The following is a 55,054-nucleotide window of genomic DNA, read 5'->3' as shown; positions in this document are numbered from 1 at the left end:
CGGGCGCGCCGGTCCACGTCGCGCCGTCACGACCAGGGTGGGCGGTCCTCGTCGAGCGCTTGGCGCATCAGCAGGACCGCCTCCAGGCGGTTGCGCACGGACAGTTTCGTCAGCGCGTGAGACACATGGCTCTTGACGGTCGCCGGCGTGACCTTCAGCCGCCGGGCCGCCTCGCGTGTGGACATGCCCTCCGCGAGCACCGTGAGCACCTCGCGCTCACGTTCGGTCAGGGAGCGCAGACGCAGGCCGACCGAGCGGTCGCCGCGCGGGAGCGCGGGAGCGGTCGTGGTCGCGCGACCCGCCGGCGGGCACAGGCCCACCAACTCCGGCGACACCACGACGTATCCGACGGCCACCGCCCGCACGGCGGCTGCGAGCCGTCCGATCGCGGCGTCCTTGACCAGTACCCCCGCGCAGCCCGCGGCCAGCGCGTCCCCGACGGTGCGCGCCGTCCACCGCGTGTCGAGGAGCACGACGCGCACCCCCTTGTGCACCAGTTCCGGCACGAGGGAGGCCGGCCGGGGCCGGAAGGCGTCGGCGAGCACGACGACGTCCACTCCGTCCAGGGGCCAGCGATGCAGCGGCCGGCCGCTGTCGGCGGTGCCCAGCACCTTGATCCGGTCGGCTCCGTCCAATGCCCCCGCCAGAACGTGCCGGGACACCGGATCGGCGTCGGCGAGCAGGACGCTGACGTCGGAGGCCTCCGGCTCGTACAGCAGGACGCGGCCGTTCTCGGTGCCGCGCACGGTCATCTCCACGCGCTGTCTCCTTTCTCACTGGACAGCCTGCGCCACGGACAGGCGGACCGGGGCCGGCGTGCGGCGGGCCCCGGTCCGTGCGTCGCTCAGGCGGCGGCCGGCTGCCGTGTCGTCAGCTCGCGGGCCAGTCGGGCCTTGACGACGGAGATGTCCTCGCAGTCGCCGCCGGTGCGCTCGGCGATGTGCGTCCGGTAGAGCCCGGCCAGCTCCTCCTCGCTCACGGCGAGCCCGAGCTCGTCGAGGATGTGCCGCAGCACGGCCCGGCCCGAGTGCCGTCCGATCAGCAGGGACCGCTCACGGCCGAAGCGGGCGGGCTCCACGTACTCGTACGTCGCCGGGTTGCGCAGCATGCCCTGCTGGTGGATGCCGGCCGCCGTACCGAAGGCGTAGGTGCCGAATATCGCCTTGTTGCGGGGCTCCTCCAGTCCGATCGCCGCCCGCAGCGCCGTGTACGCCTCGTACATGGCGGCCACGTCGATGTCGGTGTGCAGACCGAGCAGAGCTCCCTTGTAGGTCAGCAGCGCGGCCACTTCCTCGAGCGGGGTGTTGCCCGCGCGTTCGCCGACGCCACCGAGCGTGACCTGCACCTCGTCGGCGCCGGCCGTCAGGCCCGCGACGGCGTTGGCGAGGGAGAGCCCGAAGTCGTCGTGGCAGTGGGTGGCGACGCGGACGCCGTCGGGGAGCCAGGAGCGGAACTCGGTGATCAGCGCCCCGTACTCCTGGGGGAGGTGGCATCCGGAGGTGTCGGCGACGGCGAAGCACACGGCCCCTGCCTCGACGGCGCCCAGGGCGATGGCGCGCAGCAGGTCCAGTTCGCCACGGCTGGCGTCCTCGATGCCGACGGACACCTCCTCGACACCGAGGGCGTAGGCGTGGGCGACGGTGTCGGCGACCTCCTGGACGGCCTGGTCGCGGCTGATGCCCCGTTTGTGGGTGAGGTGCAGGTCGCTGCCCGTGGCCATGACCTGTACCTGGTGGCGCTCGGTGCCGCCCGCCTTTACGGCCGTGTCCACGTCGGACCGTACGGCCCGGCAGAACGTGGTGAAACGCGCGGAGGTCAGGTTCCGGGAAATGAGCCGGGTGGCCTGGAACTCGCTGGGCGAGGAGGCGGGGAACCCGGATTCGATGTAGTCGGCACCGAGTGCTTCTATGCGCAGTGCTATGTCGAGTTTCTGACGTGGAGTCATTGCGTTTCCGGGTGCCTGTTCACCGTCGCGGAGGGTGGTGTCGAAAATAGACACCCGGCGTGATTCCCTTTTCCCTGACATCGTGTCCTCTTCCTCGCCCGATGCTGCTCGCGCAGCGCAACACCGGTGAGGCTAGGCGGATTCGGTGCCGTTGAGGGCCGGTTGCGCTGGCCTCTGGAGGCCATGACCCGTATGAGTCGTGCAGGCCGCCGGGAATCACCGGAACGGCGGCCCGTGGCCGGTTCGGGCCACGTCACTTCTGGGTCAGCTCCACCGCTTGCCGGGGGGTGGAGGTGGAATGCGAAAGTTTTGGCGAAGGCGCTGCAACGCGTCCGGACTTGTCGAACGAAGGGGCATCTCTGATGCGCAATTCCATGACCGAGCCGACTGCCTTTGCCATCCGTTTCCTCAGCGACGACGATCTGATCTGGGATTGAGGAGCGGCCCGCGGTTGAGGGTCTATCCCCACAGCGCAGGGGAGGGCGGGACCAGCATCCCACCCTCCCCTTGCAGTGTCGGAGCACCCGCTCCGGAGGCGTCCAGCCACCGCGGCAGGGTGACGTGGTCGGCGCCGGGCGCCGCGTGCAGCGCGGGCGCGCAGGACAGAGCGGTCGCCGGGGGCGAGTCGAGCAGCACCGCAAGGCCCCGCTGTCCGGCCTGTTCCATGATGCCCAGGGCCGCCGTCAGGCCGCCCACGGCGTCGAGTGAGAGATTGATGCCGTCGTAGCGGTCCCCGAGGCGCCCCAGGTCGGTGCTCTGCTCGTGGGTCAGGTCCGCGATGATCGGGAAGGGGCGCGGCAGTGCGGCGAGAGCCGCGGACCGGTCCTGCGGCAGCGGCTGTTCGAGCATGCGTACGCCGTGGGCGTGGAGGATCGGCAGCATCACGTGGAGCCGGTCGGCGTCCCAGGCCCCGTCGGCGTCGACCATCAGCCAGGCGTCGGGCCGCAGCCGGCGTACAGCCGTCAGCCGGGCGAGGTCGTCGGCGAGGTCGCCCGCGCCGAGCTTGAGCTTGAGGGAGGCGAAGTCCTCACCGTCCTTCAGCTCCTGCTCCAGCAGCTCGGTCGCCACCGGGGAAACCGTGCGTACGGCGGGCACCGGTCGTGGCGGAGGCATGCCCAGCAGCTCCCACGCGCGCTGTCCGCTGCGCTTGGCGAGCAAGTCCCAAAGGGCGGAGTCGAGGGCGCTGCGCAGGGGGCCCGGCGACAGCAGCCCGGGCAGTTGGACGGGGCTGATCATCCGCTCCAGGCCGTCCCTGGCGGAGGCGAACTGGTCGCGCAGGACGTCCGGTCCGTGTGTGTCCAGCGCGGGCTGGAGGGCCGCCTCGCCTTGTCCGGTGCTGCCCGCGTTGCGCACCGTCACCCGCAGTACGGCCCACCCGCCCGCGCCCGGTTCGGCACCCGCGGGGGACAGCCTGGCGGGCAGGACGGCACACCGGACCTGCATCGGGGTACCCGTAAGGGATCGGAGGAGTGCGGGGTCGAACACGAGGGCTCCTGACTCGCGGGCGTTCAGCCGGAACCCCATCGTGTGAGCGGCAGCGGTGGGCCGCCAGACAGCAGGCGCGGCACCCTGCGGCGTGGCCGGTAGCGGACAGGGCGACCCGGGCAGGATGCGGAGCCGCGCGGCGGGGCGCGGTGCGGCGCAGGAGTGAGCGGCGCGGGCCGGGTGGAGGTCGCCCGATCGGTGCCGGTGAGCGGGGTGTGGTGCGTGCGGCCGCAAGGCGGAGGAGGGCGTCGACGCGATGGGGGTCCCCCGCTCGAGCCAGCCGAGAGTGGGGAAGTCGGCAACCGACGACAACGCCGCCGGGGTCCCTATCCGGGGATGGGGGTGCCCCCTGCGGGGAGCGTGCCACACCCCGCGTCTGCGCCGTGATCGACCGGTCAGGTCCTAGTCGAGAAGTCCCGCCCTCGCGGCCGTGACCCCTGCCTGGAAGCGGCTGGCCACGCCGAGCTGGGCCATCAGGTCGGCCATCACGCGACGCAACGTCCTTACAGAGACGCCGAGTTCACGGGCGATGGATTCATCCTTGCGTCCGGTGGACATCAGCCGCAGCACGCACAGCTGCTGGGAGGTGAGCCCGGATTCCTCGCCGGCTCCGGTGTCCTCCAGAGGCACCGAGGAGGCCCAGCACATCTCGAAGACCTTGACCAGCAGGGCGGTGACGGCCTCGCCGCGCAGCACCATCATGGCGTTGCCGGCGTTGGTGTGGAGCGCGGGTACCAGGGCCTGCACCCGGTCGACCAGGATGAAACGGAACGGCACGATGTTGGCGATCCGGACCTGGGCACCCGCGGAGCTCAGTTCCTGCAGATGGTTCATCGAGTGGACGATGCGGGTCATCGGCCGCAGGTGGATGCTGCGCATGGTCACACCGCGTTCCAGGACCTGCAGGTCGCGCCGCAGCCCCTCGGCGAGCACCTCCGACGGCCGGACGGGACCGGGGTGCATGCTCAGGATCTCCGAGGTCGCGATGTCGGCGGTGTCGCCGAGCACACGCGCGATCCGGTCGGCGCCGGTGATCACTTCGTCGCTGAGCGTGCCGCTGCGGGCGACGTGCAGCGGCAGGAACACGTCGCGCATCGCGTGGATCTGCTCGCGGGTGCGGCGGATCTGGTCGGTCAGGCGGGCGGTGGCCTCCTCCTCGGCGGTGAGCAGCCGCAGCAGCGCGGCCTCGGGGGCGGTGGCCTTGGCGGTCGGTTCGCCGTCGGACGATTCGACGAGCAGGCCCAGGCCGATCAGTTGGCGGCGGGCGTGCTCGATCTCGTCGACGGTGGTGTCGAGTTGCTCGCAGGCGCTGCGGACGGTCCAGTCGCTGCGGGCCGAGGCGTACTGGAAGAGTCTCAGGGCCTGCGGCCCGATGCTCGGTGCGCTCATGTCCGTCTGCTGCCTTCCTACAACGGATGTACTGGGGCTGGGGATGCCGATGGCGGGTCGTCGTCTCTGCTCCCGGTCAAAGAAAACCCTCCCGAAGGTATGTTTTGCTCACGTGCCCCGCCCCGGACGGCCCTCGGCCAACCGGGGGGGGAAGACTCAGCTCACTTGCAACAGCGCACTCCGCTCGAAGCGCGGACCCGTCCGGGTGCCGAGGAAGTGCCAGCCCTGCGCCATGCCCCGGGCAGCGAGGACCGGGTCGTCACCGACCACCACGGGATGGCCCACCAGGGACAGCAACGGCAGATCGCTTTCATGGTCGCTGTAGGCCCAGCAGTCCCGCGCACGGACGCCGAGCCGGCGGATGAGGGCAGCCGCGGCGTCCTGCTTGGCCGCTCCGATCATCGGTCGGCGGACCTCACCGGTCAGCACCCCGGCGGCGTCGGCGAGTTGCTCGGTGGCCAGCACATGGCGCACGCCGAGGTCCTCGGCGACCGGCCGGGCCAGAGCCATCCCCGAGCCGGTCACGAGGACGACCTCGTCACCCTCGCCCTGGTGGCGGCGCAGGGCATCCAGGGTCTCGGTCAGATAGGCGTGCGGACCGCTCCTGAACTGGGCATACCACTGGCGGGCCGCCTCGTCGAACGACGAGCGGCGCGCTCCGGCGAAGTGCGCGAAGTAGGCGCGGTTCAGCGTCTCCCGGTCGGCGCCGGCGGTGCGCAGGACGCCCGGCGTCCGCCCCTCCCCCACGAGCCGCGCGGCATGCGCATGCCAAAACTCGGGCAGGGTCTTGCCCGCGAGCAGGGTCTCGTCCACGTCGAAGAAGGCGATACGCCGGGTCATCGGACCTCCTCCCCCGCTCGCGCCGCCAGCAGAGCGTTGGCGTAACTGGTCGCCGCCGAAGTGAAGTTGAGGGTGCCGTGGGTGCGTGCCGCGGTGATGTCGCGCCAGCGGCGCTGGAGTGCGTCGTCCTCCTCCAGTGCGCGCAGCCCCGCCGTACGGAAGAGCTCGTCGACGGCCGTGCCGCACAGCTCCACGGCCACGGTGACGTCCCGCTGGTTCTCGGCGACGAGAACGGGCGTCACGGGCGCGTGGTCGGCGCGCTGCGCGACCCGCTCGAGGAGCAGTCGCGCGGCCTGGATGTGGGCCGACGCCCTGGCCAGCACCAGCGGCTGGACGGCGGTGCCGCCGTCGGGGCGCACTCGCTGGGTCTGCGTCTCCCACCAGGTGCGCAGCGCTCCCTCGGCGGCTCCGAGCACCGGCGCCGCGAAGATGAGGGCGGCCACCAGGGAGAACGGCACGGTGTGGCAGCGGGCGGCGTGCGGCTGAACGCGCCCGAGGTCGCTCAGCGTGAAGGTGAGGTGGTCGGGGACCAGGACGTCGCCCTCCACGGTGTTGCTGCCGGTGCCGCGCAGTCCCACAGGGCGCCAGGTGTGCAGCACCTTCAGCTCCGAGCGTCGCACGGCGAAGATCCGGTGCTCCCGCGTCTCGCCCGCAGGGTCGCCGTGCTGCGCGGCCCAGGAGGCGAGCAGCATCCACTCCGCCTGGTCGACACCGCTGGCCGTGGCCCACCTGCCGGTCAGCCGCCAGCCGCCGTCCACCCGGACGGCGCCGCCCTGCGGCGGCACGACGGACGCGGCCACGCGCACGTCGGGACCCTCGCCCCAGATCTCGCGCTGTCCGGCCTCGGGGAGATAGCCGGCGAGCCTGCCGTGTGCCGCGTACAGCGCGGCGCACCAGGCGGTGGACGCGCAGGTCTCGGCCAGCTCGGAGACCGCGTCCAGGAGTGCGGTGAAGGTGCCGGCGCCGCCGTTCCAGCGCTCGGGCACGAAGTGCCGGGCGAATCCGTTCTCGACCAGGGAGTCCGCCAGCCGGTCGGTGAGCCGGCACGTCTCGTCCAGGACGATGCGGTCCTCGCGGGCGGTGTCCAGCGTCTTGCCCAGGTCACTCAGCACGCGGCAGCACCGACCCCGGCAAGGAGGCCGCCGAGCGGGGCGGCGGCGGCGCGGGTGGCCAGCGCGGTGGCCAGGGTGCGCGTGCCCTGGCGGGCCGCGAGCAGGTAGGCGCCGGCGCCCTCGGGCTCCGCGGTGATGGTGACGGGCTGCCCGAGTTCGCCGAACGAGAGGAACGACGCCTGCAGGGAGTCGATGGCCCAGGCGCCCGGGGTGTCCTGGGCGGCGCGCACGAGGACGGCCTGCCGGAACCCCTCGACGATCACCATCCCCGGGATGTGGTCACTGGCATGGTCGAAGAGCGCGGGGTGTCCCGTGTCCGGTCTGAGCTGCCATCCGGCCGACGCGTCACCCAGGCTCGCGAGCAGCACGGCGTCGTCGCGGTCGCGGCCGACGGCGGCCGGCGAAAGGGTCCGCGCCTCGACGGTGAGGTCGGTGACGTCGAACGGGGCCGCCGCGGCGGCGCTGCGGCTGCGCACGAGGGCGTACTGCGCGGGCGGGAGCGCGTCCCAGCGCATACTCGCCCGGCCCACCGTGCGGCCGTCGATCAGGAGGTCCGCCTCGGACGTCAGACGGAAGCGTCGCGGACTGCCGGGTACGCGGCGCACGGTGACGTGGAAGGAGACGTCGGCCCCGTCGCCGCTGTCGCGCAGCGGCTCGTCGAGGTGGAAGTCGAAGCCGTGCAGGACGAACATGTGGTCCGCCGGGACACCGTGGAAGCGGTGCGAGAGGCAGATCCCCGCCTGACGCATCGTCTCGACCACGACCAGGGAGTCCCGGGTCCCGTCGGCGGCGCGGTGGTGCAGGAGATGGTCGTGCGGCCAGCGCACGAGGACCGCGAAGCGATCCCCGCCCAGCGGACGAACGGCCGATAACAGAACTTCCCGGTCCGCGGCCTTGTGTACCAGAGCGCGCGGAACATGTGCATCGGCACAGTGCCTGGCGGTCGTGTCGCCGGGCGCTATGTCGGTGTCATGCATGATTGTCCCCCTCCGGAAGTGGCTATACCGCAAACGCGGTGACCTTGCGTGGTGGTTGGTCACCGGCTGCTCGGGGAAAAATATACCTGCGGGAAGGTATATTGCAACGGGGGGCTGGAGACGAACGGTGAGCGGAGACATCATGGAACTGAAGAAGAGCCGGGCCACGTTCCCGGTACCCGAGCGCAGCGCGGGGAGCATCGCCCTTCACGGCCGCAGCCCGGAGTTGCAGCAGGAACGTGCCGCGCACACCCGCAAGCAGATCCTGGACGCCGCCGCGCAGCTCTTCGACGAGCGCGGGTACGGAAAGACGTCCGTCAAGGACGTCGCCGACCACGTGGGGATGACCAAGGGGGCGGTCTACTTCCACTACCCCACCAAGGAAGCACTCACGATCGCGGTCGTCGAGGCGCACTACCACCGCTGGCCCGTGCTCCTCGAAGCCGCCCAGGCCAAGGGGCTCGGCCCGTTGGACACCGTGGGGGAACTGCTCGACCAGACCGCGGAGGCCTTCCAGGACGACGTGGTCGTACAGGGCGGGGCGCGGCTGCAGATGGAGCAGCCTCTGCCGGAGGGCCTGTTGCCGCAGCCGTACGTCGGCTGGATCAGCCTGCTGACGGAGCTGCTGGTGGAGGCGGCGGAGGCCGGAGAGCTGCGCGAGGGGGTCTCGCCCTCCGCTGCGGCCTACACGCTGGTCTCCGCGTTCTTCGGCGCCCAGCACATCTCCGCGCGGCTGAGCCGTCGCGCTGACCTCGTGCAGCGCTGGTCCGACGCCCGGGACCTGATTTTCTCAGCCTTGCGGTCGTAGGACCGCCCGATCCCTCCCCTCCCGGGAAAGAGCACAACAGGGGCCGAATCACTCCGGCGAGCGCCCCTACGACGACACTGGCGCGGCTCACCGTCCATGAACGCCGCGACCCCGAGCCGGGCCCCGGGGATGCCACGGCTGCTCCCCCGGGGCCCGTAGGGGTGTGCCGACTCGGGGTCAGATAGGTTCGTCCACCGTGGCGGTGAGCCAGTCGGCGGCTTCGGCATCGGCCGGAAGCAACGCTGCCTCTGGCGGGCGGTGCCGTGGATGTCGCAGAGGTCGGCGCAGGATGACGAACGGGACGCCGCATGCTCAGGCATGGGAGATCCGCTCGCAGTCGAAGACGAACGCCCTGCGAACCACGGTGTCGGGCAGGCGGCACAGCCCAGGGTCCCCGACTTGCAGACAAAGAACCTCCTGGTGTCGTACTCGCCGAAGAAACTGGGCTTCTTCTAGAGGCACGTAAAAAGGGCGTCTGAGCTGGGAAATCTCCCGTCAGGCGCCCTTCTCGGTGACTGCCTCAGACAGCAAAGCGAAACGATGCCTTGCTCCCGGTTTGCGCCCCAGGTGCCCCAGCGTCGCCCACCTGGTCCGGAATGTTTCCGGACCAGATTCCGGTCACCCCGCCTCGCCGGGAGATGGGGAACCCTCCCAACGATTCATCGACTCCTCGATCAACTGGTTGGCATGGTCTCGCGTCCCGGCCAGGAACTTCGCGTAGTAGCGGAAGAGAACCCGGATGCTCTGGCCCGCTCCGCGAGCGCACTCGGCGGGATCCACACCGGAGGCCAGCCAGAAGGAAATTCCGGCGTGGCGCAGGTCGTAGGGCCGCCTGGCGAGGTTCAGCGCGTGCTCGCCCAAGTTGAGTGTGGCTTTCCTGGCGCGTCCCCAGGTATGCGTGCCACTCCGTACATCGCACAGATCGACATCCACCAGCTCGGCGCCGGCTACGACAACCACATCTACTTCACCCACAGTTACCCCGCAGGCGACATCTTCCACAAGGTCACCGGCCGCTGGGAACTCAACCAGGACCGCCTGCCCGCCGGTGACCAACCCGGCAAGCGGTACGACGTGTTCGTCCACCTGCCCAGCCATGGCGGCCAAGCGAACGTGAAGTACAACTTCATCCCCGGTGACAACACCGAGAGGGCTCAGGCAGACTTCTGCCACGTCAACCAAGCAACCCGCAGCAACGGCAGCGACACCTGGTTCGAGTTCGGCACCTTCACCTTCTGGGAGGGCGGCCGTATCGAGGCGGACAACCTACACGACGCGGGAACCGGAGATGCCGACGTCGTCTTCGACGCGATGGCCTTCGTCCCGCACAACAGCAAGGTCACCACGCAGGCATGCCTACTGAACGACAGCGGCACGTGAGGGGCAGGGACAGGGGGGTGGTGCTGGTGCTGACCGCGGTGGTGGCGGCCCTGACACTCACCGCCTGCACCAAGCACGACCGGCAGGACTCCCCGGTGGTCGCGGGCGCCGAGGACAAACCGTCCCCGACGAAGCCGAGCCCCACCCCCTCCTTCACCCCACCATCGACTGCCACCCTGCCCACCCACGCGATCCCGGCCGACGAAATGCCGAGGCTGGGCGAGGCGACGGCCATGGCCAAGGGATATACGGGCAAGACGTTCCTGGACGACCTCTCGAAGGCATGGGGCATCACCCTCGGAGACCCGAAGGAGGAGGAGTTCCCCGGCGGCCGCAAGAAGACAGTGATCACAGGCGACAACGGCAAGGGCCTGTCCCTGCTCCTGACGGTCACCAAAGCCGACGAGCTCGTTCTCCTGGACTGCATCGCCGAGAACGGCGACGCCCACACCACCGCCTTCCTCCGCGCCTGCGCCGCGGTCGACGCCCCGGGCGCCGACCCGAACAGGGCGACCACATGGTTCGACCAGGCCAAGAAGGAGACCGACACCCTGTACGCGAAGAAGAAGGAGGCCACCGTCAGCGGCATCCTCACCACCGGAAAACTCGTCATGTTCGTGAACAGACTGACCGACTCCGAACAGCTGAAGATCTTCGGCGGCGGAACCGCGGATAACTCCTGACCCGCCCCACACCCGGCCCCCGTCCGCGTCAGCGGCCGGGGCCGACCCCCAAGCCTCCATCAACCGCTCGGGCCCGTACGCCGCCGCGAGCTCGTCCACCGTGAACCCGGATCGGGACACCCCGGCCACCAGAGTGTCCTTGGTCGGCCCCGGGTGCGGCCGGGGCGTCCAGCACGTCGATCCACCTGGCGCGATCGGAAGGGTCAGAGATCGCGCACCACCTCGCGCCGCGACCTGGTAACAGATCACCCCGACCTGACCCAAAGGCGTCGGCGTCCTCGCCCCCTACCAGGGCTATCCGCACCCACGATGAGCGGAGGGCGAGCACAACATCGGCGCCCTGTTCCGGGAGATCGCCGCGCGCGGCTTTCCCGACAGCGAGGCTACCGTCCGCCTCTATGCGTCCTCCCGGCGCGACGCTCTGGACGTCGGCCTGCCCCGCCCGCACCGGCCCGCAGCACCGTCGAGGTCTCCCGGATGCTGACGTCCCGCCCAGACCACCTGGACGAGGAACCCATCTTCCTCAAGCACCTGCTGGAACGCTGCCCGGAACTGACCACCCTCTACAACCGCGTCCGTTCCTTCGCGGATATCTTCGTCAAGAAACGCAGCGATCTGCTCGCCCGCTGGATCCCCCAGGTCGTGCCAGCCTCCCCGAACTCGACAAAGCTCTCGGCCACCGGGCACGGGTGGACTCTGTGAGTCACGACACGTACCATCACGATCCCGTGATCCAGCGCCGAACCCGTATGCCCGAGGCGACACTTGCCTGGGTGTCCCTCGGGTTCCTGCATTTTCCCCTTCGAGATTCTGCGAACTCGTCGGCTTCTCAGCTCCGCAGGGCGGCGTCGTTCAGTCGGTCTGACCGGCTTGATGGAGATCCATGTAGCTGAGACGACTGTGACGTCCCGGATGAGGCCGAAACGAAGGCAGGCACGGCCTCCCCGCCCGAGGAACGCCTGGGTCTGCTGGACTGTCTCGCGGCGGTGCCCGATCCGCGCCTAGCCAAGGGCCGCCGCCATCGCCTCGCCTTCGTCCTCGGCCTGGCCGCCTGCGGGGTGCTGGCCGGCGCCAAGTCCCTGGCTGCGATCTCGGAATGGGCTGGGACGCGCCGACCGCCGTACTCACCCCCCTCGGCGGCCCAAGCCGTGAACCCACCGGCCCGACCGCTCCAGCTGAGGCCACCGTGCGCCGGATCCTGCAGCGCATCGACGGCGACGCGCTGGACGACGCGATCGGAACCTGGCTCGCCATCCGCGCCCTCGACCACCCGCAATCCTCAAGACCCGGTCCAACGGCCCCGCCGTTCCCCGGCCGTGGACGGCAGGACGGTGCGGGACGCCCGCCGCGCCGACGGCACCCAGGTCCACCTGCTCGCCGCGATGACCGACACCGGCCTGGTCGCCGCCCAACGCGAGGTGGACGGCATGACCGACGAAATCACCGTTTTCCGGCCCGTGCTCGCCGAGCTGGACCTGACCGACACCGTGGTCATCCTGGACGTCCTGCACTCCCAGACCGCGCACGCCCGCTTCCTCGTGGAGGACAAGGGGGCCCACTACATCGCCGTGATCAAGGCGAACCAGCCGCTGCTGCAACAGCGACTGAAACGCCTGCCCCGGCGGGACGTGCCGCCCCTGGGCAAGACCAGCGCCACTGCGCCCGGCCGTGACGAGAACCGCCGAGTCAAAACCGCCACCGTAGTCGACCTGGACTTTCCGCATGCAGCGCAGGCCGTGCAGATCGTGCGGCGCCGCCGCATCATCACCACCGGCAAGGTCACCCTCGAGCGCGTCTAGGCGGTCACCGATCTCACGGCCGAGCAGGCAGACGCCACCGAGATCGCGTACCGCGTGCTCCGGCACTGGGCCATCGCGAGCCAGCTCCACCACGTTCGCGACACCCGCCTGGACCGAGGACGTCTTCCGCGTCCGCACCGGCACCGCCCCCAGGGCCATGGCCGGCCTGCGCAACCTCGCCCTCGGAGCCCTCCGCCACCACCCGCGCAACGTCACCCGACCCCTGACCACCCTCGGCATCACGTGATCAAACCGGACAGGCCCGCTGAACGACGCCGCCCTGGCTACCGAGGACTGGCGAAAGTCCGCCTCCAGCACGCCTTCTCCGCAACCGCACTCAACGTGATCCGGCTCGACGCGTACTGGACCGGACACGACCAACACCACACCCGCAGCAGCCGCCTCGAACGCTCGCCTACCGACTCACCGCCTCACCAACGCACCCTACGAAATGAGCAACAGAGTCCATCACGCCAACAAAATCAGTAGACCTCGTAAGACGCTCGGAGGTTCTCCGCCCCGAGTAGACGCCCGGCGCCCGGTGTGCGGCCCTCACCGTTCGCGCCACCTGCTGCGGAACGGCTCCACGAGCCCTGCCGCTTCGACGAGCGCTCTGAACGCCGAGGTGGCCACGGATGCCTCGAAGAAGTCGCCGACCATGTGGTGAAGGTCGCGGAACGCCACCGAGCCGACCGCGCCCAGCGCACCGCAGTAGAGCGCAGCCCAGAAACCTCGCCATCGGCGCATGGGGTAGACGACCAGCGGCAGGAGGGGCCAGACGTAGGCCACGGCCCCGAGTGCCACCGCCAGTGCGACGACTATGACGGTCACGAGTCTTCGGCCTTTCGGTTCACAGGACGCCGGTTCCCACGAGGATCCAGCCCGCGGCGAGCGCGGCGGGGACGAATATGAGGACGCTCGCGAAGACGAGCCCAATTTTCCACGAGGTCCGATCGGCGATCTTCACGCACAGCAACGTCACAGGCGTCAGGTACAGGAACAGCGGGACGAACACGAAAAGGAATCCTGCCCCCATGACGCACCTCTCTGTCTTCCTTGTAGTCTCTGTGTTCTTTCTACGGAAACCGGGTGTCGGGCCCTTGGCCCGACACTCGGTTATTCAATCATTCGCGTCTACGGCGTCAGGTTGGTCTGGAACTCTGCCCCAGGGTCGTCGCAGTGGAAGACCTTCGAGGGCCGGTTTCCAGGACCGTCCCCGAGAGGGGGACGGAGGGGTCCACGTCCCACGCCGAAGAAACAAAACCTGTCCCCAGAGCAGCCGCCACGGCTGCTGCAGCCGTCAGCCGCACACGCATTATTTTCTCTGCCATGAGGCCCCCCTCATAAGTGATACCAAGATCGGAATTGCAACAGAAGAGAACCCTCGGTCGCACTCCGTCCTGCGTGAGCACATTACGAGGAGATGAGTGCGCATGACAAGTATTTAAACTTGACTAAACATCCGCAGAAGCCACACTTGGTCATCACGTAGATTCAAGATTCTGCAAAGCGGAAACTTCGCACGCGTTGGCGCGGCTGCTGCCTGCATCGGGAATAGCGCAATGCCGTACTGATTGGCGGGCGCGGCAAAACGTCGTATTGATCCGAAACGGTTCCGGTTCCGGGCCGTTGGCCTGGATTCGTCTGCGATCTGACAAGCCAGCTGTAGTTCCGACGTCCGTGCTGGCCGGGGACTTGCGGGGACGGCTGCGGGCATAGGTGCGGCCACCGTGATCATGAACGTTTGTGACGACATATCAGGACCAGGTGGCCGTGGAGGGCACGATAGCCCAGGCTGCCTGGGACAGGTTGTTCCAGGCAGCGATGGACGCGATCGCGGACTGCTTCGCGCGGCGCGAGACACGCACCACAGCAGCCGAGACGGTCACGTGGCTGCTGATGGAGGTGGACTCGCGCAACTGCTGGACACTCGCCGAAGCACTGAGGCATCCAGGCCCGCACTGGCTGCAGCTGCTGCTGTCGCGCGCTTCGTTCGACCACGACCGGGCCAGGGAGGAGATCGCCTGCCTGGCCATGCGTGAACTGGCAGGCCAGGAGGTGGTGCTGGTCGCGGACGAAACGGGGGATGCGAAGTCCTCGCCTGGCTGCGTCGGGGCGGCCGTCAGTATTCGGGGGCGATCAAGGGAGTCGGGTTGTGGAGGCTTCACCCAAGGCCGGATGGTTAGCGTTTTCGCAGGTCATGCGAGGTGGTTTGGGGTCCATGCCGTGGCGGCATAGAGGCCGGGGCCGAGTTTGTGGATGAGGCCGGTCTCGGCCCAACGTCGCTTCCTTGATCACCTCAGGGTGACTTCGGTCGGGGTGTGAGCCGATGAAGCTCGACGGTGTAGGTGACGCGTTCGGTGGCGGGTTGATCGGCTTGGAGCGTGGGCCAGTTGACGTGGCGGGTCTTGGTGGCGCGGGGTGAGAGTCGGCCGGGCCGGGCCTTGACGGCGGTGCGGACCAGGTCGGCTTCGATGGCACGGTCTTGGCGGCGAGGCGACGAGGGGGAAAGTCGGCCCCGACGGTGCGTTGGGCGGCATGGAGAGCGTGCTTGAAGCTGATCCGGGCGGGCGGCACGCCGGCCTCGGCGGCGCTCTCGGTGGCCAGGTGGCGTACGGCCTGGTAGACGCAGGGCATCGCCCACAGTTCCTGGGCGACCATCTCGGGGCTGTTGGAACGCAGGGTGGCGGCGCGTCCGCCGCGCTGCCCGACCTTGATCGAACGGTAGATCGTTTCGCTGGTCCAGCGTCGTGCGTACAACTCGGCCAGTACCGTGGCCGGGTCGAGCAGGGGCCATACGCGGGCCAACTCCCCACATTGAACCCGTCGGACCGACATCCTTGCTGGTCAGAAGGCTGTACCACCTGTACCACCTGTACCACCAGCAGACGAAGAATCTGCTGGGACGAACGCGCACCGCGCCCAGGCGCAGCACCTTGCCCATGCCCACGGCGGCTGAGCGACAAGGCCGGGCTCGGTCTCTCAGCCCGGTCACCTACCACGCAACGACTCTGAGCCGATCAATCCCTGATGCCCGAGTTCAACGGAGCGTAGTCAGCACGGGAGTCAGCACCGCACCGTCAAATCAGCCCGAACCGCACGTCCCGGGCAGCACTCGTTTCGGCCATCTTCGAGCCCCCGAACCGCCCGTCCGCGAACCGGCATGGTGGCCGCACGCATAGCCAACCCCCGAACTATGTTGCCCCACCACATGTGCCCCTGACCTGCATCTTCCTACCGTGTGCCGACACGTACCCGTCCCCACCGCACACAAGGAAGTGGCGCACATGGCATCCCAGGCACCCTCCGCTCCCCCACCACCCGCCCACCTCCCCCGCATCGTCGCCGCCAGCCTCATCGGCACCACCATCGAGTGGTACGACTTCTTCCTGTACGGCTCCGCGGCCGCCCTCGTCTTCAACAAGCTGTTCTTCCCCGGCTCCGACCCGCTCGTCGGCACGCTGCTGTCGTTCCTGACCTACGCCGTCGGGTTCGCGGCCCGGCCGCTCGGCGCGCTGGTGTTCGGGCACTACGGGGACCGGGTGGGGCGCAAGCGGCTGCTGGTGCTGAGCCTGCTGCTGATGGGCGGGGCGACCTTCGCCATCGGGCTGCTGCCGACGCATGCCACGGTGGGCGGCGCGGCGCCCGTGCTGCTCACCATCCTGCGGCTGGTGCAGGGGTTCGCGCTCGGCGGCGAGTGGGGCGGCGCCGTACTGCTGGTGTCCGAGCACGGGGACGCCCGCCGACGCGGGTTCTGGGCGTCGTGGCCGCAGACCGGGGCACCGGCCGGACAGTTGCTCGCGACCGGTGTGCTGTCGCTGCTCACCGCCGTGCTGTCGGACGACGCCTTCGTGAGCTGGGGCTGGCGGATCCCGTTCCTGCTCTCCGGTGTCCTGGTGGTCGTCGGTCTGTGGGTCCGCCTCTCCGTCGACGAATCGCCCGTGTTCCGGGAGGCGTCGGCACGGGCCGAAGCCCGGCGGAGTGCCGGCACACCCGAACAGCCGCCGCTCGTCTCGGTGTTGCGGCACCACTGGCGTGATGTGCTGGTGGCGATGGGCGCACGGATGGCGGAGAACATCAGCTACTACGTCATCACCGCCTTCATCCTCGTGTACGCCACCACGTCCGCCGATGTCTCCCAGCAGACCGCCCTGAACGCCGTGCTCATCGGCTCCGCCGTGCACTTCGCCGTGATCCCGGCGTGGGGCGCGCTCTCCGACCGGGTCGGGCGGCGGCCGGTCTACCTGCTGGGCGCGGCCGGGATCGGGCTGTGGATGTTCCCGTTCTTCGCCCTGGTGGACACCGGGCGGTTCGGGTATCTGGTGCTGGCGGTGACCGTCGGTCTGGTGCTGCACGGCGCGATGTACGCGCCCCAGGCCGCCTTCTTCGCCGAGATGTTCGCGACCCGGATGCGCTACTCCGGCGCCTCCGTCGGCGCCCAGTTCGCCTCCGTCGCCGCCGGGGCACCGGCTCCGCTGATCGCCACCGCTCTCCTGTCCGACTACGGCAGCTCGACCCCGGTCGCCCTGTACGTGATCGCGGCCTCGCTGCTCACCCTGGTCGCGGTGGCCGTGGCGAAGGAGACCCGGCGGCGGGACCTGGCCGACGACGGCACCGGGACGGTGACGGCGAGCAGCAGGGCCGACGCGCACACCGGGTGAGCGTGCGCCGCTGGTTCCCGGGGATCAGCGGCGCTCCGTCGGTGCCCCCAACCGGTGCAGGCGCAGCGCCAGTTGGATCTCCAGGACGCGTGCGGGGCTCTGCCAGTCGTCGCCGAGGAGGTGGGCCACCCGCTCGAGTCGCTGGGCCACCGTGTTCACGTGGACATGGAGGTCGTCCTTGGTGCGGGCCGGGCTCATCCCGCAGGCGAAGTAGGCGTCGAGGGTGCGCAGCAGTTCCGTGCCGCGCCGTGCGTCGTACGCGACGACCGGACCGATGGTGCGGTCGACGAATCCGGCGACGTCCCGTTCGCCGGCGAGGAGCAGGCCGAGGAAGCCGAAGTCCTCGGCGGCGGCGCCGTCCCCGCCCCGGCCGAGGAGGTGGAGCGCGTCGAGGCAGCGGCGGCCCTCGGCATAGCCGGCGGCCACGGTGTCGGGCCTGGCGGCGAGATCGGCGACGGGCGCGGAGGCGCCGACGGTCACCGGCTGGTGGACGGCGGTGCCGAGGTGGCGGGCGGTGCGCCGGGCCACGGCGGCGGCGGTGTCGCCGGGGTCGAGGGGCAGCAGCAGGACGGTGCCGCCGTCGCGGGCCGCGGCCAGGCCGTGCCGGGTGGTGGCCAGGTGGGAGGCGGCCGACCAGAGTCGGCGGCGGGCGGCCGCCTCGTCCTCGGCGGCGGCCGCCGGGCGGTCCAGCCGGGCGGCGAGCACGACATGGGTGGCGTCGAGGTCGGCGTCCAACCGGGCGGCGCGGTCACGCAGTTGGCGCGGGTCGCGGTCGCGGGCGTCGAGGAGGTCGTCCAACAGTTCGCCGCGCACGCGCTGTTCGGCCTCGGCGGCGGAGCGGCGGGCCAGCAGGAGCAGCGAGGTGACCATGGCGGCGCGTTCCAGGGTGCGCTGGTCGACGGGGTCGAGGCCGGGGTGGCCGCGCAGCACCAGCGCGCCGAGCTGCTCATCGCCGGCGGCGACCGCGGCGATCCAGTCGGCGCCGTGCCGGACCGCGTGCCCTTCCGTGCGCGAGGTCGCCAGCGAGCGAGCGTCCGCGGTGTCGGTGAACTCGACGGTGCCGCCCAGGACTTGGGAGACGGCTGCGGCCACGTCATGGACTCCGCCGCCGCGCAGCACGAGTTCGGCGAGCCGGTCATGGACGTCCGAGGCCCGCTCGATGACGGCGCTGCGGTCCTTGATGATCTCGTTGGCCCGCTCCAGGCCGGCCATGGCCGAACGGGTCTCCGTGAGCAGGTTCGCCCCGTCGATGGCGGCCGCGGCCAGCGCGGCGAAGGAGCCGAGCAGTGCGATCTGCTCCCGTTCGAAGACCCGCGCCCGCCGGTCCGCCGCGAACAGCACGCCGATGACGTGCGGCCCCAGCATGAGCGGCACCCCGAGGATGGCGACCAGGCCCTCGTCGCGCACCCCGGCGTCGATGGTGAGGGTGTGCTGGAATCGGTCGTCCTTGAAGTAGTCGTCGGTGACGTAGGGCCGCGCGGTCTGTGCGACGAGCCCGCCGAGCCCCTCCCCCATGCCGAGCCGCAGCTGCTGGAAGCGGGCCGCGACGGAACCCTCGGTGACCCGCATGTAGGTGTCGCCGCGCGCCGGGTCGTTGAGGCTCAGGTAGGCGACGTCCGTGCCGAGCAGGGAACGGGCACGCTGGACGATCGCCTGGAGTACGGCGTCCACATCACGCAGTCCCGCCAGGTCGTGCGCGGTCTCGAAGAGCGCGGACAGCTCGGCCTCACGCCGCCGTCTGCCCTCCAGTTCGGTGCGGACCCGCAGGGCGAGGAGTCTGGCCCGCTCCAGTGCGGCGATCAGCTCGGGCGGGCGGCCTTCGGCGCGGGCGACCAGCAGCGGCTGCTCGTAGGCCTCCGCCGAGGCGCCCCTGGCCAGCAGTTCGAGGTAGGCCGACTCGGCGCCGGAGAGCACCTCGGCACCCTCGTCGAGGGCGCCGACCGCTTCTGCCGGGGCCGGCCGCCTGGCGGACTGCACGTGATTGCGCGACATGGTCACAGGATTCCGCATCGCCACCGCGGCCCGTCGGGCCTGTGGAAAACTCGCGGACCGTCGGCTGCCCGGCCCTTCAGTGGGCGGTCCAGCCGCCGTCGAGCACCAGCGAGGTGCCCGTGACGAAGGACGCCTGAGGACCGCAGAGATAGGCCACGGCTTCGGCGACCTCCTCCGGTTCGAGGAGCCGCTTCACGGCGGTGTCCGTCAGGAGCACCTCGGACAGCACCCGTTCCTCGGGGATGCCGTGCGCCTGGGCCTGGTCGGCGAGCTGTTTCTCGACCAGTGGGGTGCGCACATAACCGGGGTTCACACAGTTGGAGGTCACGCCATGGGGTGCGCCCTCAAGGGCGGCCGTCTTGGAGAGTCCCTCCAGACCGTGTTTGGCCGCCACATAGGCGGACTTGAAGGGGGAGGCGCGCAGCCCATGGACGGAGGACACGTTCACGATCCGCCCCCAGCCCTGCCCGTACATGTGCGGCAGCGCGCCCCGGATGAGTCGGAACGGGGCCTCCAGCATCACCGTCAGCACGGTGTGGAAGACGTCCGGCGGGAACTCCTCGATGGGACGCACCAGTTGGATGCCGGCGTTGTTGACGAGGACGTCGGTGCCGGCGGCGGCACGCTCGGCCGCGTCCAGATCGGTGAGGTCGAGGACGTACGGCTCGACGGCACCGCCCGCCGGGCCGGCGACCCGTCCGGCCGCCTCGCTCAGTTCGGCCAGCCCGGCCGCGTCCCGGTCCACGGCTCTCACCTGGGCTCCGGCGGCCGCGAGGCGCAGCGCGCAGGCGCGGCCGATGCCGCCGGCGGCACCGGTGACGAGAGCGGTGCGGCCGCGCAGGTCGAGGGCGGGCGGGTGCGGGCCGGGGAGGGGGCTGGAGAGGGCGCCGGGCGAACTCATGATCCGACCCTAGGCGGCCCTCCCCCGGGACCACATAGGGTCAGCGCACATACTTCAGCTGAAAGTCGTAGCGTCGAACCATGTGGGTGCATCCGACATGGCCTGCTTGATCCGGAACACACCGAACTCGTTCAGCTCCGGCAGGGCGTCCACGTCGAACCAGGCCACCTCCAGCGACTCGTCGTCGTTGACGCGGGCCTCGCCACCGACAGCCCGGCAGCGGAAGGTGATGTCCATGTACTGGCATACGTCGCCGTTCGGGTAGGTGACGGGGTTCAGCGCTTGGACGAGCACGACCCGCTCGGCGACACAGCGCACCGCTGTCTCCTCGAAGACCTCCCGCACGGCGCAGGCCGCGGGCTGCTCCCCGGGATCCGGAATACCACCGATGACCGACCACTTGCGGGTGTCGGTACGACGTCCCAGGAGCACTCTGCCCTCGTCGTCGAAGACGATGGCGGTGATCCCGGGCAGCCACAGCAGCTGGTGGCCGGCGGAGGCCCGGATCGCATGGATGAAGTCAGGAGTGGCCATGCGCCGACCCTAGCCGCCCGGTTCTCCCGAACCGGCCGGAGCCACGGGGCGTACAGCGGGTGTACGGCTACGCGTCACCGGCGCGCCGGGAGCGCAGCCCCGCGCCGATCGCCCAGCCGATGCCACCCGCCGCGACCAGCACCAACGCGATCTCGGGCAGGATGCCCAGCTTGGTCGCGGGGGTCTCGGAGGTGCGCAGCGGCACCTTCTGGACCAGGTAGGCGGGGACGAACATGCCGGTCTTCTGGGTGATCTTCCCGTCCGGCATGATGATCGCACTGACGCCACTGGTCACCGGCACGGTGACGGTCCGGCTGTGCTCGACGGCGCGGATCCGGGACATGGCGAGCTGCTGGTAGGTCATCTCGCTGCGGTCGAACGTCGCGTTGTTGCTCGGCACGGAGATCATCTCGGCGCCGTGTGTGACGGTGTCCCGCACGTCCCAGTCGAAGGCGGCCTCATAGCAGGTGGCGAGGCCGACCTTGGTGCCGTCGATGTCGAACACACCGGGCTTGGTACCCCGGCTGAAGTCCTGCCGGACCATGCTGGTCCAGTCCTTGTTGATGGCGCCGACCAGACCGCGCAGCGGGAGGTACTCGCCGAAGGGCTGGATCTGCCGCTTGTCGTACGTCGCCGTCGGCCCCTTGGCCGGGTCCCACAGGATCTGCTCGTTGAGGAGCTTTCCGTCCCGCTCGACGACGCCGCCGACCGAGATGGGCACGCCCATCGCCGTGGCGGCCTCGTCGATCACGGCGGCCGCGTCGGCGTCGGTGAACGGGTCGACGTCGGAGGAGTTCTCCGGCCACAGCACGAAGTCAGGCTTGGCGACCTTGCCGGCCTTGACGTCGGCGGCCAGCTTGAGCGTCTCCTTCACGTGGTAGTCGAGCACGGCCTGCCGCTGGGACGCGAAATCGAGGCCCGCGCGCGGCACATTGCCCTGGATGACCGCGACGGTGACGGAACCGTCCTGCGCCTTGTCGCTCACCAGCGTCCGCGCGGCGACCGCGCCGATCACGGGGACGGCCACGCTGAGCAGGGCCGCGGCCGCCGCACCGCGTCGGATCTCCCGCGTGCGGCGCCCTTCGACGGCCAGGCGCACCACCTCGTACAGACCGAATCCGCACAGCACGACGGCGAATCCGAGGACGGGGGTGCCGCCCACCGCGGCGAGCGGCAGGAAGACGCCCTCCGCCTGACCGAAGGCGACCTTGCCCCACGGGAAGCCGCTGAACGGCACGCGTGCGCGTGCCGCCTCGCCGGCGATCCACACGGCGGCCGCCCACACCGGCCAGGCCGGCAGCCTGGACACGGCGGCGACGCCCACACCCACCAGGGCGACGAAGATCGCCTCGATCGCCACCAGCGCGAGCCACGGCCCCGGGCCGACCTCGACGCCGGTCCACACCAGCAGGGGCAGCAGGAAGCCCAGGCCGAAGAGATAGCCGAGGCCGAGGGCCGCCTTCCAGGTGCGGCCGCGCAGCACCCATCCGAAGCCGGCGAAGGCGGGCAGGGCCAGCCACCACAGGGTGCGCGGCGGGAAGCTGACGTACAGCAGCACTCCGCTGAGCGCGGCAGTGGCGGCCGGGACCAGACGGAGCAGCAGCCGCAGGCCGCGTGCGCGGGGCGCGGGGCGCGGCGTGAGCTGGTCCGACTGGTCGACGGAAGTTGCGGTGGCGGTCACTCCGGGAGTGTACGGCGGCCGCCGCCGCGGCCGACAGCACGGTCTCGGCATGCAGGAACCACACCGTTCCCGCTCAAGTCGTCCACAAAGCGGGCATCACCGGTTACGGTGAGCCGAGGCGGGCGGCGGGGCCCGCCACAGGTAGGGGGACCGGGTACGGGGGGCGACGGTGGGGTCGACCGGGATGACGTCCGCTGCCGGAACGGATGCGGACAACGACAGACGAAACGTTTCTGACGCGGTGGGCGTCATGGTGCTGGGAGCGTGCGCCCTGTGGCCGCTGCTCTCGGCCGCCGGGCGTGACGGACGGCCCGAGGGCGTACTGCTGGCGGTGCTGGCCGTGGCCGCGGGCTATGCCGCGGGCCGGATGGCGGGGTCGCTGTGGCCGGTGGCCGCACCCTGTGTCGGCGCGCTGGCCGGGTTGGCGACGGCGGTGGCGATGCCGCAGGCGGCCACGGGCTCTCAGTTCATCACACCGCTCGGCCATGCCGGTGCCGTCGCGGCGCTGCTGGTCCTCGCGACGGGTGGCGTGTGCTGCGCCGCCTGGGCGACTCCGGTCACGGCGCTGCGGTTCGGGCTGCGGGCGCTGGCCGCCGGGATCGCGGTGACCGGTGCGGCCATGGGCTCGGCGACGGGGTGCGCCGCCAGTGCCGCCGTGCTGCTGTGCTCCCTCGCCGCCGGCCGGCTGCGCCACCGGGGCGCGGCCATCGCGGGACTGGGGTCGGCGGCCGCGCTGGTGACCGGCGTGGTCTGGGCGGTCGCCGCGAACGTCCTGCCCGCCGGCCTCACCACCGCCCTGGCGGGCCCCCTGACCGAGCGCCGCGTCCAGTTGTGGCGGGACGCGCTGCATCTGGCCCGCCGCAACAGCGCCCTGGGCGTCGGCCCCGGGCGGTTCGGCGAGTTGAGCGGCGCCGCGTCCGAGGCCCTGCAACCCGAGGGCAGTCCGCACTCCGCGCCGCTCCAGCAGGCCGCCGAACAGGGTCTGGTCGGTGTCCTCCTGCTGGCCGCCGCGTTCTGCTGGATCCTCTACGCGCTGTGGCGCTCGGCCCGCTCCACGCCGGTCGTGCTCACCGCGGGCGCGGCGCTCACGGCACTGGCCATGGTCTCCGCGGTCGGCAACGCCCTGAGTTTCACGACGGTGTCGGCGGGCGCGGGCCTGCTGGCGGGTCTGGCGACGGCCCGGCCATGGGTGACGGGTGTCCCACCGAGTTGAAACCGACCTGAGCGGACGCCGACATCCATAGGGCGCGCGCACATGTGCCCGAGCCACACGGCCCCGTCGACTGCCTCAGTGCGCGGTGCCGGGTGTGATCGTCCGCAGGCGTTCCCTGATGACCCGGACCGCCGACTCGGCGTTGTCCACGGTGATGGTGAAGGTGTGGCCGTCCCACAGGCGCAGCACGATGCCCTCGCCGCGGCGGACGACGACGGCCGTGCCCTTCTCGGGCCGCCAGCGATAGCCCCAGCCGCCCCAGTGACGCGGCGTGATCTGCGGGGTGAAGTCGGCGCCGACCACATGGGAGAGCGGAATACGACGGCGCGGTACCCCTATATGGCCGCAGCGGACTTCGAGGCACTCCTTGTCGAGCTTCAGATCGACGTGCACGAAGGCGAGGGTGCCGAAGAGGACCAGCAACCCGGCGGCGATGCAGCCGACGACCGCCATCACCAGCGGCGCGATCCCCGAGGTCCAGGCCGAGTCCACGGCCAGTTCGACGCCGAGCGCCATGCAGGCCGCGCCGACCAGCGCCATCAGCCACTGGACCCGGTTGGTGGCGCGCCCCGTCCAGACATCCGGCTGCGGGGCGTCCTCGTCCGGGGAGCGGTCGTAGGGGTGGTCCCTCATGTCTACGAGATTACTCAGGTTTCGCTGCGCGGGCATCGCGTTGCGGAGGGTGACTGCTCACATCGGCGGTATCCGCGGCCCCGGAGGGTTCACTGGGAGACGGCGGGGCTGGCCGTTCGCAGCAGGCGGGCCTCGGCGTAACCGAGCGCGGCCGCCGGGAGCTCGCCCTCGCGCCCGTTGAGCAGCACCGTCACCGTCCCGGTGGCCGGTGCGTCCGGGTCCGGCCGCGCGCCGATCCGGCGCAGCGCCTGGGCGGCCACCGCTCCGGCGGAGCCGTGCAGGACGACGGGCGCGGCGCCGGGGGGCTGCACGGCTGCGCGGATACGTTCCGCCAGGAGTTCGTAATGGGTACAGCCCAGGACGACGGTCGTCACGTCGTCCGGTGTGAGCTCGGCCGCCGCGCTCACGGCGGCCTCGACGGCCGCCTGGTCGGCGTGTTCCACGGCCTCGGCGAGGCCCCAGCAGGGCACCTCGGTGACCGGCACGCCGTCGGCGAAGGACGCGATCAGGCCCCGCTGGTACGCGCTGCCGGTGGTCGCGGGGGTCGCCCAGATTGCGACGGGACCGCCGCCGGCCGCGGCCGGCTTGATCGCCGGGACCGTGCCGATGACGGGGATGCCGGGTTCCAGGCGGGCGCGCAGTGCCGACAGGGAGTTCACGGTCGCCGTGTTGCAGCCGATGATCAGCGCGTCGGGCCGGCGGGCGGCGGCGGCCTCGGCGACGGCCAGGGCGCGCTCGGTGATGCCCTCGGGGGTGCGTGGCCCCCAGGGCATGCCTTCGGGGTCGAAGGAGAGGACGAGATCCGCGTCGGGGCGCAGCCGCCGTACCGCTGCGGTGGCCGCCAGCAGGCCGATGCCGGAGTCGATGAGCGCGATCTTCACCCGGCCACGATAGACGATGGGCCGTTGGTGGCAGGTCCCATGGGGCAGACTGCGCGGGTGAGCGCCATCGTGTGGACCGCCGCCGTATCCCTCGCCGCCTGGCTGTGGCTGCTGCTCTGCCAGGGTTTCTTCTGGCGCACCGACGTCCGGCTGCCGCCCCAGGGCGATCCCGGCGGGTGGCCGGATGTGTGCGTGGTCGTGCCGGCCCGGGACGAGGCGGCCGTACTGCCCCTGAGTCTGCCGTCGCTGCTGGCGCAGGACTACCCGGGGCGGGCGGAGGTGTTCCTGGTCGACGACGGCAGTACGGACGGCACCGGGGAGCTGGCCCGGGAACTGGCCGCACGGCACGGCGGGCTGCCGTTGACCGTGGCGTCGCCCGGCGAGCCCGCGGCCGGCTGGACGGGCAAGCTGTGGGCGGTACGGCAGGGGATCTCGCTGGCACGCGCGCGTGGTCCCGAGTATCTGCTGCTGACGGACGCGGACATCGCGCACGAGCCGGACAGCCTGCGGCTGCTGGTGGCGGCGGCGCGCACCGGGGGCTTCGACGTGGTCTCGCAGATGGCCCGGCTGCGGGTGGCGAGTCTGTGGGAGCGGCTCGTGGTCCCCGCGTTCGTCTACTTCTTCGCGCAGCTGTACCCGTTCCGCCGGATCGGCCGGAAGGGGTCGCGTACGGCGGCCGCGGCGGGCGGCTGTGTGCTGCTGCGTGCCGACACGGCGGAGCAGGCGCGCATCCCGGACGCGATCCGGCACGCGGTGATCGACGACGTGGCACTCGCCCGCGCGGTGAAGGGTTCCGGCGGGCACATCTGGCTGGGGCTCGGGGACCGGGTGGACAGCGTGCGGCCCTATCCCCGCCTGCACGACCTGTGGCGGATGGTCTCCCGCAGCGCGTACGCGCAGCTGCGGCACAACCCGCTGCTGCTCCTCGGCACGGTGGTGGGTCTCGCGCTGGTGTACCTGGTGCCCCCGGCCGCGGCGCTGACGGGAGCGGTCACCGGCGACGCGGCGGCGGTGCTCGTCGGTGCGGGGGCCTGGCTGGTCATGACCGCGACGTACGTGCCGATGCTCCGCTACTACCGGCAGCCGCTGTGGCTCGCCCCCTTGCTGCCGTTCACCGCGTTCCTCTATCTCCTGATGACGGTCGACTCGGCGGTACAGCACTACCGCGGGCGCGGGGCGGCCTGGAAGGGCCGTACGTACGCGCGTCCCGGCGCCGTGGCCGACGAGGGCTGACCCGCTCGGTCCCGGTCACTTGCGGCCGGGGGTCCAGTTCATGCCCCAACCGTAGGCCCGGTCGACGGTCCGCTGCGGGCTCACCCCGCGATCCGGCACCAGATAGCGCGCCTCACGCTGTACGACCAGGTCACCGCCGGTGTGGGTAAGGAGGGCGAGCGCACACACGGTCGAGGGGACCGTGCACTCGTCCAGGGAGAAGTCGATCGGGGCGCCGTGCTGGGGCTGGAGGGTGACGGTGGCGTGCAGGTCGGCGAAGGACCTCGCGCCCTGGTAGATGGTCACGAAGATCAGGATGCGCCGGAAGTCCTGTTTGTGGTCGAGGTTGACGGTGAGGTTCTCCCCGCTCGCCACGGCACCGGTACGGTCGTCGCCGTCGAGATGGATGTACGGCGGCCTGCCGAGCGAGCCGAAGGCGTTGCCCAGCGCCTGGACGACGCCCTTGCGGCCGTCGGCGAGCTCGTACAGGGCGCACAGGTCGAGATCGAGTTCGGACCCGCCGTGCCGGCCGCCCCAGCCACCCGGGGACTGCTTGCGGACCTGCCAGTTGAGGTTGACGCGCAGCGAGCCCGAGGTGCCGCCCTGTTTGGCCAGGGAGACGGAGGGCGCCGCCTTGGTTAGCGTCACCTTGGACAGGCGCACGGGCGCGGCCGGCGGAGGTGGCGGGACGGGCAGGCCGCCGGAGGTCGGCGCCGGGTGCTGCGGGAAGGGGAGACCGCCGGAGGCCGGCGCCGGGTGCTCCGGGAAGGGGAGGCCGCCGGGCGGCGCAGGCACCGGGGCGGCGAGAGGCGCGGTCACCGTGGGCGTGGCGGCCGGGGCGGCCGGGGGCACGGGCGGGGACGCAGCGTGCTGAGGTTCGTCCACCGTGATCCCGAAGTCGGTGGCGAGCCCTTCGAGCCCGCTGCTGTAGCCCTGTCCCACGGCCCGGAATTTCCAGCCGCCCTGGCGCCGGTACAACTCACCGAGGACGAAAGCGGTTTCCACCGTGGCGCCGGCGCTGTCGAACCGGGCGACCACATTCCCGTCCGCCGCGTCCCGCACCTCGATGTAGAGACCGGGGACCTGGCCGAACGTTCCGCCGTCGGCGGAGGCCGCCAGGACGATCTTCTCGATCGGGGCCTCCACGCGCGCGAGGTCGACGAAAAGAGTGTCGGTGACCTGGCCGCCGGAGTGCCGTTTGCCCTCGTGGCGGACGGCGCCGGAGGCGTGTGCGGGCTGGTTGTAGAAGACGAAGTCACCGTCGGAGCGCACTTTTCCGGCGACCAGCAGCAACGCCGATGCGTCCGCGTCGGGTGCACCGGGACCGGAGCGCCAGCCCAATTCGACACGCAGTGCCGTGGTCGGCACCGGTGTATTGGATCCTTTCGACATTGTCATGTCCGCCCCCATCGCGTGTCGGCATGCCGGGCGCGCCCGGCGGTCCCAGGTCATCCCTACCCGCACAACCTATTCCCGAGGACAGGGAAGTCCCATGAGCGGCACAGGAAGATCCCTGGCCAACCGCCGGTAACCAGCTCGGAACTCGGCCTTTACGCGATCAGAACGTCGATTGCCGTCCTTTTTTGCCGAGTTCGCTCGGATTGGGGATCCGGCGTCACTGCCGACACGGAAAACAACCCTCTTATCGGTCTCCCCAACCAGCACATCGTGGGCTTAACTTATGTGCCATGACCTCCCCCCGCTCCACCTATGGCGGCGGCTACTACTCCGCCTCCTTCCCGGACACTCCGATCTACGACTCCCTCGTGGCCGAGCGGGGCACCCCGCAGATCGCCCCGATCCGGGTCCCCCCCGCCTACGACGCGCCCAGCAGCCTGAACCTGCCCGCGCTCCCGTCGGCACTGCCCGCCCTCCCGGCGGGTCCCTCCCAGCCGGCCCCCGGCTACGGCTACCCGCAGATGCAGCAGCCCGCTCCGCTGCAGCAGGCGCCCACGGCGTACATCCCCCAGCAGGCGACAGCACCGCGCGGCTACCCGGGCCAGCAGCAGCCGCAGCCGCCGCGCCCGATGATGGGCGGCACCGGGTACGAGGCGATGCGCCCGGCGGCTCCGCGCCCCGCGCCGCCGGCTCCGTACCAGGACCCGTACAACAACCAGCAACAGCAGCAGTACCGCGGCTACTGATCGGCATCCCCTGATGTCGGTGCCGCCCGGCACGACGACGTCATGGGGATCGCCGAACTGCGGTCGACGCCTGTACACCCGGTCATGGCGCTCCGGGGCCTCTCGCCCCGGCAGGCCGTCACAGAGCCCTGGAGGCCGGCCGGTGACCGACGCTGGGCTCTGATCGACGACGGGGGAAAGGTCGTCACCCAGCGCGTGCACCCACGCCTGCACGCACCCGCGCCTGCACCCACCCGCGCCGCGCGCCCGCCGCCGCCGAGTTGGCGTCCGGGTGGCGGCATCCGCCCCACGCGACCGGGCAGGCCTCGCTGAAGGTTCCGGAGCCGGCGGCCGCAGTGCCGGTGGAGTCTCCGGTACGAAGGGGGAGGTACGAAGGGGAGGCGGTCCCCGCGGCCGGGTCCACGCATGCCTGGTGCGGCGACCATCCGGAAACCGCCACCCGTCTCGTCCGCCCGCCCCCGCCGCCCGCTCGACCCGGACCGCACGCTGCCGGGCGAGACCGTGCGCCTCGCCGAGGGCCGTCCGCCGCTGATCACCGCACAGGCCCCCGCTCGACGCCCCCCTTCCTCATGGCACGGGGCGACCACGCCGACGAGAACCCGCCCGCTCCCCCATGAACCTCCCCCGAGCCGGCTTCGACTCCGACCTGAGTGATCTCCGCCCCTGCGGGAACCCAAGCCCGCAGCCCGGACGTTGGGGGTCGTGAGAAGTTCCCGAGAGCCCTTGCCGGGGGTGATTTCGCTCTCTCTTCGGCCGGGCTCGCGGATGAACGGCTCGGGCGGGGGTTATCACGGAGCGGAAGGGGGTGGTGGACGGTGCGAGCGATCCGCGGCCTGTGGCGTTGGCGGCGCAATCCGCTGCGCCGTGCGACCGACCTGGTCGAGGCCTGGGTGGCCCTGGTGGCACTGCTGCTGATCGTGGTGGCCGCGCCCGTGCTCGGCTCGCTCGTCGGTGTGGCCGCCCAGGACACCCTCCAGCGGTCCGTCCGGCAGCAGCAGCACGACCGGCATCTGGTCACGGCCACCGTCGAACGGAAGCTGGGCGGCTCCCTGATCGAACCCGACCCCGACGCCACCAGCGCCCACGACACCCGCAGCCGCGTCCTCGCCGACTGGACCGCACCGGACGGCACCCGGCAGCACGGCGCGACCCTGACGGCCATCAAGTCCCCGCACAAGGGCGACCACTTCGGCATCTGGACGGATCGGCACGGTCTGTTGACGGCCCGCCCACTGGACTCCGCCACCGCGACGACCCATGCCGTGCTGGCCGGGTTCGGCGCGACCCTGCTCATCGCGGGTCTGATCGAGAGCGGCAGACGGATGATCGTCTGGCATATGGTCCGTCGCAGGTACGCGCGTTGGGACCAGGCCTGGGACCGGGCGGGCCCGGACTGGGGCAAGGCCGGCACCGGCAGCTGAGGGCCTTTCTGCCTCTGGTCGGTGCACCACCTCGGCGCACGCTACGGTGGACCGGCCGAAGCGCATTCGGTATCGACCCGCGCGCGAGCGGACCGCACGGGCCGGACACCCTCCGAGGTGGCCGTCCCGAAGGCGAGCAAGCGATCTGTACGACGAGGTGGGGGCTCAGCAACGCCATGGCACAGGGCACGGTCCAGGTGACGCACACCGGTACATCGAGGTGGCGGCGCCGCACAGGTGAGTACGCATCGCTCGCCGCCGCCCTGGAGGCCGCCGCGGACGGCGACGTCCTGACGGTCGCGCCCGGCACCTATCGGGAGAACCTCGTCGTCCAGCGCGCGGTGACGCTGCGCGGCCCGGAGGGCTCGCCCGGCTCGGTACGCATCGCGCCGGCGGACGGGGTGCCGTTGACCGTACGGGCCTCGGCGGTCGTACAGGACCTGCATGTCGAGGGCCAGGACGCGGCCGCGCCCGCGCTGCTCGTCGAGGAGGGCACCCCCGAACTGTTGGACATGCGGATCGTCACCCGCTCCGCCGCCGGCATCGAGGTGCGCGGCGGCGCGCGGCCGACCGTGCGGCGCTGCACGGTGGACAACCCGGCCGGCATCGGCATCGCCGTACTCGACGGCGGCGGTGGCGTGTTCGAGGAGTGCGAGGTCGTGGCGGCCGGTCAGGCGGGCGTGGCGGTGCGCGGCGGCGGCCACCCGCGGCTGGAGCGCTGCCGGATCCACCACGCCTCGGGCACGGGAGTGACGGTGACGGGTGAGAACTCCGCGCTGGAGGCCGTGGGTTGTGAGATCTACGAGGTGCGCGGCTCCGGCGTGCAGGTCACCGCACGGGCCACGGCGCACCTCACCGACTGCGATGTGCACCGCACCACCGCCGACGGCGTGACCCTCGACACCGACGCGGTACTCACCCTCGCCGACTGCCGGATCCACGACATCCCGGAGAACGCGGTCGACCTGCGCTCGCGCTCGGTGCTGACGCTGACACGGACGACCGTGCGCCAGTTCGGGCGCAACGGGCTGTCGGTGTGGGACCCGGGCACCCGCGTGGACGCCAACCAGTGCGAGATCTTCGACAGCACGGGCGACTACCCGGCGGTGTGGGTGAGTGACGGCGCCACCGCCGTCCTGGACTCCTGCCGGGTGCACGACGTACCGGACGCACTGTTCGTGCTGGACCGCGGCTCCCGCGCGGACGTCGTCGACAGCGACCTCTCCCAGGTGCGCAACACGGCGGTGTCGGTGAGCGACGGGGCGACCGCGCAGCTGGACGACTGCCGGATCCGGGACGCGGCCACCGGCGCCTGGTTCCGCGACCACGGCAGCGGCGGCACCCTCAACAACTGCACGGTGGACGGCACCCAGACCGGAGTGATCGTCACCAAGGGCGCCGACCCCACTCTCGAACGCTGCACGGTGGACTCCCCCGCCGAGGCCGGCTTCTACGTGTCGGCGGGCGGCCGCGGCACCTTCCAGAACTGCCGGGTCACCGGCAGCGGCGGCTACGGGTTCCATGTGATCGACGGCTGCCGTACGACGCTGCGCAAGTGCCGTACGGAGCGGTGTGCGCGCGGCGGTTACGAGTTCGCCGACGGCGGCCCGGACGCGGGCACCGGCCCGGTGGTGGAGGACTGCACCAGCGACGAGAGCGGCAGCCTCCGCCCGCCCGCGGCGCACGAGCCGGCCGTGCAGACCGCCCACCAGACCCCCGGCCTGCTGGGTGCGATCCCCGGCCAGCGCAGCACCGAACAGGAACCGCTTCTCGCCCCCGCCGCGTCCCAGGAGCCGGCCCGCACCTCCAAGGCCGTGCTCGGTGAACTCGACGCGCTGGTCGGCCTGGAGAGCGTCAAGCGCGAGGTCCGTGCGCTGACCGACATGATCGAGGTCGGCCGGCGCCGTCAGCAGGCCGGTCTGAAGGCCGCCTCGGTCAAGCGGCACCTGGTGTTCACGGGCTCCCCCGGCACCGGAAAGACGACGGTCGCCCGGCTCTACGGCGAGATCCTCGCCTCCCTCGGTGTGCTGGAGAAGGGCCATCTGGTCGAGGTGTCCCGGGTCGACCTGGTCGGTGAGCACATCGGCTCCACGGCGATCCGCACCCAGGAGGCGTTCCAACGGGCGCACGGCGGTGTGCTGTTCATCGACGAGGCGTACGCGCTGTCGCCGGAGGACGCCGGGCGGGACTTCGGCAAGGAGGCCATCGACACGCTGGTGAAGCTGATGGAGGACCACCGGGACGCCGTGGTGGTGATCGTCGCCGGCTACACGGAGGAGATGGAGCGCTTCCTCTCGATCAACCCCGGCGTGGCGTCCCGGTTCTCCCGGACCATCACCTTCAGCGACTACGGCCCGGACGAACTCCTGCGGATCGTGGAACAGCAGGCCGACGAGCACGAGTACCGGCTGGCACCGGGCGCCTGTGAGGCGCTGCGGACGTACTTCACGGTGCTCCCCAAGGGCCCCGCGTTCGGCAACGGCCGTACCGCCCGCCAGACGTTCGAGGCGATGGTCGAACGGCACGCGAGCCGGGTCGCCCAGCTCGCCGACCCGAGCACCGACGACCTCACCCTGCTGTACGCCGAAGACCTTCCGGAACTCACCTGATCAGCCCGCCGGTTGCGGCCGCTGCCCGGGCAGTTCGGGGCGCAGCCGGGCCAGCAGCCGTTCCCGTTCCTCGGCGAAGGCCGGGTCCGCCTGGTAGTCGGAGTGGCCCAGGATCGGGGCCGGGAGCGGGTGTTCCGGGGTGCGTCCGTAGGCGAGGGGGTCCTTGAGGGGCGTGTGGTCGACGGCCGGGCCGTCGCCGTCGGCGATCCGCACCGGGCCCCCGATGGGGTCGGTGAGGCGGTAGAGGTTGCGCCAGCAGGCGACCTCACGGTGCAGGGAGCCGAGCTCGGCCGGGCCGAAGTGGGCGGGGAACCAACGGCCGTACAGGCGCTCCAGTGGGGAGCCGTAGGTCAGCAGGGCGACCCGTTTGCGCACCGACGGCGTCAGCTGCCAGGCCGCCGCGGCCGCGAGGACGCTGCCCTGGGAGTGGCCGGAGATGACCAGCCGGCCGCCGGTGCGGCGGGTCCAGGTGTCCATGCGCCAGGTCAGGTCGGGAACCGCGCGCTCGGCGTAGCAGGGCGGGGCGAAGGGATGGGCGGCGCGCGGCCAGAAGGTGCCGACGTCCCAGAGGATGCCGATGGTGCGCCGGGCGGCGGCGTCCTTGTAGGCGCGCCTGCCCCAGGTGACGAAGAGTATGAATCCGAGCCCGACCAGCCAGGAGCCGAGCGCCTGGGAGGCCTGGGCCGCGCCGTGCACCAGGGCGTAGGTCCGGTCGGCGGCCGCGTCCGGTGTCTCCCCGGTGGCGAGCGCGCCCACCAGCGCCCCGGCGCCCAGCACCAGCGTGGCGGCGCACAGCACGGTGACCAAGAGCGGCGTCCGGTCGGTGAGGGCCGCCATGGCACGGACCCCGGCGATACGGCGGGTGCGTGCCGTGTCGTCCGGCTCGCCGGCGTGGTCGAGGCCGACGGCGGCGCGTTCGGCGTGGCCGAGCCGCGAGGTGCGCCAGGAGAGCCAGGCGACCGCGGCGAGCAGCACCACGAGGACGGGCGGGATCGCGGAGGCCTGCCAGGTCAGCAGTACCGGTGGCCCGGCGATGGAGGTTCCGGTGCCGTCCAGCCAGTCGGAGACCCGCTGGGCGACCCCGCCCGAGATCACCCCGCCCAGTGCGCAGGCGAGCAGCGCGACCGCCGGGCCGCCGAGGCCGCGCATCGCGGCACGCGGATCGGGGAGCCGGCGGTGCAGGTCGTGGGCGACGGCCCCGAGGACGATCACCAGCACGCCCTGGGCCAACACCAGGCCGCCGAAGGCCGGATCCCCGGCGAGCCGCCCCACGGAGCGCCATCCCGGCCGGGACCAGCCGGCGTACAGCGCGACGAGGACCAGCAGGGCGAGCGCGCCGAGCGGCAGGCGTCGTACCAGCCGCCGGTCGAGCTCCTGGTCGAGGAGGTTCTCGCTGCGGCCCCGGCGGCAGACCACCCACACCGCGGCGAACGCCAGCGCGGCCAGCACGGCGGACAGGAGCCATCCGGCCGCGTCGAGTACGGCGGGTCCGCCGGCCCGGCGGTCGAAGGCGGCCGCCGGTGCGAGGACCGCGGCGGCGACGGTGAGCAGACCTGCCGTGGTGTGCGCGGCACGCAGCCGGGCCACCAGCCGGCGCCCGTACCAGAAGCCGGGGCTGCCGAGGGAGGTGTGCCCGGGTTCGGCGTCGTGGGCCAGGGGCCGGGTGGACTCGTAGGCGCTCCAGGTGCGGTGCGAGAGGTACCAGAGCAGGCCGGTCAGCGCGGTGGGCACCAGGGCGGCCAGGGCGAGCCGGCGGCCGGGTGCGCTCCACCAGCCGCCGGCGGAGCCGCTGGGTGAGAGGAAATCGAGCCAGGAGTGCCGGCGGGCGCAGGCGGTGATGCCCGCACACTGCCAGGCGGCCAGGTCCAGGGCGACCTCGCAGGCGGCCGCGACCAGCAGCACCGTCAGGGTGAGCCCGGCGAGCCGGACCAGCAGGCCGTAGAAGCGGACGGTGCGCGGCCGGTCCTGGGCGGCGGGGCGCATCCAGTGGGCGAGGTTGACCACCATGAACGGCAGGAGCAGCAGCCACAGGGCGCGGGAGGCGTTGCCGGAGGTGAGGTTGCACCAGACGTACGCCTCGGGCACCGGGCGGTCGCCGTAGTCGCCGGGCCGGGACTCGGCGTCGACGTCCACGGCGCGCCGGAAGACGGCTGCCGTGTCGTCGCCGGTGATCCGCACCGTGCGCGGGTCACCGAGCATCTTCTCGGGCGTGCTGCCGCCGACTCCGTGCACCAGCAGTTCCAGGTCGATCTCCGGCACGGCGGACCGCTCGACGGCTTCGCTCCTCCCACCGGTGAGCCGCCGGACAGAACCCCCCTTCCCCTGCCCGACCACCGGCCGCCCGGCCGATCCGGCCGTCCGCACCACGAGCCGCTCGGCCGGTTCGCCGGTGCCGGCCGCCGACCGCCCGGCCGGAACGGCAGTCCCGGCCGCCGTTCGCTCGGCCAGACCGGGCGCCTCGGCCGCCGGTCGCTCGGCCGGATCGGTCGTCTCGGCCACGAGCCGCATGGGCGGGCCGGTCGCCTCGGCCAGGCGTTGCTCGGCCGGGCCGGTCCTGTGCGCCGTGAGCCGCTCGGCCGGATCGGGCCGTGGGGTGCCGGGCGGTTGGGCGGGTTCGGTCTCCGTCGCCGCCGGCCGCTCCGCGGGGTCGTCGGCGGTAGGTTCCTGCGCGCGTTCCACTCTTCTCGCACTTCCCCCGTGACGCGCCGATGGTCTGTGTCCGTGCGGGCTTCAGGATCTCCGATTCCGGTGTGACGCACACCACTCGCCACGGAATCTCCCCGTTGTGTGTGACACCTGAGGGAACACGTGGTGACCGAATGACATGTGCGCGCCGACACAGGGAGTGGCGCAACCGGTGTGGTCCCGTGAAAGGATGGGGCGCCCACGCACCGGAGCCGGGCGGAATGTCCTGGTCGGAGCCGGTACGCAGGGCGTGTCGGACTGCTTGAGGCGAGAGGACCGGAGCGTACGTGAGCGAGAACCAGAACCTCCTCGCGGAGCAGCGCCGCGCCCTGATCCTGGACGAGGTCCGGCGCCGGGGTGGTGTTCGGGTCAACGAGCTGACCCGCAAGCTCGGCGTGTCGGACATGACCGTACGCCGGGACCTGGACGCACTGGCCCGGCAGGGCGTGCTGGAGAAGGTGCACGGCGGTGCGGTGCCGGTGGTCGAGGCGAGCACGCACGAACCGGGGTTCGAGGCCAAGTCGGGGCTGGAGCTGACCGCCAAGGAGGACATCGCCCGGGCCGCCGCGGAACTGGTCGTGCCGGGTACGGCGATCGCCTTGTCCGGCGGTACGACGACGTACGCGCTGGCCCATCAGCTCCTGGAGGTCCCCGACCTGACCGTGGTGACCAACTCGGTGCGGGTAGCGGACGTCTTCCACGCGGCACAGCGGGTCTCCGGGCAGCGGCAGGGCGCGGCGACCGTCGTCCTGACCGGCGGGGTGCGCACCCCGTCCGACTCGCTGGTCGGCCCGGTGGCCGACCAGGCCATCGGGGCGCTCCACTTCGACCTGCTGTTCCTGGGTGTGCACGGCATATCGGTCGAGGCCGGCCTGTCCACGCCGAACCTCGCGGAGGCGGAGACCAACCGCCGCCTGGTGCAGTCGGCCCGGCGGGTCGTGGTGGTCGCCGACCACACCAAGTGGGGCACGGTCGGCCTGAGTTCGTTCGCCAAGCTGGAGCAGGTCGACACGCTGGTCACGGACGCCGGGCTGCCGGCCGGGGCGCGTGCGGAGATCTCCGAGCACCTGCGCCGGCTGGTAGTGGCGGGCGAAAGCGACTGAGAGTACAGACAGCTGACGGGCCGTCAGCTACCTTTTCGGGACAGCGTCTCATGAGGAGGTCGGCCCGTGGCTCACCAACTGCGCCCGGTGGGGCTCGACTTCGTCGAGACCGCACCCGTACGGCTCGTGTTCGGACGGGAGATGACGGCAGCCCCTCGGACGGTCTTCCGGGCCCTGGCGGAGGACGTGCCCGGCTGGTCGCAGTGGCTCACCGGGGTGAAGTCGGCCCGTCCGACGGAGCACGGCCGTCAGGTGCGGCTCCGAGGCGGCGTGCGCTTCGAGGAGACGGTGCTCGCGTCGCGGGCGCCCGAGGTGTACGCCTACCGCGTGGACGAGGCGAACGTACCGGGGGCGCGCGCATGGCTGGAGGAGTGGCGCCTTGTGCCGTCCGGCACCGGGACCCGGGTGCGGATGACGTTCGCACTGGACGGTACGGCGCCGTTCCGGGCGATGTGCCGGCTGGCGGCGCCGGGCATGGGCCGGGCGATCCGCGAAGGGATACGCGCCTTGGACAGAAGGCTGTGAACGCCGCCGTCCGGAGCGGCATTTCGGGGACGCGAGGCTGTGCCGGACAGCGGCTCCGCCGTGCGGGCGCGACCAGCCCCGTACGGCCCGAGGCCTCAGACAGCCCGCGGCACCCCTGTCAGCGCGGCCACACCCCGGTCGTCAGCAGGGTCTCGATCGCGGCCGCGTAGGGCGCGATGTCCAGCCCCTGCTCCTCCAGCCAGGAGTCCGAGTAGTACTTGTCGAGATACCGGTCCCCCGGATCGCACAGGAGTGTCACCACGCTCCCCCTGCGCCCCGCCGCCACCATCTCGGACACGATCTTCAGCGCACTCCACAGGCCGGTCCCGGTGGAACCGCCCGCCTTCCGCCCGATCGCCCGCTCCAGCGCCCGCACCGCCGCCACGCTCGCCGCGTCCGGCACCTTCATCATCCGGTCGACGGCCCCGGGCACGAAGCTCGGTTCCATCCGCGGCCGTCCGATGCCCTCGATCCGTGACCCGCAGTCGCAGGTGACGTCCGGATCGCCGGTGGTCCAGCCCTCGAAGAAGCAGGAGTTCTCGGGGTCGGCGACACAGATCCGCGTATCGCGCAGGGTGTAGTGGACATAGCGCGCGAGGGTCGCGGACGTACCGCCGGTCCCCGCCGTGGCGACGATCCACGCCGGCTCCGGGAACCGCTCCAACTCCAGCTGGCGGAAGATGGATTCGGCGATGTTGTTGTTGCCGCGCCAGTCCGTGGCCCGTTCGGCGTAGGTGAACTGGTCCATGTAGTGGCCACTGGTCTCCACCGCGAGGCGCGCGGACTCCTCGTACATCTTCCGGGAGTCGTCTACGAAGTGGCACTGCCCGCCGTGGAACTCGATGAGCCGGCACTTCTCGGAGCTGGTGGTGCGCGGCATGACGGCGATGAAGGGTACGCCGATCAGCTTGGCGAAGTACGCCTCGGAGACCGCCGTCGAGCCGCTGGACGCCTCGATCACGGGACGGCCCGGCCGGATCCAGCCATTGCACAGACCGTAGAGGAAGAGCGAGCGGGCCAGCCGGTGCTTGAGGCTTCCTGTGGGATGGGTCGACTCGTCCTTGAGATAGAGGTCGATGCCCCACGCCTCGGGCAGCGGGAAACGCAGCAGATGGGTGTCCGCCGAGCGGTTCGCATCCGCCTGGACTTTGCGGACGGCTTCTTTGAGCCAGTCGCGGTACTCGGTGTCGCTGTGGTCGACATCGAGGGTGGCGCCGGTTCGGATCTGCGGGGTGGTGCTCACGGCGGGCTCCTTACGCTGGGCGCCGAACGGCGTCCGAGTGCGGCCGACGCACCGATCATAAACACCTTTCCCATCGCTTCCCACCTGCATAAACGCATCTTTGGGCGCCTCAAAGACCCCCTGGGGAACAGTGGCTCGAATCCTTCGGGGGGCGCATTGCCGCGAGTGCTCCGGGCGCCCCCCGCCCGGCGGCCCGTGCGCACTGGTGCTCCTCGTCGAGGGCGGGCAGACTGCCACCGGACGGGACGAACGTCCCGAACGGGGGCGCACACTGGATCACAACACGAGCCGGAGCACGCCGGCCGGGGCCACAAGCTCGCGGGCCGGTGACCGAGGTACTCGAAAAGGGGCGGGGCAGGATGGCGGAGCCGGAGTTCACGGCGAAGGGCGTGCGGATCGACAAGCGGCTGCGTTCGCTCACCCGGGCCGGACAGGTCCGGATAAGCGACGGCAGGCTGCAGCTGCTGACCAGCTACGGCAGCGAGATCGACAGCGCGCCCGTACAGGCGGTACGGGCCTCGAAGCCATGGTTCGCGTCGGAGGACCGGGCCCTGGCCGACCTCAACGGCCAGCGCTACTCACTCACCCTGGGCGACCACGATCCGGCGCCGGGCGAGTCCGGGCCGCCCGCGGCGCGCCGCTTCATCGAGGCGGTACGGCGGGCCGCCGGGCGTGACCGCTGAACCACGGCGAGTTGCGGGACCGTGCGCACTGGGTCACTCTTGTCTCACGTCACTCTGGGTTTACCGGCGATAACGCTGCGAACCAGCCCGCCGGCCACGACAGCAGGCGGCCCCCTGGACGGCGGCGCCCTGCTGGATCCGTTCTCCGTGTTCTTCCGGACCTCACGTCGGGGAGTCGCAGTCGTGATCGAACACCCAAGCAGACACTGCTCGGTGGAGCTCCAAGCCCTGCCCGCGCGGATCGGCCAGGTCCGCAGAATCGTATCTGCACAGTTGCGCTACTGGCGCCTGGACCCGTTGATAGACCGGGCCGCGCTCGGTGTGACGGAGTTGTTGACCAACGTCCACCGGCACGCCCAGCCCGACAAGAACTGCACCGTCGAGATCGAGCTCCAACTCGACCGGCTCACGGTGTCGGTCCGTGACCACGATCCACGGCTCCCGGTGGTCGAGGACGGGACGGACGTCGCGCCGATGGCCACCTGCGGACGCGGCCTGGCGATGGTGGCCGCGGTCAGCGAGAGCTGGGGAGTGCGGCCGCACGACGACGGCAAGGTCGTGTGGTTCACCCTGCCCGCGCCGACCGCCACGCCGAAGGCGGCTCACCCGCAACGCCGTACGACCGAACCGGCACCCCGGCATGTCGTAGCGGCGGGGGCGGCGGCCACCGGGGCGCCCGCCGGGCACGCGACCGTCGGCGCCACCGCCACCGCACAGGTCGGCGCCAGCGCCTCCGCTGCCGCACACATGGCCGACGGTGCCCCCGCCGCCGTACCCGCGACCGCCGGCCCTTCCGCCGCCGTACCCGCGACCGCCGGTGCCCCGGACACCGCACACGCTCCCGCCCGCTCGGCTGTCGCCAGTTGAGCGGGCGGTGAGTTTCCTTCCCGGACAGTGCTCCATGGCGGCCGGGCGCCCGAGGTGAGGACGTCGAGGCCGGCCGCGCGGTGCGTCAGCGCGGACCCGCCCGAGCCGGACGGGCCCTGAACGCGGCGAAGCCCCCCTGCGGGAACGCCGCGTCAGCGCCGTCCAGAGCACGTACGGCGGTGTGGGCACCGCCTCGCACCCGCACGGCACCCATGGCACGGGCCGCGGCCCGTGCCACCGTCGTCGTCATGCCGCACCGCCCTTGCCGATACGGCCGAACTGCTCCTCCAGGACCGACAGCCGCCGCCAGTACTCGTCCTCGTCGATCTCACCGGAGGCGAAACGGCGGCCGAGGACGGCGAGCGGCGAGTCGCCGGCCGGGCGCCCGGCGTCCATCGGACGCCAGGGGCCGCCACGCCCGCGCCACGCGGTGCGGCGCACGACGGTGACGACGCCGATCACCACGGCCGCCCAGATCAGCGGGAAGAACAGGATCCACGGGCCGGGCCCGCCGTCCCAGTTCGCCAGGGTCTCCATGTCGGTTCAACTCCCTTGCCGGAAAGTCTCGATGTGTTGCCTAGAGACTGGCTCCAGGGAGGGGTCCGCGTCGTCGTGCGGCCGGCGGCCGTCGCCGTACCTCCCGGGGAGTACTGGGCGGGGCCGGGCTGCTCCCGCAGGCCTGCCCTTCTGTAACTACTAGTATGTACAGTGGCCGTATGAGCACGTCGGAGCGTCTGATCGAGTCCACCCGTGAGCTGCTCTGGGAGCGCGGTTACGTCGGCACCAGCCCCAAGGCCATCCTGGAGCGCGCCGGGGCCGGCCAGGGCAGCATGTACCACCACTTCAAGGGCAAGCCGGACCTGGCTCTGGCCGCGATCCGGCGGACGGCCGAGGAGTTGCTGGCCACCGCCGAGGGCGTGCTCACCGGGCCGGGCACGCCGTACGAGCGGATCGAGGCGTATCTGCGGCGCGAGCGTGACGTGCTGCGCGGCTGCCCGGTCGGACGGCTGGCCATGGACCCGGACGTCATCGCGAGCGACGAACTGCGGGCACCCGTCGACGAGACCCTCGACCGGATCCAGGAGCTGATCGCCGGGGTCGTCGAAGAGGGCAAGGAGCTGGGGCAGTTCGGACCGCAGGTGGACGGTGAGGAGATCGCCGCGACGGTCCTCGCGACCGTGCAGGGGGGATACGTCCTCGCCCGCGCCTCCGGCTCGCCCGCCGCGTTCGACGCCGGGGTGCGCGGACTGCTGTCCCTGCTGAGGAGCTGACGCGCGTGCGCACGTGTCCGCCGCCGACCACCCCCACTGCCCGAGCGCTGGAGAGAGGCTTCCGCCATGCACGCCCTGCAGTACGAACTGACCCTGCCCGCCGACTACGACATGGGCATCGTCCGTGACCGGGTGGCCCGCGTCGGGCATCTGCTCGACGACTGGGACGGCCTCGGCCTCAAGACGTACCTGGTGCGCGAGCGCGGTGTGCACGGCTCGCCGGTCAACCAGTACGCGCCCTTCTACCTGTGGAACGCCGTGGAGGGCATGAACCGCTTCCTTTGGGGAGGCGCCTTCCAGGGACTCGTGAACGACTTCGGGCGGCCCGAGGCCCGGCAGTGGTCGGGTCTTGCGTACGAGGAGGGCGGCGCGGCCGACGCGCGTGCGGCCTTCGCGGTCCGGCGGCGGGAGCCGGTGCCGGACGGGACCGAGTTGTCCGGGCTGATGGTGGACGTGGCGCGAGACACCCGGCGGGTCGCGGGCGAGGACGGCGCGGTGCTGGCGGCCGCCGCCGTGGACACCGCCCGCTGGGAGCTGGTCCACTTCTCGCTCTGGGCCCACGAGACCCCGAAGGCCGAGGGGGACGTGTTCCAGGTGCTGCACCTGTCGGCCCCCGGCCGGGACCGGCTGCCGCGCGGGCGCCAGTGGTGAGCACCGTCCGTACGGTCCTCGGTGACGTGCGGCCGGAGGACCTCGGCGTGTGCGACGCGCACGAGCACCTCTTCCTCCGCGGTCCAAGACTCCCGGGCCAGGACTGGACGTCGCGACCGCGGCGCGGGCGGAGCCGACGGCGTTCCGCGCGGCGGGCGGGGCGAGTGTCGTGCACCTGGAACTGGGCACCGGCGCGCTCGACGTACTGGACCTGCTGTGCGGGGAGTTGGGCGTCCCCGGCGGCCGGGTGATCCTCGGCCGTCTCGACCGGAGCAGGTACGCCGCGTCCGCGTCGACAACCCGGCCCGGGCCTTCGCCGTCGACTGGCCCTGGCCCACCGAGATGTCGACCGGCGGCCGCGGCTTCGCGGCGGCGGACAGGCCCTCGTGGGCCGGGTGGGTCTCGTGGGCCGGGTGGGTCTCGAAGGCCGGGGGGTCTCGAAGGCCTCACGGCTCAGTGGTGGGCCCTCACTGCAGCGCCCCCAGCGGATCGTCCAGGACCGGCTGCCACGCCAACTCGGCGGCTCCGACCAGGCTGTTGTGGCTCAGCGTGCACGGCAGGATCGGTACGCCACCGCTCTGGCCCCACAGGCTGCGGTCGGCGACGACGGCACGCAGCCGATCGGGGTCGGCGTCCAGCAGGGTGCGGTGCAGCCCGCCGAGGATGATGCGATCCGGGTTCAGGATGTTGACCAGGCCGGCCAGGCCCAGGCCCAGGCGGTCGATCAGGGCCTCGGCGGCCCTGCGCACGGTCGGGTCGGCGTAGTGGTCGCGGACCAGGTCCTCGGCCTGCCGGAGCAGCGACACCTCGGGGCCGGGTTCGCGGTCCGCCTCGATGAGCAGCGCCAGCGGATCCGCCTCGACATCCAGACAGCCCCGGCTGCCGCAGTGGCAGGGCCGGCCCTCGGGGTTGACGGTGAGGTGACCGACCTCCAGGGCCAGTCCCGAACTCCCCGTGTGCAGACGGCCGTCGAGGACCAGTGCGCCGCCGACGCCCCGGTGCCCGGTGGCCACGCACAGCAGATCGCGGGCGCCCCGGCCCGCGCCGTGCCGGTGCTCGGCGAGCGCGGCCAGGTTCACGTCGTTGCCCGCGAAGGCCGGGCCGGTGATCCCGGCCGCGCGCACGCACTCCGCGAAGATCCGGCGCACCGGCGCGCCCACCGGCCAGGCCAGGTGCAGGGGGTTGAGGGCGAGGCCCTCCGGTTCGGCAACGGCGGACGGCACGGCGAGACCGGCGCCGACGCAGCGCAGGCCGGTGGTGCGGAGCAGGTCGGCGCCCGCCTCCACCACCGAGCCGAGCACCTTCGCCGGGTCGGCGTCGACGGTCTCGCAGCCGGGTGCGGTGGCGACGATCCGGCCGCCCAGGCCGACCAGCGCGGCGCGGAAACCGTCGGCGTGGACCTGCGCGGCGAGCGCGACGGGGCCGTGCTCGGCGACCTCCAGGCGGTGCGAGGGGCGGCCCTGCGAGCCGGCCGCGGCGCCCGGGTGCGCGTCGACCCGGATCAGGCCGAGCGCCTCCAGTTCGGCGGCGACGGCCCCGGCCGTGGCCCGGGTGACGCCGAGTTCGGCGGTGAGCACGGCGCGGGTGGGGGCGCGACCGGTGTGCACGAGTTCCAGTGCGGGGCCGAGTGCACCGCGCCCTCGGTCCAGTCTCGTCTTCGAGGTCCCTTCCCCCGTCGGGCGGGGGGCCGACTTGCCGCTCATGAGAGCGAGTCTCCCATGATCCGTAGCCTTGCTCGGTCGCGGGAGTCGTGCGCCGGGTGCGGCATCGTCGTGGCCGGTCACGCCCACGCGGCGAAGCCGCACCCGGATTCAGCCCGGTGCCCCTGAAGGGGCGCTCCAGGCCACGCGGCTCACAATCCGCTCACCCTCAGCGTGACGTTCAGACGGCCGGTCAGGCCCAGCTCCGCCGGTCCCGTGCCCGGGTACACCCTGGGCACCCCGTGATAGGCGAGCCGCGACTCGCCCCCGAACACGAACAGGTCGCCCGAGCGGAGTTCCACATCCGTGTACGGCTTCGTCCTGGTCTCGGTGTTCCCGAAGCGGAACACGCAGGTGTCCCCCAGGCTCAGTGACACCACCGGTGCGTCCGACCTCTCGTCGGCGTCCCGGTGCATGCCCATCCTGGCGTCGGCGTCGTAGAAATTGATCAGTGCGATGTCGTACGACAATCCGCCCACCGCCTGCGGGCCCAGCGCGTCGGTCACCGCGCGGCGGCCCAGTTCGTCGAGCCGGGCCGGGAACGGCTTCACGGGGCTGTGGTCGCCGTCGACGACGGTGCGGGCGTAGGCGTACGGGTACCAGTGCCAGCCCAGGCAGACCTGGCGGGCGGTCATGGTGCCGCCCTGTGGCGTGCGGACCGTGCGCAGTCCGGCGGGTGGCCGGGCCCACTCCCGGCAGGCGGCCAGCAGCTCGCGCTGGAGCGGCGCGCTCAGCCAGTCGGGGACGTGCACGGCGCCCGGCGCGACCTGGGCGCACACCCTCGGGAACAGTTCGTCCTCCATGCCCCCATCCTGCCCGACCGGGTCTGAGCTGCGGCTCGGCTAGCCTGGACGCACGATGAGCGACCGTATGACGACTGCGTGGGGCGAGTACGAGCTGTCCCGCTTCCCCGAGGATCCGAGCGACCGGCTGCGTGCCTGGGACGCCTCCGACGCGTATCTGCTGAGGCATCTGGCCGAGGAACGGACCCGGCTGTCCGGGACGGTCGTGGTCCTGGGCGACCGCTGGGGCGCGCTGGTCACGGCGCTGGCCGAGCACCGGCCGACGCAGATCACCGACTCGTACCTGAGCCACGAGGCGACCCGGGCGAACCTGGCGCGCGCGGGTGTCGAGCCGGGTACGGTGCCGTTGCTCACCACGCAGGACCCGCCGCCGGAGCGGGTGGACGTGCTGCTGGTGCGGGTGCCGAAGAGCCTGGCGCTGCTGGAGGACCAGTTGCTCAGGCTGGCGCCCGCCGTGCACGCGGACACGGTGGTGATCGGCACCGGGATGGTGAAGGAGATCCATACCTCGACGCTGCGGCTGTTCGAGCGGATCCTCGGCCCTACCCGTACCTCGCTGGCCGAGCAGAAGGCCCGGCTGATCCACTGCGCCCCGGACCCGTCGCTTCGGCGGCCGGTGAACCCGTGGCCGTACAGCTACGAGCTTCCGGACGGGATCGGGGCGGTCTCGGGGCGTACGGTCGTCAATCACGCGGGGGTCTTCTGCGCCGACCGGCTCGATATCGGTACCCGGTTCTTCCTCCGTCATCTGCCCGCGGGCGGGCGCCGGATCGTGGACCTGGGGTGCGGCAACGGGGTGGTCGGTACGGCGGTGGCGCTGGCCGATCCGACGGCCGAGGTGCTGTTCGTCGACGAGTCGTTCCAGGCGGTGGCCTCGGCGGAGGCCACCTACAAGGCCAACGGGGTGCCCGGCCATGCCGAGTTCCGGGTCGGGGACGGGCTGGCCGGGGTCGCGGCCGGGAGCGTGGACACGGTGCTGAACAACCCGCCGTTCCACTCCCACCAGGCGACCACCGACGCGACGGCGTGGCGGATGTTCACCGGGGCGAAGCGGGCGCTGCGAGCGGGCGGCGAGCTGTGGGTGGTCGGCAACCGGCACCTGGGCTACCACGTGAAACTGCGCAAGCTGTTCGGCAACAGCCAACTGGTCGCCAGTGACCCGAAGTTCGTCGTGCTGAAGGCGGTCAAGCGGGGGTAGTCCCGAGGACGCCGATGATCCTTGTGACCTCCCGGGCCATCGCGTCCCTGCCCACGCTGAGGTACTTGCGGGAGTCGACCGCCTCGGGATGGTCCGCGAGGAAGCCGCGGATCGCGGCGGTCATCGCCATGTTGAGCGCCGTGCCGACGTTGACCTTGGCGATACCGCCGGCGACCGCGGCGACCAGGCCGTCGTCCGGGACTCCGGAGGAGCCGTGCAGGACGAGCGGTACGGGCACGGCGGCGGACAGGCGGGCGAGGAGGTCGTGGTCGAGGGCCGCGGTGCGGGTGGTCATGGCGTGCGCGCTGCCGATCGCCACGGCCAGCGCGTCGACCCCGGTGCCGGCGACGAAGGCCTGTGCCTCCTCGGGATCGGTGCGGGCGCCGGGCGCGTGCGCGTCCACCGGCGGGCGGCCGTCCTTGCCACCGACCTCGCCCAACTCGGCCTCGATCGACAGACCTTGGGCGTGGGCCCAGTCGACGGCCGCCGCGGTCGCGGCGAGGTTCTCGGCATACGGCAGCCGGGAGGCGTCGTACATCACCGAGCTGAAGCCGGCCGCGACCGCCTGCCGGAGCAGTTCGTCGCTCTGGACGTGATCGAGGTGCAACGCGACGGGTACGCCGGCCCGTTCGGCGGCCGCGGTGGCGGCGCGGGCAAGCGGGAGCAGCCGTCCGTAGCGGAACCTGACGGCGTTCTCGCTGACTTGGAGGACCACGGGTGAGCCGGCCGCCTCGGCGCCGGTGACGACGGCCTCCACGTGCTCCAGGGTGATGACGTTGAACGCGGCGACGGCGGACCGGGCCTCGGCGGCCCGGGTCAGCAGCTCACCGGTGGCTGCCAGCGGCACGGTCACGCCTCCCCGGACGGGGCGAGGATCACCGAGCGGGTGAGGTGCCGGGGCCGGTCGGGGTCGAGGCCCCGGGCGGCTGCGAGGGCGACCGCGAGGCGCTGGGCGCGGACGAGTTCGGCGAGCGGGTCGAGGGCGCCCTCGATCCACCGTCCCCCGGTGGCGCGGACCTGTTCGGCGAGCCCGGCGGGCGCCGGGCCGAACATCCAGGTGGCCGTGGACCGGGTGGTGATGCTGATCGGGCCGTGCCGGTACTCCGTCGCCGGGTAGGCCTCGGTCCAGGCCAGCGCGGCCTCGCGCATCTTCAGCCCGGCCTCGTCTGCCAGTCCGACCGTCCAGCCGCGCCCCAGGAAGGTGAACTGCGTGGACTCGACCAGGCCTGACGGCAGGGGGGTCGAGAGCGCGGTGCGGGCGTCGGCGACCACCGCGTCGGTGTGCAGGCCGAGATGGGCACGGAGAAGGGTGAGGGCGGTGGTCGCGAACCGGGTCTGGACGACGGAGCGTTCGTCCGCGAAGTCCAGGACGACGAGATCGTCGGCGGCCCGCGGCACCGGGCTGTCGGGGTCGGCGGTGATCGCGGACGTGCGCACACGCCCCTTCAACTGCCGTAGCAGGTCGAGCACTTCGGTGGTGGTGCCGGACCGGGTCAGGGCGAGCACCCGGTCGTAGGAGCGTCCGTGCGGGAACTCCGAGGCGGGGAACGCGTCCGTCTCGCCCTGCCCCGTGGACTCCCGCAGTACCGCCGCCGCCCGGGCCATGAAGTACGAGGTGCCGCATCCGACGACGGCGACGCGCTCCCCCGCCGCAGGCAGCGCCCCCGCGTGGAGCCCGGCCTCTTCCGCGGCCCGTATCCAGCACTCGGGCTGGCTGTACAGCTCGTCCTCGACATGTGTCATGCCGCACCCTCCCCGGATTTGATTGTTCTTGCAAGATAGGGGCAGCTTTCGAGCACAATCAAGCATTCCGACGAGGACGGGGTGGGTTAAGGTCGCCGGGAGATCGAGGAACGGAGGCGGCGGATGTCGCGCGACGCCCGCTGGAAGGCGCTGCTCGAGCTGCTCGTCGAGCGCGGCCGTCTGGAGGTCGAGGAGGCGGCGGCCGAGCTGGCGGTGTCGGCGGCGACGATCCGCCGGGACCTCGACCAGCTCGCCGAGCAGCAGATGCTGGTGCGCACCCGGGGCGGGGCGGTGGTGCACGGGGTGTCGTACGAGCTGCCGTTGCGCTACAAGACCGCCCGGCGGGCCTCGGAGAAGCAGCGGATCGCCAAGGCGGTGGCGGAACTGGTCGTGCCGGGCGAGGCGGTGGGGCTGACCGGCGGTACGACCACCACGGAGGTGGCCCGCGCCCTGGCCGTGCGCGGCGACCTCGCCACCGGCACGCCCGCGCTGACGGTCGTCACCAACGCGCTCAACATCGCCAACGAGCTGGCCGTGCGGCCCCAGTTCAAAATCGTGGTGACGGGCGGGGTGGCGCGCCCGCAGTCGTACGAGCTCGTCGGACCGCTCGCGGACGGCGTCCTGGGTCAGATCACCCTCGATGTGGCGGTGCTCGGGGTGGTCGCCTTCGACGTCGCCCACGGGGCCGCGGCCCATGACGAGGCGGAGGCCGCGATCAACCGGCTGCTGTGCGAGCGTGCCGCCCGTGTGATCGTCGCCGCCGACTCCAGCAAGCTGGGCGGGCGGGCGTTCGCCCGGATCTGCGCGGCGGAGCTGGTGGACACGCTGGTGACGGACACGGCGGCGGCGCCGGAGACGGTAAGTCGGTTCGAGGAGGCGGGGATCCGGGTCATTGCCGTGTGACCCGGCCGCGGAACCCGTCGAACACCTCCGGCATTCGCGCCGAGTCGGATACCGCTGGAGTCCGGGTCAGATACGGCTGATGTCCGCGCTGACGAACCCCGCGCCCCGTTGGTCGTTGCAGCCGAACACGGGCCGGTCGGCCGGGTCGGGCCAGCTCTGGTGGGCCTGCAGGGCGACGCTCACCAGGGTCAGCAGCAGATCGACGTCGCTCGCGGCGTCGAGTCGTATGGTCACCCACTGCGAGCCCGGGACGATGCGGATCGCCCCCGTGCTCTTGAAGTCCTTGGCGAAGTGCCGGATGGCATGGGTGGTGAGACGCAGGTCCACATCGCGCTCCGAGTGGAAGTGCGCGATCTCGCCCTGCGACGAACTCACGGCCTGACCCAGACCGCAGCTGGGTACCGCCTGGGTCAGGTCGGGCCAGGTCGCCAGTTGCGCCAGCGCGCGCGAGGCCAACGTCATGGGGCCATCATGGACCGCTCACTCTCCGGTAACCAACCGGCGAGCATTTATTAACCGTGCTGTTGCCGGACTCCGTCCGAACACAGATGCCCAAGGTGAGTGAATATCCGTAGGATTTCGGTGGTTCGAGGGACAGAAGGCACCTCTCGGATGTCCGTGACGTACATCGCGAACATCACGTTTTACGCACGTCTGGTACCGGTGGCCGCGAACGCGTCGGCGGCCGCGAGGTCGAAGTCCCCGTGGTCGCTGCCGAGGCCCTGGGCGACCAGTGCCGCCACGGCGTTGCCGAGCACCGCGGACTCCTGTGGGCCGCGGCCCAGCCCCATGCCGTAGACGAATCCGGCGGAGAAGGCGTCGCCGCAGCCCGTGGTGTCCACGACGTCGACCTCGAAGGCGGGCACGGCCTCGGTGCCCGCGGCGGTAACCAGCAGGGCGCCGTCACCGCCGCGGGTGACCGCGACGAGTCCGGCCCCGGCACCGACCAGCTTCCTCGCGCCGGCCACCAGGTCGTCCTCGCCGGAGAAGCCCAGCACCTGGTCGTCGTTGGGGAGGAGGTGGTCGACGTACGGCAGCGCCGCCGCGATCTGCTCAAAGCTGCCGAGCGCACCGGGCGCGAGCAGGTCCACGGAGGTCGTCACCCCGTGCTCCCTGGCGAAACGCAGGATGCGGGTGGCGGCCTCGACACCGATCAACTCCGGTCCGCCGAGGTGCAGATGGCAGGCCTCGGCGAGGGCGTCCCAGGGCACGTCGTCGACGCCGTAGGTGATGTTGGCGCCGAGCAGATGGAGGGAGGGCCGGTCGCCGTCGGGGCGGATGGGCAGCACGCTCGCCGAAGTGGCGGTGTCGGTACGGCGGACGAGGAACCCGGTGTCGATTCCGGCCCTGGTCAGCAGCTGTACGAGCATGTCGCCGGTCGCGTCGGCGCCGACGGCCCCGGCGCTCTGCACGGTGGCGCCCAGCTTGGCCAGGCTGAGCGCGGTGCCGCCGGCGGTCCCGGCGGCCGTCATCCTGATGTCCTCGACCAGCGTGGCGCCCTGCCCCTCGGGTATCGCGTCCACCGGCCGCACCAGCACGTCGAGCACGTGCACGCCCATCGTGACGATCCTCATGGCCTGTCCTCCCGCAGCGATCGGGTGGTGCCGTAGTTCCGTGCGATCACGGCCTCGATCACCGCGAGTTGCTGCTGCTCGTCGAGGACGCGGGGCGTTCCGATCGCCGCCGCACGCTGGTAGACGTCGCAGGCCCATTCGAGCAACAGGGCGTTCTCGACGGCCTTGTCGAGGGTCGGACCGACGGTGACCGCCCCGTGGCCGGCCAACAGTGCGGCGCTGCGGCCGTCGAGCGCGGTGAGTACCGACTCGGCGAGTTCCGGGGTGCCGAAGGTGGCGTACGGCGCCACCCGCACGGTGCCGCCGAGGGCAAGCAACTGGTAGTGGAAGCACGGCAGTTCGTCGAGCACGCAGGAGAGGGCGGTGGCCACCGGCGCATGGGTGTGGACGACCGCACCGGCACCGTGACGCCGGTAGACCCCCAGATGCAGGTCGAGTTCGGAGGTCGGCTGAAGGAACCCGGCGACGACCTTTCCGTCGAGGTCGACCACCGTCACCTGGTCGGCGGTGAGTCGGGCGAGCACCGCCCCGGTCGCGGTGACCGCGACCAGGTCTCCGGCCCGGACGCTGACGTTTCCCGTCGTGCCGAAGAGCAGGCCCGCCGCCCCCAGACGACTGCAGGCGTCCGCCACCGCTGCCCGCTCCTGGACCAGCGCGGAGCTTGAGACCGTCATGGCCGCGACGGTAACGTAAACCTGAAACAAAGTCACGTTCAGGTTCAGGAGCCGTGAGTGAGCGAGCCGACCACCGAGGAGACCGGGGCCGCCCTGCGCAGAACTCCCCAACAGGCCCGCAGCAAAGCCCGGTTGGCGCGAGTGCTGGAGGCCGCGGAGCGGGTTCTGGTCGCCGAGGGCGTGCCGGCGCTGACCACGACCCGGGTGGCGGCGGAGGCCAAGGTGTCGGTCGGCTCGCTGTACCAGTACCTGCCCGACCGGGACGCGATCATCGACGCGCTGGCGGCGACGTACTTCTCCCGGCTCGAAGGGGCGATGGACGATCTCGTCCGCGCCGCGGGCACCGAGCACTGGGACGACCCGGTGGGCGTGCTCATCGACGGCTTCGCCGCGCTCTACCGCGCCGAACACGGCTTCCGGGCCCTGTGGTTCGGCAGCGGACTGACCGACCGGGCCCGGGAGGCGGACCGCAAGCACAAACGCCGCATGGCCGACGGGGTGCGCCGGACACTGCTCGCGCTCGGGATCGTCGGCGACACGGAGGCGCTCGGCCGGGCCTGCCACGCCGCCGTCCTCGTCGCCGACGCCCTCGCCCAGGAGGCCTTCCGTCGTGCCCCCGAGGGCGACACGGCCCTCCTCGACGAGGCGAAGGTCATACTCCGCGGCTACCTCACGGTCGTCGTGGGGCGCGCGGACCCGCGGGACGCCTGAGCGTCCACCGCGACCGACCCGATCGCCCACCTGGACACGGAAGCCCTGGGGCAAGGCCGCCCGCCGACGGCCTTGCCCCGGCACGGCACCCCGCCTAGCCTGACTTTGTGCCGCAAATAAACAAAGCCCGAACCCACAACGACGTGCCGGGCACCGACGACCGCCTCGCCCGGCTCCGCGTCATCCTCACGGCCTTCTTCGCCCTCGACGGCTTCGTCTTCGCCGGCTGGGTCGTCCGCATCCCCGCCATCAAGCACCAGACCGGTGCCTCGGCCGGCACCCTCGGCCTGGCCCTGCTCGGCGTCTCCGCCGGAGCCGTCGTCACGATGATGCTCACCGGCCGCCTCTGCCGCCGCTACGGCAGTCACCCGGTGACCGTGGTGTGCAGCGTGCTGCTGTCGCTGAGCGTCGCCCTGCCTCCGCTCACCCACTCGGCACTGACCCTGGGCCTCGTCCTGCTGGTCTTCGGTGCCGCCTACGGAGGGCTGAACGTCGCCTTCAACAGCGCGGCGGTCGACCTGGTCGCCGCCCTGGGGCGCCCGATCATGCCGAGCTTCCACGCGGCCTTCAGCCTGGGCGGCATGACCGGTGCCGGGCTGGGCGGCCTGGTCGCCGGGGCCCTCTCGCCCACCCAGCACCTGCTCGGCCTCAGCGTGATCGGCCTGCTGGTCACCGCTGTCGCCGGCCGTGCCCTGCTGCGCTGCCAGGCGCCGGTGCCGCACGCCGAGGAGCACTCCGACACCGCCCCACGCCGTCTGGACGCGCGCACGCGCCGGCTGGTCGTCGTGTTCGGCCTGATCGCGCTGTGCACGGCGTACGGCGAGGGCGCGATGGCCGACTGGGGCGCGCTGCATCTGCGCCAGGACCTGGATGCCTCGCCGGGTCTCGCGGCGGCTGGTTACACGTGTTTCGCCCTGGCCATGACGATCGGCCGTGCGAGCGGAACGCGGCTGCTGGAGCGGCTCGGCCGGTCCCGCACGGTGGTCTTCGGCGGCAGCACGGCCGCGGCCGGCATGCTCCTCGGCTCGCTCGCGCCCTCGGTGTGGGCGACGCTGATCGGCTTCGCCGTCACGGGACTGGGCCTGGCCAACCTCTTCCCCGTGGCCGTGGAACGAGCGGGCGCCCTGGCGGGCCCGTCCGGCGTGGCCACGGCATCCACGTTCGGTTACGGCGGCATGCTGCTGGGCCCGCCGGCGATCGGCTTCATGGCGGAGTGGACATCCCTGTCGACGGCGTTGACGAGCGTGGCGGTGCTGGCGGGGGCAGCCACACTCATAGGTGCGACGACAAGGTGACGGACCCAGGACGTGGGGCTGCACGGGACGTACGGCTTGCACGGGATGGGCGGCCGCACGGGACGAACGGCTGCACGGGATGGGCGGCCGTAAGGGATGCCCAGTTGTACGGGCTGCGCGGCCGTAAGGGATACGCGTGCCTTCAGTCCGGCAGCCCCGTCAGTCCAGCAGCCCCGGCTCCCGTACCGACTCCAGGAGGCCGGACAGTAGCGCCGTGTCGGCGGCCGTCCAGCCCGGTGGCTGCGTGATCTCGGCCCACGCGCTCGTCGGCATGGTGCCGTACCGGTGGCCGTATCCGTCCGGCACACTGTCCGCGCCGGCCAGATCGCAGGCCACCTGCCAGAAGGTGAGCAGCGGGTACCAGCGCATCGCCGGTGAGACGTCCCTGGCGCGCGGGCGGTCCAGCCAGTCCGGTTGCTGGAAGGCGAGGGCGGGTGACCACCAGACGACGGGGTCGGAGCCGTTCTGGAGGTAGACCGCGCGGGGCTCTCCCCAGGGCGCGGGCGGGATGCCGTAGTCCGTCGGCACCTGCGCGAAGCGCACATGCGCACCGTCGTCGACCACCGGCCGCCACTCGGGGCTGCCCGGCTGCCGCTGTGCGGTGACCTTCTTCCACAGGGGGTTGTCGTAGGTCGGCCCGACGAACAGCGCGCCGCCGGTCTCCGAGGTGAGCCTGGACAGGGAGCCGTCGAGGGCGGACTCCATGGAGAAGGAGCCGAGGCTCTCGCCGTAGACGAGGAGCCGGGGGCGGGAGTCGGCCGGGAGGGTCCGCCACTTGTCGTAGACGGCGTCGAAGAGGGCGCGCCCGGTGTCGGCGGCCTCGTCCTCGGTGAGCGCGGAGACCCAGCTGGGCAGGTAGGAGTACTGCATGGCGACCTCGGCGGTGTCGCCGCCCCACATGTACTCCAGGGGTTTGCTGCCCTGGTCGTTGATCCAGCCGGTGCCGGTGGTGCCCATCACGGCGAGGATCTTCCGGGAGAAGCCGCCGGTGCGTTCGAGTTCGCGTACGGCGAGGGCGGCGCGTTCGTCGAGGGTGTCGGCGGTGCGCAGGCCGACGTAGACGCGTACCGGGTCCTTGGCCGGGCGGCCGGTGAAGGCGGTGATGTCGGCGCGGGCGGTGGCCGTACCGACGAAGTCGCGGCCCCTGGCACCGAGGGTGTCCCAGTGGGCCGCGGACCGGGGGGTGCCGGAGAGGGTGGGCAGGTCGGGCTGGTGGACGCCCTCGGCGGTGCCCTGGTCGGCGAGGGACGCGGCGCTCTCGATCGCGTCCAGCGCCCCGCGCAGCAGGAAGCCCTGGACGATGCCGACGATCACGAACGCGACGAGGGCGACCCCGGTGGCGTACGCGACCGGGCGCGGGATGTGCCCGCCGAGCGGGCGGGCGACCAGGCGGGTGCCGAGCCGTACCGTACGGCCGATCAGGAGGAGCACCGTGCCGACGAGCGCGGCGACGACCGGGACCAGCGCCCACTGCCACCAGACCACCTGCGGGGGCAGGGTCACCGCGCGTCGGACCTGCCCCTCCCAGCGGACGCTCCAGGCGGTGACGGCGACGACCGCGGCGGCCCCGAGGACCCCGAGGGCCGCCCAGACGATCCTGCGGACCCGGGGACGGATACGGAAGCCCGCCCAGCGGAGCAGAAACCGGGCGAGCGTCTCCAGTACGGCGCCGACGGCGTAGCCGACGACCGCCGAGACGCCGGCGACGAGTCCCTGAAGCCACCAGGCGCGCGGAAGCAGGGAAGGAGTGAGCGACAGGCAGTAACACAGGACCGCCACGGCGATTCCGCACCAGCACGGCCGCCGCCGGACCACCCGGTCGGGGCCCGCGTGCCGGCGCAGCCGCTCCGTCGCCCGACGGGTCCAGTCCCTCGTGCGATTCACTGCCTTGCCCGCAACACCCACTTGGCCACCTCGGGACCACGATCGGCCACCACACCCGCCGCCGCATCCGGAAGGCCGCCGAGCCCATCCTCATGGTCGACAAAAGGTGCAGATCGGGATGGGATGTCCGATCGTGGTGGGCATGGCCCAGGCCCAGACGACCGAGAGTCCGCGTTCCTCGCCACCTGCGGCCAAGCCGATGCTCGCCCTGGTCCTCCGGACACCGGCGGTCCGCACGGCGGACCCGGACGCGGGCGTGGTCTTCACCTGCGACCGCGACACCCGGACCAACACCCTGCTGCGCAAGGCGGGCGTCGAGGTCATCACCATCATCGACGCCGAACTGGGCCGGGGACGCGGCGGCGGGCACTGCATGACCTGCCCGCCGCCGCGCGACCCGGTCGAGTTCTGACTCCCCCCGGCCGGGACCCGGAGATGCCGCTCCCCCGGCTCCCCACCCGGGCCGCCCTGGTGGCGGTGGTGGTCGTGCTGGTGGCGGCCAATCTGCTGGACAACCGCTGGGCCCGGTCCTGGATCCTGCTGACCGCGGTCGCCGTCTCGGCGGTCCTGGTGGCACTGCTGTTCTGGGCCGGGGGCGGCTGGGCGGAGCTGGGACTGGGCCGGAACACGCTTGCGGACGGGGTGCGTTGGGCGGTCGCCCTGATCGGGATCGTCGCGGCGGTCTATCTGTGCGGGGCTCTGATCCCGGTCACCCGCGGGCTGTTCGCCGACCAGCGGACCAATGCGCTGGGCGGGGCGCAGATCGCCTTCAAGGCACTGGTGGCGGTGCCGGTGGGGACCGTACTGCTGGAGGAGATCGCCTTCCGCGGGGTGCTGTTCGCGCTGCTGCGCCGACTGCGCACGGCGACGACGGCCGCCGTCCTGTCCTCCGTGCTGTTCGGTCTCTGGCACATCCTGCCCTCGCTGAACCTCAACAAGGACAAGCCGACGCTGGGTTCGGTCTTCGGGCAGTCGGTCGCCGGGGCGGTCCTGGTGGACATCGGGGCGGTGCTGTTCACCGCCGTGGCGGGCTGTCTGCTGTGCTGGCTGCGCGACCGCAGCGGCTCCCTGCTGGCACCGATGGCCCTGCACTGGGCGGTCAACGCGCTGGGCTACGCGGTGGGGTTCCTGCTGCGCTAGGACTTGCCACGCCGACACGGTACGTACTGCCGGGGACTGCCGCACGGGTGCGTGGCAACCGCGGGGACTGCCGCACGGGTGCGCACCGCCGGAGACTGCCG

General features: G+C 71.8%; 51 protein-coding genes and 5 pseudogenes. 27 read left to right on the top strand and 29 right to left on the bottom strand.

The genetic code is table 11. The features are described 5' to 3' along the window. Positions 1-26: 26 nt before the first annotated feature. From ABZ642_RS34910 to ABZ642_RS34880, 7 genes are all read right to left on the bottom strand, one after another. The gene (locus ABZ642_RS34910) at positions 27-752 is read right to left on the bottom strand and encodes a response regulator transcription factor (protein WP_360491673.1); all 726 of its coding nucleotides are present in this window, start codon (positions 750-752) and stop codon (positions 27-29) included. 92 nt (positions 753-844) lie between these two features. Next, a complete protein-coding gene (locus ABZ642_RS34905) occupies positions 845-2,026 on the bottom strand; it encodes a pyruvate carboxyltransferase (RefSeq protein WP_360491601.1) in 1,182 nt (393 codons plus the stop codon). 378 nt (positions 2,027-2,404) lie between these two features. Beyond that, a complete protein-coding gene (locus ABZ642_RS34900; RefSeq protein WP_360491598.1) occupies positions 2,405-3,388 on the bottom strand; it encodes an enolase C-terminal domain-like protein in 984 nt (327 codons plus the stop codon). A gap of 444 nt (positions 3,389-3,832) precedes the next feature. Beyond that, positions 3,833-4,819, bottom strand: a complete 987-nt coding sequence (locus tag ABZ642_RS34895) for a LuxR C-terminal-related transcriptional regulator (RefSeq protein WP_360491595.1) — start codon at positions 4,817-4,819, stop codon at positions 3,833-3,835. 156 nt (positions 4,820-4,975) lie between these two features. Then, entirely contained in the window at positions 4,976-5,659 is a 684-nt protein-coding gene (locus tag ABZ642_RS34890) for an HAD-IB family hydrolase (protein ID WP_360491592.1), read from the bottom strand. Continuing rightward, positions 5,656-6,771: an oxidoreductase gene (locus ABZ642_RS34885; RefSeq protein ID WP_360491589.1), complete on the bottom strand. Its 1,116-nt coding sequence runs from the start codon at positions 6,769-6,771 to the stop codon at positions 5,656-5,658. Before ABZ642_RS34885 ends, ABZ642_RS34890 begins: the two co-directional genes overlap by 4 nt. Beyond that, a complete protein-coding gene (locus ABZ642_RS34880) occupies positions 6,765-7,748 on the bottom strand; it encodes a ScbA/BarX family gamma-butyrolactone biosynthesis protein (RefSeq protein ID WP_360491586.1) in 984 nt (327 codons plus the stop codon). The genes ABZ642_RS34885 and ABZ642_RS34880 overlap by 7 nt, the downstream gene beginning before the upstream one ends. A gap of 127 nt (positions 7,749-7,875) precedes the next feature. On the opposite strand from ABZ642_RS34880, the gene ABZ642_RS34875 reads away from it, so the two are divergent. After that, positions 7,876-8,556 carry a ScbR family autoregulator-binding transcription factor gene (locus ABZ642_RS34875; RefSeq protein ID WP_360491583.1) on the top strand — a complete coding sequence of 227 codons (681 nt, stop codon included), beginning with the start codon at positions 7,876-7,878 and terminating at the stop codon, positions 8,554-8,556. A gap of 618 nt (positions 8,557-9,174) precedes the next feature. On the opposite strand, the pseudogene ABZ642_RS34870 reads toward ABZ642_RS34875, so the two are convergent. Beyond that, positions 9,175-9,396: pseudogene (locus tag ABZ642_RS34870) on the bottom strand (integrase); the annotation flags it as partial. Positions 9,397-9,450: 54 nt separating this feature from the next. Between ABZ642_RS34870 and ABZ642_RS34865 the strand changes: the two are divergent. The 5 genes and pseudogenes from ABZ642_RS34865 (at position 9,451) to ABZ642_RS34845 (ending at position 12,418) form a co-directional block, all read left to right on the top strand. Continuing rightward, on the top strand, positions 9,451-9,936 hold the full coding sequence (locus tag ABZ642_RS34865; protein WP_360491581.1) for a hypothetical protein: 486 nt from the start codon (positions 9,451-9,453) through the stop codon (positions 9,934-9,936). Then, positions 9,909-10,619 carry a hypothetical protein gene (locus ABZ642_RS34860; protein ID WP_360491579.1) on the top strand — a complete coding sequence of 237 codons (711 nt, stop codon included), beginning with the start codon at positions 9,909-9,911 and terminating at the stop codon, positions 10,617-10,619. Before ABZ642_RS34865 ends, ABZ642_RS34860 begins: the two co-directional genes overlap by 28 nt. Before the next feature lie 477 nt (positions 10,620-11,096). Continuing rightward, the gene (locus ABZ642_RS34855) at positions 11,097-11,321 is read left to right on the top strand and encodes a hypothetical protein (RefSeq protein ID WP_360491576.1); all 225 of its coding nucleotides are present in this window, start codon (positions 11,097-11,099) and stop codon (positions 11,319-11,321) included. Between the two features lie 284 nt (positions 11,322-11,605). After that, positions 11,606-11,671 (top strand): annotated as a pseudogene (locus tag ABZ642_RS34850) (hypothetical protein); the annotation flags it as partial. Positions 11,672-11,935: 264 nt separating this feature from the next. Further along, entirely contained in the window at positions 11,936-12,418 is a 483-nt protein-coding gene (locus ABZ642_RS34845; protein ID WP_360491670.1) for a transposase, read from the top strand. A gap of 552 nt (positions 12,419-12,970) precedes the next feature. Here ABZ642_RS34845 and ABZ642_RS34840 read toward each other — a convergent pair. Together ABZ642_RS34840 and ABZ642_RS34835 are read right to left on the bottom strand one after the other, a co-directional pair. Further along, positions 12,971-13,249 (bottom strand): hypothetical protein, encoded by a 279-nt coding sequence (locus ABZ642_RS34840; protein ID WP_360491573.1) that lies wholly within the window; start codon positions 13,247-13,249, stop codon positions 12,971-12,973. Positions 13,250-13,268: 19 nt separating this feature from the next. Continuing rightward, positions 13,269-13,454: a hypothetical protein gene (locus ABZ642_RS34835; protein WP_360491570.1), complete on the bottom strand. Its 186-nt coding sequence runs from the start codon at positions 13,452-13,454 to the stop codon at positions 13,269-13,271. 710 nt (positions 13,455-14,164) lie between these two features. On the opposite strand from ABZ642_RS34835, the gene ABZ642_RS34830 reads away from it, so the two are divergent. Both ABZ642_RS34830 and ABZ642_RS34825 read left to right on the top strand, forming a co-directional pair. Then, entirely contained in the window at positions 14,165-14,656 is a 492-nt protein-coding gene (locus ABZ642_RS34830) for a transposase (protein WP_360491567.1), read from the top strand. 1,049 nt (positions 14,657-15,705) lie between these two features. Then, on the top strand, positions 15,706-17,079 hold the full coding sequence (locus ABZ642_RS34825; protein WP_360491565.1) for an MFS transporter: 1,374 nt from the start codon (positions 15,706-15,708) through the stop codon (positions 17,077-17,079). A gap of 24 nt (positions 17,080-17,103) precedes the next feature. On the opposite strand, the gene ABZ642_RS34820 is transcribed toward ABZ642_RS34825, so the two are convergent. The 4 genes from ABZ642_RS34820 to lnt all read right to left on the bottom strand — a co-directional run bounded on the left by ABZ642_RS34820 (position 17,104) and on the right by lnt (position 22,187). Further along, on the bottom strand, positions 17,104-19,071 hold the full coding sequence (locus tag ABZ642_RS34820; protein ID WP_360491563.1) for a GAF domain-containing protein: 1,968 nt from the start codon (positions 19,069-19,071) through the stop codon (positions 17,104-17,106). Positions 19,072-19,147: 76 nt separating this feature from the next. Next, on the bottom strand, positions 19,148-19,972 hold the full coding sequence (locus ABZ642_RS34815; protein WP_360491560.1) for a 3-hydroxybutyrate dehydrogenase: 825 nt from the start codon (positions 19,970-19,972) through the stop codon (positions 19,148-19,150). A 54-nt stretch (positions 19,973-20,026) separates the two neighbouring features. Beyond that, on the bottom strand, positions 20,027-20,506 hold the full coding sequence (locus ABZ642_RS34810; RefSeq protein ID WP_360491558.1) for an NUDIX domain-containing protein: 480 nt from the start codon (positions 20,504-20,506) through the stop codon (positions 20,027-20,029). A gap of 67 nt (positions 20,507-20,573) precedes the next feature. Next, positions 20,574-22,187, bottom strand: a complete 1,614-nt coding sequence (gene lnt, locus ABZ642_RS34805) for an apolipoprotein N-acyltransferase (protein ID WP_360491555.1) — start codon at positions 22,185-22,187, stop codon at positions 20,574-20,576. 184 nt (positions 22,188-22,371) lie between these two features. Here lnt and ABZ642_RS34800 point away from each other — a divergent pair, with 184 nt between their 5' ends. Beyond that, positions 22,372-23,400, top strand: a complete 1,029-nt coding sequence (locus tag ABZ642_RS34800) for an O-antigen ligase family protein (RefSeq protein ID WP_360491552.1) — start codon at positions 22,372-22,374, stop codon at positions 23,398-23,400. 75 nt (positions 23,401-23,475) lie between these two features. On the opposite strand, the gene ABZ642_RS34795 is transcribed toward ABZ642_RS34800, so the two are convergent. Both ABZ642_RS34795 and ABZ642_RS34790 read right to left on the bottom strand, forming a co-directional pair. After that, the gene (locus ABZ642_RS34795; protein WP_360491550.1) at positions 23,476-24,033 is read right to left on the bottom strand and encodes a hypothetical protein; all 558 of its coding nucleotides are present in this window, start codon (positions 24,031-24,033) and stop codon (positions 23,476-23,478) included. Positions 24,034-24,122: 89 nt separating this feature from the next. Then, on the bottom strand, positions 24,123-24,914 hold the full coding sequence (locus ABZ642_RS34790; RefSeq protein WP_360491548.1) for an aspartate/glutamate racemase family protein: 792 nt from the start codon (positions 24,912-24,914) through the stop codon (positions 24,123-24,125). Positions 24,915-24,953: 39 nt separating this feature from the next. Between ABZ642_RS34790 and ABZ642_RS34785 the strand changes: the two genes are divergently transcribed. Continuing rightward, positions 24,954-26,147 carry a glycosyltransferase gene (locus ABZ642_RS34785; protein WP_360491546.1) on the top strand — a complete coding sequence of 398 codons (1,194 nt, stop codon included), beginning with the start codon at positions 24,954-24,956 and terminating at the stop codon, positions 26,145-26,147. A 15-nt stretch (positions 26,148-26,162) separates the two neighbouring features. On the opposite strand, the gene ABZ642_RS34780 is transcribed toward ABZ642_RS34785, so the two are convergent. Next, positions 26,163-27,536: a TerD family protein gene (locus ABZ642_RS34780; protein WP_360491543.1), complete on the bottom strand. Its 1,374-nt coding sequence runs from the start codon at positions 27,534-27,536 to the stop codon at positions 26,163-26,165. A 278-nt stretch (positions 27,537-27,814) separates the two neighbouring features. Here ABZ642_RS34780 and ABZ642_RS34775 point away from each other — a divergent pair, with 278 nt between their 5' ends. The 4 genes from ABZ642_RS34775 to ABZ642_RS34760 all read left to right on the top strand — a co-directional run bounded on the left by ABZ642_RS34775 (position 27,815) and on the right by ABZ642_RS34760 (position 32,300). Further along, a complete protein-coding gene (locus ABZ642_RS34775) occupies positions 27,815-28,270 on the top strand; it encodes a DUF6643 family protein (protein ID WP_360491540.1) in 456 nt (151 codons plus the stop codon). 42 nt (positions 28,271-28,312) lie between these two features. Then, a complete protein-coding gene (locus tag ABZ642_RS34770) occupies positions 28,313-28,582 on the top strand; it encodes an MOSC N-terminal beta barrel domain-containing protein (RefSeq protein ID WP_360491537.1) in 270 nt (89 codons plus the stop codon). A 503-nt stretch (positions 28,583-29,085) separates the two neighbouring features. Next, positions 29,086-29,691, top strand: a complete 606-nt coding sequence (locus tag ABZ642_RS34765) for a hypothetical protein (RefSeq protein ID WP_360491534.1) — start codon at positions 29,086-29,088, stop codon at positions 29,689-29,691. Between the two features lie 176 nt (positions 29,692-29,867). Next, positions 29,868-32,300, top strand: a complete 2,433-nt coding sequence (locus ABZ642_RS34760) for a right-handed parallel beta-helix repeat-containing protein (protein WP_360491531.1) — start codon at positions 29,868-29,870, stop codon at positions 32,298-32,300. On the opposite strand, the gene ABZ642_RS34755 is transcribed toward ABZ642_RS34760, so the two are convergent. After that, positions 32,301-34,979: a hypothetical protein gene (locus tag ABZ642_RS34755; RefSeq protein ID WP_360491528.1), complete on the bottom strand. Its 2,679-nt coding sequence runs from the start codon at positions 34,977-34,979 to the stop codon at positions 32,301-32,303. A gap of 293 nt (positions 34,980-35,272) precedes the next feature. Here ABZ642_RS34755 and ABZ642_RS34750 point away from each other — a divergent pair, with 293 nt between their 5' ends. Next, a complete protein-coding gene (locus tag ABZ642_RS34750) occupies positions 35,273-36,088 on the top strand; it encodes a DeoR/GlpR family DNA-binding transcription regulator (RefSeq protein ID WP_360491525.1) in 816 nt (271 codons plus the stop codon). Between the two features lie 66 nt (positions 36,089-36,154). Beyond that, positions 36,155-36,613 (top strand): SRPBCC family protein, encoded by a 459-nt coding sequence (locus ABZ642_RS34745; RefSeq protein ID WP_360491522.1) that lies wholly within the window; start codon positions 36,155-36,157, stop codon positions 36,611-36,613. A 118-nt stretch (positions 36,614-36,731) separates the two neighbouring features. Here the strand turns inward: ABZ642_RS34745 and ABZ642_RS34740 are convergent, their stop codons facing one another. Further along, positions 36,732-37,856 carry a PLP-dependent cysteine synthase family protein gene (locus ABZ642_RS34740; protein ID WP_360491519.1) on the bottom strand — a complete coding sequence of 375 codons (1,125 nt, stop codon included), beginning with the start codon at positions 37,854-37,856 and terminating at the stop codon, positions 36,732-36,734. 359 nt (positions 37,857-38,215) lie between these two features. On the opposite strand from ABZ642_RS34740, the gene ABZ642_RS34735 reads away from it, so the two are divergent. Then, on the top strand, positions 38,216-38,539 hold the full coding sequence (locus tag ABZ642_RS34735; protein ID WP_360491516.1) for a hypothetical protein: 324 nt from the start codon (positions 38,216-38,218) through the stop codon (positions 38,537-38,539). 183 nt (positions 38,540-38,722) lie between these two features. Continuing rightward, on the top strand, positions 38,723-39,406 hold the full coding sequence (locus tag ABZ642_RS34730) for an ATP-binding protein (protein WP_360491513.1): 684 nt from the start codon (positions 38,723-38,725) through the stop codon (positions 39,404-39,406). 44 nt (positions 39,407-39,450) lie between these two features. On the opposite strand, the pseudogene ABZ642_RS34725 reads toward ABZ642_RS34730, so the two are convergent. Together ABZ642_RS34725 and ABZ642_RS34720 are read right to left on the bottom strand one after the other, a co-directional pair. After that, a pseudogene (locus ABZ642_RS34725) lies at positions 39,451-39,656 on the bottom strand (ABC transporter ATP-binding protein); the annotation flags it as partial. Further along, positions 39,653-39,943: an SHOCT domain-containing protein gene (locus ABZ642_RS34720; protein WP_360491510.1), complete on the bottom strand. Its 291-nt coding sequence runs from the start codon at positions 39,941-39,943 to the stop codon at positions 39,653-39,655. The gene ABZ642_RS34720 and the pseudogene ABZ642_RS34725, both read right to left, overlap by 4 nt. Positions 39,944-40,122: 179 nt before the next feature. Here ABZ642_RS34720 and ABZ642_RS34715 point away from each other — a divergent pair, with 179 nt between their 5' ends. The 3 genes and pseudogenes from ABZ642_RS34715 to ABZ642_RS34705 all read left to right on the top strand — a co-directional run. Then, positions 40,123-40,677 (top strand): TetR/AcrR family transcriptional regulator, encoded by a 555-nt coding sequence (locus ABZ642_RS34715; protein WP_360491507.1) that lies wholly within the window; start codon positions 40,123-40,125, stop codon positions 40,675-40,677. Positions 40,678-40,743: 66 nt separating this feature from the next. Then, the gene (locus tag ABZ642_RS34710; protein ID WP_360491504.1) at positions 40,744-41,328 is read left to right on the top strand and encodes a DUF4865 family protein; all 585 of its coding nucleotides are present in this window, start codon (positions 40,744-40,746) and stop codon (positions 41,326-41,328) included. Further along, a pseudogene (locus ABZ642_RS34705) lies at positions 41,322-41,602 on the top strand (hypothetical protein); the annotation flags it as partial. The gene ABZ642_RS34710 and the pseudogene ABZ642_RS34705, both read left to right, overlap by 7 nt. A 193-nt stretch (positions 41,603-41,795) precedes the next feature. Here ABZ642_RS34705 and ABZ642_RS34700 read toward each other — a convergent pair. Together ABZ642_RS34700 and ABZ642_RS34695 are read right to left on the bottom strand one after the other, a co-directional pair. Then, a complete protein-coding gene (locus ABZ642_RS34700) occupies positions 41,796-43,031 on the bottom strand; it encodes an ROK family protein (RefSeq protein WP_360491501.1) in 1,236 nt (411 codons plus the stop codon). A gap of 149 nt (positions 43,032-43,180) precedes the next feature. Next, positions 43,181-43,831, bottom strand: coding sequence for an alpha-ketoglutarate-dependent dioxygenase AlkB (locus tag ABZ642_RS34695; protein WP_360491498.1), 651 nt, complete (start codon positions 43,829-43,831; stop codon positions 43,181-43,183). Positions 43,832-43,898: 67 nt separating this feature from the next. Between ABZ642_RS34695 and ABZ642_RS34690 the strand changes: the two genes are divergently transcribed. Then, positions 43,899-45,029, top strand: coding sequence for a methyltransferase (locus tag ABZ642_RS34690; protein WP_360491495.1), 1,131 nt, complete (start codon positions 43,899-43,901; stop codon positions 45,027-45,029). On the opposite strand, the gene ABZ642_RS34685 is transcribed toward ABZ642_RS34690, so the two are convergent. Continuing rightward, positions 45,016-45,876: a class II fructose-bisphosphate aldolase gene (locus ABZ642_RS34685; RefSeq protein WP_360491492.1), complete on the bottom strand. Its 861-nt coding sequence runs from the start codon at positions 45,874-45,876 to the stop codon at positions 45,016-45,018. The two genes, ABZ642_RS34690 and ABZ642_RS34685, sit on opposite strands and share 14 nt — an antisense overlap. A gap of 2 nt (positions 45,877-45,878) precedes the next feature. Beyond that, positions 45,879-46,772 (bottom strand): SIS domain-containing protein, encoded by an 894-nt coding sequence (locus ABZ642_RS34680; RefSeq protein ID WP_360491489.1) that lies wholly within the window; start codon positions 46,770-46,772, stop codon positions 45,879-45,881. Positions 46,773-46,895: 123 nt separating this feature from the next. Here ABZ642_RS34680 and ABZ642_RS34675 point away from each other — a divergent pair, with 123 nt between their 5' ends. Then, a complete protein-coding gene (locus ABZ642_RS34675) occupies positions 46,896-47,675 on the top strand; it encodes a DeoR/GlpR family DNA-binding transcription regulator (protein WP_360491486.1) in 780 nt (259 codons plus the stop codon). 66 nt (positions 47,676-47,741) lie between these two features. On the opposite strand, the gene ABZ642_RS34670 is transcribed toward ABZ642_RS34675, so the two are convergent. The 3 genes from ABZ642_RS34670 to ABZ642_RS34660 form a co-directional block, all read right to left on the bottom strand. After that, the gene (locus tag ABZ642_RS34670) at positions 47,742-48,137 is read right to left on the bottom strand and encodes a luciferase family protein (protein ID WP_360491483.1); all 396 of its coding nucleotides are present in this window, start codon (positions 48,135-48,137) and stop codon (positions 47,742-47,744) included. 182 nt (positions 48,138-48,319) lie between these two features. Further along, complete coding sequence (locus tag ABZ642_RS34665) at positions 48,320-49,249, bottom strand: carbohydrate kinase family protein (RefSeq protein ID WP_360491480.1); 930 nt, start codon at positions 49,247-49,249, stop codon at positions 48,320-48,322. Continuing rightward, positions 49,246-49,923, bottom strand: coding sequence for a class II aldolase/adducin family protein (locus ABZ642_RS34660; protein ID WP_360491477.1), 678 nt, complete (start codon positions 49,921-49,923; stop codon positions 49,246-49,248). The genes ABZ642_RS34665 and ABZ642_RS34660 overlap by 4 nt, the downstream gene beginning before the upstream one ends. Positions 49,924-49,980: 57 nt before the next feature. Between ABZ642_RS34660 and ABZ642_RS34655 the strand changes: the two genes are divergently transcribed. Then, entirely contained in the window at positions 49,981-50,634 is a 654-nt protein-coding gene (locus ABZ642_RS34655; protein WP_360491474.1) for a TetR/AcrR family transcriptional regulator, read from the top strand. Between the two features lie 143 nt (positions 50,635-50,777). Then, complete coding sequence (locus ABZ642_RS34650; protein ID WP_360491471.1) at positions 50,778-51,929, top strand: MFS transporter; 1,152 nt, start codon at positions 50,778-50,780, stop codon at positions 51,927-51,929. A 159-nt stretch (positions 51,930-52,088) separates the two neighbouring features. On the opposite strand, the gene ABZ642_RS34645 is transcribed toward ABZ642_RS34650, so the two are convergent. Continuing rightward, entirely contained in the window at positions 52,089-53,708 is a 1,620-nt protein-coding gene (locus tag ABZ642_RS34645; protein WP_360491468.1) for an alpha/beta-hydrolase family protein, read from the bottom strand. A gap of 352 nt (positions 53,709-54,060) precedes the next feature. Between ABZ642_RS34645 and ABZ642_RS34640 the strand changes: the two are divergent. Together ABZ642_RS34640 and ABZ642_RS34635 are read left to right on the top strand one after the other, a co-directional pair. Beyond that, positions 54,061-54,225 (top strand): annotated as a pseudogene (locus ABZ642_RS34640) (arginine deiminase family protein); the annotation flags it as partial. A 23-nt stretch (positions 54,226-54,248) separates the two neighbouring features. Beyond that, complete coding sequence (locus tag ABZ642_RS34635) at positions 54,249-54,953, top strand: CPBP family intramembrane glutamic endopeptidase (RefSeq protein ID WP_360491465.1); 705 nt, start codon at positions 54,249-54,251, stop codon at positions 54,951-54,953. Positions 54,954-55,054: the final 101 nt, after the last annotated feature.

This window comes from Streptomyces sp. NPDC007157 (genome assembly GCF_040634235.1).
Lineage (GTDB): Bacteria > Actinomycetota > Actinomycetes > Streptomycetales > Streptomycetaceae > Streptomyces.
Note: the sequence above shows the minus strand (reverse complement) of the source record. Positions and strands in the feature narration are given on the sequence as shown.

What these genes read in the sequence shown, in the direction of transcription:
- ABZ642_RS34835 (WP_360491570.1), bottom strand. Translation starts at nt 13,454, where the DNA reads ATGGGGGCAGGATTCCTTTTCGTGTTCGTCCCGCTGTTCCTGTACCTG.
- ABZ642_RS34680 (WP_360491489.1), bottom strand. Translation starts at nt 46,772, where the DNA reads ATGACACATGTCGAGGACGAGCTGTACAGCCAGCCCGAGTGCTGGATA.
- ABZ642_RS34660 (WP_360491477.1), bottom strand. Translation starts at nt 49,923, where the DNA reads ATGACGGTCTCAAGCTCCGCGCTGGTCCAGGAGCGGGCAGCGGTGGCG.
- ABZ642_RS34710 (WP_360491504.1), top strand. Translation starts at nt 40,744, where the DNA reads ATGCACGCCCTGCAGTACGAACTGACCCTGCCCGCCGACTACGACATG.
- ABZ642_RS34635 (WP_360491465.1), top strand. Translation starts at nt 54,249, where the DNA reads ATGCCGCTCCCCCGGCTCCCCACCCGGGCCGCCCTGGTGGCGGTGGTG.
- ABZ642_RS34815 (WP_360491560.1), bottom strand. Translation starts at nt 19,972, where the DNA reads ATGAGTTCGCCCGGCGCCCTCTCCAGCCCCCTCCCCGGCCCGCACCCG.
- ABZ642_RS34675 (WP_360491486.1), top strand. Translation starts at nt 46,896, where the DNA reads ATGTCGCGCGACGCCCGCTGGAAGGCGCTGCTCGAGCTGCTCGTCGAG.
- ABZ642_RS34820 (WP_360491563.1), bottom strand. Translation starts at nt 19,071, where the DNA reads ATGTCGCGCAATCACGTGCAGTCCGCCAGGCGGCCGGCCCCGGCAGAA.
- ABZ642_RS34695 (WP_360491498.1), bottom strand. Translation starts at nt 43,831, where the DNA reads ATGGAGGACGAACTGTTCCCGAGGGTGTGCGCCCAGGTCGCGCCGGGC.
- ABZ642_RS34910 (WP_360491673.1), bottom strand. Translation starts at nt 752, where the DNA reads ATGACCGTGCGCGGCACCGAGAACGGCCGCGTCCTGCTGTACGAGCCG.
- ABZ642_RS34775 (WP_360491540.1), top strand. Translation starts at nt 27,815, where the DNA reads ATGACCTCCCCCCGCTCCACCTATGGCGGCGGCTACTACTCCGCCTCC.
- ABZ642_RS34665 (WP_360491480.1), bottom strand. Translation starts at nt 49,249, where the DNA reads ATGAGGATCGTCACGATGGGCGTGCACGTGCTCGACGTGCTGGTGCGG.
- ABZ642_RS34810 (WP_360491558.1), bottom strand. Translation starts at nt 20,506, where the DNA reads ATGGCCACTCCTGACTTCATCCATGCGATCCGGGCCTCCGCCGGCCAC.
- ABZ642_RS34890 (WP_360491592.1), bottom strand. Translation starts at nt 5,659, where the DNA reads ATGACCCGGCGTATCGCCTTCTTCGACGTGGACGAGACCCTGCTCGCG.
- ABZ642_RS34715 (WP_360491507.1), top strand. Translation starts at nt 40,123, where the DNA reads ATGAGCACGTCGGAGCGTCTGATCGAGTCCACCCGTGAGCTGCTCTGG.
- ABZ642_RS34720 (WP_360491510.1), bottom strand. Translation starts at nt 39,943, where the DNA reads ATGGAGACCCTGGCGAACTGGGACGGCGGGCCCGGCCCGTGGATCCTG.
- ABZ642_RS34780 (WP_360491543.1), bottom strand. Translation starts at nt 27,536, where the DNA reads ATGGGGGCGGACATGACAATGTCGAAAGGATCCAATACACCGGTGCCG.
- ABZ642_RS34855 (WP_360491576.1), top strand. Translation starts at nt 11,097, where the DNA reads ATGCTGACGTCCCGCCCAGACCACCTGGACGAGGAACCCATCTTCCTC.
- ABZ642_RS34905 (WP_360491601.1), bottom strand. Translation starts at nt 2,026, where the DNA reads ATGTCAGGGAAAAGGGAATCACGCCGGGTGTCTATTTTCGACACCACC.
- ABZ642_RS34795 (WP_360491550.1), bottom strand. Translation starts at nt 24,033, where the DNA reads ATGAGGGACCACCCCTACGACCGCTCCCCGGACGAGGACGCCCCGCAG.
- ABZ642_RS34900 (WP_360491598.1), bottom strand. Translation starts at nt 3,388, where the DNA reads ATGCAGGTCCGGTGTGCCGTCCTGCCCGCCAGGCTGTCCCCCGCGGGT.
- ABZ642_RS34770 (WP_360491537.1), top strand. Translation starts at nt 28,313, where the DNA reads ATGGGGATCGCCGAACTGCGGTCGACGCCTGTACACCCGGTCATGGCG.
- ABZ642_RS34800 (WP_360491552.1), top strand. Translation starts at nt 22,372, where the DNA reads ATGACGTCCGCTGCCGGAACGGATGCGGACAACGACAGACGAAACGTT.
- ABZ642_RS34735 (WP_360491516.1), top strand. Translation starts at nt 38,216, where the DNA reads ATGGCGGAGCCGGAGTTCACGGCGAAGGGCGTGCGGATCGACAAGCGG.
- ABZ642_RS34670 (WP_360491483.1), bottom strand. Translation starts at nt 48,137, where the DNA reads ATGACGTTGGCCTCGCGCGCGCTGGCGCAACTGGCGACCTGGCCCGAC.
- ABZ642_RS34690 (WP_360491495.1), top strand. Translation starts at nt 43,899, where the DNA reads ATGACGACTGCGTGGGGCGAGTACGAGCTGTCCCGCTTCCCCGAGGAT.
- ABZ642_RS34860 (WP_360491579.1), top strand. Translation starts at nt 9,909, where the DNA reads ATGCCTACTGAACGACAGCGGCACGTGAGGGGCAGGGACAGGGGGGTG.
- ABZ642_RS34785 (WP_360491546.1), top strand. Translation starts at nt 24,954, where the DNA reads ATGGGGCAGACTGCGCGGGTGAGCGCCATCGTGTGGACCGCCGCCGTA.
- ABZ642_RS34865 (WP_360491581.1), top strand. Translation starts at nt 9,451, where the DNA reads ATGCGTGCCACTCCGTACATCGCACAGATCGACATCCACCAGCTCGGC.
- ABZ642_RS34825 (WP_360491565.1), top strand. Translation starts at nt 15,706, where the DNA reads ATGGCATCCCAGGCACCCTCCGCTCCCCCACCACCCGCCCACCTCCCC.
- ABZ642_RS34760 (WP_360491531.1), top strand. Translation starts at nt 29,868, where the DNA reads ATGGCACAGGGCACGGTCCAGGTGACGCACACCGGTACATCGAGGTGG.
- ABZ642_RS34700 (WP_360491501.1), bottom strand. Translation starts at nt 43,031, where the DNA reads ATGAGCGGCAAGTCGGCCCCCCGCCCGACGGGGGAAGGGACCTCGAAG.
- ABZ642_RS34880 (WP_360491586.1), bottom strand. Translation starts at nt 7,748, where the DNA reads ATGCATGACACCGACATAGCGCCCGGCGACACGACCGCCAGGCACTGT.
- ABZ642_RS34895 (WP_360491595.1), bottom strand. Translation starts at nt 4,819, where the DNA reads ATGAGCGCACCGAGCATCGGGCCGCAGGCCCTGAGACTCTTCCAGTAC.